This window comes from Hoeflea sp. AS60 (assembly GCF_038900115.1).
Lineage (GTDB): Bacteria > Pseudomonadota > Alphaproteobacteria > Rhizobiales > Rhizobiaceae > Hoeflea.
Window position 1 is genome coordinate 910,980 of the sequence record NZ_JBBMQP010000002.1, and the last position, 56,534, is coordinate 967,513.

Here is a 56,534-nt window from a genome sequence, read left to right on the forward strand (position 1 = left end):
CCGCCAAAGCCGACCAGAATGGCTGTCCAGCGCCGCCAGCCGACCGCTTCGCCGAGCACAAGTGCTGCGCCCATCGTCACCAGCAACGGCGTTGCCTGAAGGATGGTTGTGGCAGTTGCCAGCGGAATCAAGCTCAGCGCCATGACGAAGCAGAGGCCGCCCAGCATTTCAGACAGGTTTCTCAATACCACTGCGGGATGGAAGAACCCTTTCGAGACCACGCTGGTGCCGTTCACGCGGGCATAGATCGCGAAGATCAGCGCGCCGACAAAGCCGAGAACCAGTAGGATTTCACCGACCGGCAAGACCGACGCAGCCAGCTTGATGAACATGTCCTCGGCGGCAAATCCGGCCATTCCGAGTACCATCAGCATAATGCCGCGCATATTGTCCATGTTGGGTGATCCCGGTGGGCTGGAGAGAGAGAGATTCTGTGGCGAACTGCCAATTCGCCTCACCTATCCGGTTTGTCGCGACCGCGAAACCTTTTCTTCGCCCGAATGAGCCTCCGGGACGCCGGACAACCCGAAACGCCCAACCGGAACCGCCCAACTCCATCAGGGTCAGCGGCTGTCGCGCAGGTTTGAAACCACTCTCCCCAACATGCTGAAAAACAACTCCCGTTCAGCCATCGGAAGGCCGGCTGCAACCAGATCATTGGCTTCCACCGCCGCGCTTACGGTCGACGCCTGCAGCCCTCGCGCTGCGTCTGTCAGCCATACCTGCTGTGAGCGCCCATCATCTGGATTTGCCCTTCGCTCGACCAGATGGTCGCGCTCCATACGGGCAAGCGTGTTGGCCATGGTGGCCTGCTCGACGCCGAGGCGTTCGGCCAGGTCGCGCTGGGTCAGTCCATCCTCAATCCACAACTCGCTCAAGGCGAGAAACTGTGCACGCGACAGGCCCAGAGGCACAAGCGCGCGCTGCAAGGCTGCAGCATAAAGCCGGGCAATCTCGCTGGCCAACGCGCCAGCCGAACGAGTTTTGTCGAACATCATGGGTTTTTCTACCATAACATAGCTTGCTATGCAAATATACATAGCAAGCTATGTTAATCAAGAAATAGCCCCTTCCCTCTTAACTCGTTGAAAAAATAATGTTTTGGAGAGCAGCAAGACGGCCACCACGCAGCCAGGAAACGGGCACTAGGCGGCGCGCCATGATTTCTATAGGCAGGAGCTGAATGACAGTTGGACTTCCTTGCCAAGGGCCCGCTCCCGCATGATCGATTTCGCCGCCTATGGCAGCCTGTTTCTCGCGGCTTTTCTGGCCGCCACGCTGATCCCTGCCCAATCGGAGAGCGTTCTGACCGGGCTGATCCTCGCCGGTGGACAGCCTGTCGGTCTGCTTGTAGCGGTTGCGAGCCTCGGCAATATCCTCGGCTCCCTGGTAAACTGGCTGATAGGTCGCGGGGTCGAGCAGTTTCGCGAGCGGGCATGGTTTCCTGCCAGCGAAAAGCAGCTCGAGCGGGCGCAACAGCAATACCAGCGCTTTGGCTACTGGTCTCTGCTGCTCGCCTGGGTGCCGTTCATCGGTGATCCGCTGACGCTGGTGGCTGGCATCATGCGCGAACCCTTGTGGCGGTTTCTGGCTCTGGTCTCGATCGGCAAGATCGGACGCTATGTGGCGCTGGCAGCGGGCATCGGCGCGCTGTCATAAACGGCTGGGGCGCACACGTGAAATCTGGCAATATCTCCACTCAAGCCCCCTCGCCTGACAGGTGTTCGCCCATGCTATCTGCCCTGACACTCATCCTGACCTGCCAGTTGGTGGGCGAACTGGTCACAAGATTTCTGGGCCTGCCGCTGCCCGGCCCCGTTGCGGGCATGGTGCTGCTGTTTGCGCTGCTGGCCATCAAGAGAAACGTGCCCAGGGATGTTGGCGTTGTGGCCGACACGCTGCTCAAGAACCTCGCACTTCTGTTCGTACCCGCCGGTGTCGGCGTCATGGCCCATTTCGGCCTGCTCGGCCAGGACTGGCTGCCGATCTCGGTCGCGCTGGTCGGCTCGACGCTTGCCACCATCGCCGTCACCGGGCTGGTCATGTCCCGGCTTGCCCGCGCCAGCGCAGCAGGCGACGGAGACGCGAACAATGGCTGACATGAACGAAGTCTGGGTCTATCTCAGCGCCAGTCCGCTGATGTTCCTCACACTCACGCTGGCTGCTTTTCAGGCCGGAACATGGCTCTATGATCGCTCCGGCCACAAGCCTTTTCTCAATCCGGTGCTGACGGCGGTGATCCTTGTGGTTGGACTGCTGACACTGAGCAACACGAATTACGAGACCTATTTCGAGGGCGCGCAGTTCGTGCATTTCCTGCTCGGCCCCGCCACCGTGGCGCTGGCGATCCCGCTCTACCGGCAATTTGACCGGGTGCGCCGCTCGGCACTTGCCTTGATCACCAGCCTGCTCTGCGGCTCGCTGACGGCAATCGGCACCGCCACCGGCCTCGGCTGGCTGCTCGGCGCAAGCCGCGAAACGCTCATGTCGCTGGCACCGAAATCGGTCACAGCGCCCGTTGCCATGGGCATCACAGAGCAACTGGGCGGCCTGCCGTCGCTGACGGCGGTGCTGGTGATCCTGACCGGAATTCTTGGCGCCATCCTCGGCCCGCCGCTGCTCACCCTGATCGGCGTGAAAGACCAGCGCGCCCGCGGTCTGGCGCTCGGCACCGCGAGCCACGGCATCGGCACGGCGCGGGCGCTTCGGACCAATGAACTGGCTGGCGCCTTCTCCGGCCTTGCGATGGGGCTCAACGCGCTGGCGACGGCGATCCTGCTGCCGATATTGTGGCGGCTGTTTTTCTGAAAAGGGCGTTTGAATGGAACATGATTTTTGGCACGAAAGATGGGAAAGCAACCGGATCGGTTTTCACGGTAGCAAGCCCAATCCATTGCTGGTTGAGCATTTCCATGCGCTTTCATTGACTGCGGGAGCCCGGGTCTTTGTTCCTTTGTGCGGCAAGACCCTCGATATCCACTGGTTGTTGTCACAAGGCCACCGCGTTGCCGGGGCGGAACTCAGCGAACTGGCAATCCGGCAATTGTTTGAGGAACTTGGCGTGGAACCGGACATTTCCGACCTCGGAGATGTGAAGCGCTACAGCGCCGATGGAATCGACATTTTCGTTGGCGATGTGTTTGCTCTTGCCAAGACTATGCTCGGTCCCGTCGATGCGGTCTTTGATCGTGCCGCCCTCGTGGCTCTCCCTCAAGACATGCGACCGTCTTATGCACCGCATATTGCCAACATCACCGGCCACGCGCCGCAACTGCTGATCAGCTTCGAGTACGATCAGTCCCTCTTTGACGGCCCGCCGTTCTCAATCGAAATCCAGGAGCTGAAAACGCTTTATGGCGGAAGCTACCAGCTCTCATCTCTGGCACGGGTGGATATCGCCGGAGGCATGAGAGGCGCTGACGCAACGGAAAATGTCTGGCTTCTCAGTCAACTGATGATCGGATAAAGTTGTTCTCTTTCAATCCGGGCTTTAACTGGTCCGGGATTTCGGCAATCTTTGCGGATGGAAATGGACGTTCTGCTCGCTTGCTATCCGCATTCCCGCTCATGTCCCCCCTGCCCTTGGTCCTTGACCCTTGAGCGCGGTCACCATCGGCTCCGCCTTGTCGTGGGTGCATGGCAATCCGAAAAGGGCTGCATCGGAAACGTGATCTTTGCTCTGCTGCTGGCAGCTCTCTGGATCGCCAAAAGACCCCATTTGCAACAGTTGCCAACAACAGCAATGCAAGTGAACCGGCCAAGCCAGGTGATGATCACCGCCTCCCGGCTGAACTTCCGTCTCCCAATGTAGTACCTATGATGATGCAGCTCTGCGGTTGCAGAAAATGCCACGTTGCGAGCCGGCAAGCCGGCCGTTCAGTTTGCGTTCAGGTGCTATACAGCTAAATGTAGTTGTTGATTTGGAGCGCCATTTATTGCGGTTTTTCAATCATCTAATTGAAATCTTACAGTTATGGGAGACAACACATGTCCATCAAACGAATTTTCAGCGCGGCGATTATTGCCACAACAATCGTGGCGGCAGGCACCACCACAGGTTTTGCTCAAGGTGGCAATGACCCGATCTCCGGCATTGATATCATCGTCAAGCTTGATCCGAGCAGTCAGCCCATCAAGCCGTTCACAGTCGGCAAGTCATCGATGAATCGTCTCAACAGCCTCAACGGCGATGACCGTGCAGGCTATCTGATGGGCCTGATTGCAAAGCGCATCGACGCAGACAAGGGCGTTGTCCGCAATGGTACGGCTGCCCTTCGCAAGAGGATTTGCAGCAAGTGCGAAATCGGACGCGAGGTCAACGTGAAATTCAAATCCGGCAAGACGACCTACAGTGTCGCACTCAAGCTCTCGGGCATTGGCAAGGGAGCGGCCATGAAACCGGCACTCTCCAAGAAAGCCAAGAAGATCGGTGAGTGAACAGCCAGACAAAATCATGAATTCCAGCGGTGCCGGGAATCTGGCGCCGCTTGGCGATTACAGGAGAAAAGATATGTCCATCAAACGAGTTTTCAGCGCGGCGATTATTGCCACAACACTCATGGCAGCTGGCACCACCGCAGGTTTTGCTCAAGGTGGCAGCGATCCGATCGTTGGCATCGACATCATCATCAAGAAAGACCCAGGCAGTCAGCCGATCAAACCGTTTTCAGTCGGCAAGTCATCGATGACTCGTCTCAACAGCCTCAACGGCGATGACCGTGCGGCCTATCTGATGGGCCTGATTGCAAAGCGCATCGACGCCGACAAGGGCGTTGTCCGCAACGGTACGGCTGCCCTTCGCAAGAAGATTTGCAGCAAGTGCGAAATCGGGCGTTCGATCAATGTCAAATTCCAGTCCGGCAAGACGACCTACAGTGTGATGCTCAAGCTCTCGGGCATCGGCAAAGGAGCTGCCATGAAACCGGCACTCTCCAAGAAAGCCAAGAAGATCGGTGAGTGAACAGCCAGACAAAATCATGAATTCGGGCGGTGCCGGGAATCTGGCGCCGCTTGGCATCAATCGCTCCACAAATAAAAGGTTCTGGTTCAGCGAGACGAATTAAAATGCGGCATATAGGTCAAAGCGTTTTTTCCATCTGAGGCAAGAGGCGCCCTGCTATCGATCCAGATGGCGCCTCCCCCGTGACCACACACCCCATGCGCTCATAGAAACTCACCGCGTTTGGGTCGGCATCAAGCCGGATCTTGAAGGCTTTGGCGGCCCTGGCTCTGTGTTCGAGGCTGTCCCAAAGTGTGCGACCGATCCCGCGCCCCTGAAACCCGGGATCAACAAACAGCGGGTCCACTTCGGTGATAGCGTTTTCGGGCGGCCAGAGACCGAAAAAACCGACGATCCCGCCATCATCGGTTTCAGCGACCCACACGTCACGCTGTGCCAGCGCGTCTTCGTCAATCGTCAATTCATCGCGGCAGGCTTCCATGAAGGAGCTGCTGTAGCCATGAGAGGCTTTGGATCGCATCACCAGTTCAGTCAGAAGACCCGCGTCATCAAGCCTTGCTTTTCCAATACGCATCGGTCAACTCCCTATGCCGGTCTGCGCGAGCAGCCTGAATTGTCGCAAATATAGGCTTCTCAGGAAAGGCATTCTCGGGACGCAAAAAATCTGTTTTCCTCAGCCGGCAGTCCCAACCTTCTCCGGGCGATTAATCATCCCCAGCGCCGCCACCACCATCGGCTTGAAGCCCTCGGTGCTCTCGTCCGAGATCTCGAACAGCTGCGTCCGCATCCTCGGGTCCCAGAACTTGTTGATGTGGTCGGCGACGCCTTCGACTTGCTCCGCTTCGGGCTGTGAGGCGAAGAAGGTGGCGATCTGGTTGGCCTGGTAGCGCATTTTGTCAGGCGACATCGCTTGTTTATCCTTGTGCTATCCGGTCTGTCTTTATCCGGTCCATATGGGTGAAGATTTCAAAATCAGCGCCGCGGGCGATGCTGACCAGCGTCAAGCCAGCGGCTTCCGCCGTGCGAACGGCAAGCGCTGTCGGCGCTGACACCGCGATCAGCAGTCCGGTGCCGGCGATCACCGCCTTCTGCACCATGTCGACCGAGACACGGCTGGTGACCACGATTGCGCCGTCCGCCGCATTTGAGCCCGACCGCGCCAGGGCGCCGATCAGCTTGTCGAGCGCATTGTGGCGGCCGACATCCTCGCGCACGCACAGCATGCCTTCACCAGGACGATAGAAACCAGCCGCATGCACAGCGCCGGTTTCAGCCCTCAGCTTCTGGTGCATAGACAGCGAACGGACAGCTTCGCGGACATCGTCGGGACCGAAACTCAGATCAACCATCTTCCGGTCCGGCAGGGCCCGGAGCGCCTCTTCGATCGATTCAATGCCACACAGGCCGCACCCCACGGGTCCGGCCATCTGGCGGCGGCGAGCGGAGAGCTGCGCCTGAACGCCTTCAATGAGCTGCATCTGAACATCAAAGCCCTGATCCGCCTCGACAATTTCGACAGACAGAATGTCAGTTTCAGACCGGACAATGGCTTCTGACAGCGCAAAACCGACGCCGAAATCGTGCAGATCGGCAGGCGTCGCCATCATCACGGCCTGGGTGGAGCCACCAAACGACAGGGCCACAGGCACTTCCTCGGGCAGCGCCCGGGAGCCGGGCGTGGCCACCCCTGCCCGGACCGCGATCCGGGAGACTGTGGCCGTGCTCGGGCTGCTTTGCGTCATCATCGGGTCCTTCAACGCGTGGGCTGCCGCCTATTCGGCAGGCTCAAGCGCCTCTTCAGTGGCAATCCGGCGCGACTGTTCGGCATGCGCTTCGTAGTCCTCCTGCCAGACTGTCGGTCCGTTCGACGGTGTCACCTGCACCGCGGTCACCTTGTATTCCGGGCAGTTGGTCGCCCAGTCGGTAAAATCGGTGGTGATCACGTTGGCCTGTGTGCCGGGGTGGTGGAAGGTGGTGTAGACCACGCCGGGCGCCACGCGTTCGGTGATGGTGGCACGCAAGGCGGTCTCGCCAGACCGGCTCGACAGCTTGACCCAGTCATCCTGATTGACACCGCGCTGCTCGGCGTCGTGCGGGTGGATTTCGAGCCGATCCTCTGCATGCCAGGCTACATTTTCGGTGCGCCGGGTCTGCGCGCCGACATTGTACTGGCTCAGAATCCGGCCGGTGGTCAGCAAGAGCGGGAAGCGCGGACCGGTACGCTCGTCAGTCGCCACATACTCGGTGCGGATGAACTTGCCCTTGCCACGGACGAAGCCGTCGAGATGCATGACCGGCGTGCCGTCAGGCCTGGCTTCATTGCAGGGCCACTGCACCGAGCCCTTCTCTTCCAGCAACTGATAGCTCACACTGGCGAAACTTGGTGTGGAAGCTGCGATTTCATCCATGATTTCAGATGGATGGCTGTACTCCCAGTCTAGGCCCATGGCCTGCGCCAGCTTCAACGTCACTTCCCAGTCGGCGAGCCCGTTCTTCGGGCTCATCACCTTGCGCACCCGGTTGATGCGGCGCTCGGCATTGGTGAAGGTGCCGTCCTTCTCGAGGAAAGTGGAACCGGGCAGGAAAACATGGGCGTAATTGGCGGTCTCGTTCAAGAACAGGTCGTGGACGACGACGCATTCCATCGCCGCAAGCCCGGCCTGGACATGTTTGGTGTCGGGGTCGGACTGGAGAATGTCCTCGCCCTGGATGTAGATTCCGCGGAACGTGCCATGGACTGCGGCATCAAGCATGTTGGGAATGCGCAGGCCGGGCTCGTGATCAAGCTCAACGCCCCAGAGTTTCTCAAACACATCGCGGGCTTCCGTGCCGGAGATGTGGCGGTAGCCGGGCAGCTCATGCGGGAACGAGCCCATGTCGCAGGCGCCCTGCACATTGTTCTGGCCGCGAAGCGGGTTCACACCGACGCCGGGCCTGCCGATATTGCCGGTGACCATGGCGAGGTTGGCGATCGCCATCACGGTGGTCGAGCCCTGGCTGTGTTCGGTAACGCCGAGGCCGTAATAGATCGCACCGTTGCCGCCGCGGGCATAAAGCCTGGCAGCACCGCGCAACTCTTCCGCCGGCACGCCGGTGAAGACTTCGGTGGCTTCCGGTGAATTGGCGGGCTCGACAACAAAGCTGGCCCAGTCCTCGAACTCCGACCAGTCGCAGCGCTCGCGGATAAAGGCCTCGTCAAACAGGCCTTCGGTGACGATCACATGGGCAAGTGCGGTCAGCACGGCGACATTGGTGCCGGGCTTCAAAGGCAGATGATGGCTGGCCTCGACATGGGCCGAGCGCACCAGGTCAATGCGGCGCGGATCAATAACGATCAGCTTCGCACCTGCCCTCAAACGCTTCTTCAGCCGCGAGGCAAACACCGGGTGGCCATCGGTCGGGTTGGCGCCAATCAGAATAACCACGTCGGTGTGTTCAACCGAATCGAAATCCTGGGTGCCGGCCGAGGTACCGAAGGCCTTGCCGAGGCCATAGCCGGTCGGCGAATGGCAGACGCGGGCGCAGGTGTCGACATTGTTGTTGCCGAAGCCGGCGCGCACCAGCTTCTGCACCAGGAAGGTTTCCTCGTTGGTGCAGCGCGACGAGGTGATGCCGCCGATGGCGCCCTTGCCGAACTGGTACTGGATGCGGCGGAATTCCTTGGCGACATGGGCGAAGGCTTCTTCCCAGGTCACTTCGCGCCACGGATCGGTGATGTTTTCGCGCACCATCGGATTGAGAATGCGGTCCTGGTGGGTGGCGTAGCCCCAGGCGAAGCGGCCCTTGACGCAGGAATGGCCGCGATTGGCCTTGCCGTCCTTCCACGGCACCATGCGGACGACTTCCTCGCCGCGCATCTCCGCCTTGAACGAGCAGCCGACGCCGCAATAGGCGCAGGTGGTGACCACCGAATGCTCGGGCTGGCCGATCTCGATCACGGATTTTTCCTGCAGCGTCGCAGTCGGGCAGGCCTGCACGCAGGCGCCGCAGGACACGCATTCGGAATTCATGAAGCTCTCATGCATGCCGGGCGAGACGCGGCTTTCAAAGCCCCTGCCCTCGATGGTCAGCGCGAACGTGCCCTGCACTTCCTCGCAGGCCCGCACGCAGCGCGAACAGACGATGCACTTGGCCGGATCATAGGTGAAATAGGGGTTGCTCTCGTCTTTCGCCATGTAGCGCGAATTGGCTTCGCCGTTCTGCCGCGCTTTGACGTGGTTCTCGCCGTCGTAGCCATAGCGCACGTCGCGCAGGCCAACCGCGCCGGCCATGTCCTGGAGTTCGCAATCACCATTGGCAGCGCAGGTCAGGCAGTCGAGCGGATGATCGGAGATATAGAGTTCCATCACGCCGCGGCGGATGTCCTTCAGCCGACCTGTCTGGGTGTGGACCACCATGCCTTCGGATACAGGCGTGGTGCACGACGCGGGCGTGCCGTTGCGGCCTTCGATCTCGACAAGACAAAGCCGGCAGGAGCCGAAGGCATCAACCATGTCGGTGGCGCAGAGTTTCGGCACCTGAATACCCGCTTCCATCGAGGCGCGCATCACCGACGTGCCTTCGGGCACCTCGATTGTGTTGCCGTCAATGATCAGGCGAACGGTCTTTTCAGCGGTGGAAGCCGGGGTGCCGTAGTCAATTTCCTGGATCAGCGTCATAGCGTTCACTCCGCGGCCTGGGATATCTGGGCAGGACGAAAATCATCGGGAAAATGCGTGAGCGCGCTCATCACCGGATAGGGCGTGAAACCGCCCAGCGCGCAGAGCGACCCGAACTTCATCGTATTGCAAAGATCTGTCATCAATGTGATCTGGCTCTCGGGCTCAATACCGTCGCGGATCTTGTCGGCAACCTCGACGCCGCGGGTCGAGCCGATGCGGCAGGGCGTGCACTTGCCGCAGCTTTCCACGGCGCAGAATTCAAAGGCAAATCGCGCCTGCTTGAGCATGTCGGCGGTGTCGTCAAACACCACGATGCCCGCATGGCCGATCAGCCCGTCTTTGGCGGCGAAGGCTTCATAATCAAACGGGGTGTCAAACAATGCGCGCGGGAAATAGGCGCCGAGTGGTCCGCCCACCTGCACCGCCTTGACCGGACGACCGGTCGCGGTTCCGCCGGCGATGTCGTCAATCAGTTCGCCCAGCGTCATGCCGAAGGCCGCTTCGAACAGCCCGCCATGTTTTACGTTTCCTGCAATCTGGATCGGAATGGTTCCGCGCGAACGGCCCATGCCGAAATCGCAATAGTGGGCTGCGCCCTTGTCCATGATGATCGGAACAGAGGCGAGCGAGATGACGTTGTTGATTACCGTCGGGCGACCGAGAAATCCCTTGTGCGCAGGCAGCGGTGGCTTGGCGCGGACAACGCCTCGGCGGCCTTCGAGGCTTTCGAGCAGGGCTGTTTCCTCGCCGCAGACATAGGCGCCGGCGCCAACACGAATTTCCATGTCGAAGGCAAAAGCCGACCCAAGCACAGAGGCGCCGAGAATTCCGGCCTCGCGGGCAATCTCGACGGCGCGGTTCATCACCCGGATGGCGTGGGGGTATTCGGAGCGCAGATAGACATAGCCTTTAGTCGCGCCGGTCGCGACACCGGCAATTGCCATACCCTCGATCAGCACGAAGGGATCACCCTCCATGATCATGCGGTCGGCGAATGTGCCTGAATCGCCCTCGTCGGCATTGCAGACGATGTATTTCTGCGGCCCCTGGGCTTCCAGCACGGTCTTCCACTTGATGCCGGTCGGAAACCCGGCGCCGCCGCGTCCGCGAAGGCCCGAGTCTGTGACCTGAGCGACGATGGCTTCCGGAGCCATGGCGACGGCGTTGGTCAGACCGGTCAATCCCCCATGATTGCGGTAATCGTCAAGCGACAGCGGATCGGTTACGCCACAGCGTGCAAAGGTAAGTCGTGTCTGACGTTTGAGGAACGGGATGTCTTCCGTCGCGCCAAGGCTCAGCGGATGATCGCCGCCTTGCAGCAGACCCGCTTCGAGCAGGCTGTCGACATCGGACGGCTTGACCGGACCATAGGCCACCCTGCCCGCGCCGGTCTCGACTTCAACCATCGGCTCAAGCCAATAGAGGCCGCGCGAGCCGTTGCGGATGATTTCCGCATCAAGACCACGTGCCTTGATGGCGTCGGCCATCCGTTTCGCCAGCCGGTCACCGCCAACAGCCAAAGCCCCGGAATCGCCGGGAATGTAGATCTTCACGCTCATGCCTGCACCGCCTTTGCCAGATGGTCGACCATGTTGGCATCAAGCCGCCCCATGACTTCGCCATCGACCATCGCGGCTGGCGCACAGGCGCAAAGCCCGAGGCAATAGACAGGTTCAATGGTAACCTTGCGGTTGGCGCTGGTCTCATGCCAGTCCAGCCCGAGAAGCCCAAGGAGCCGTTCGGCCAGCTCATCCCCACCCATCGACTGGCAGGCTTCAGCCCGGCACAGCTTGATGACATGGCGGCCCGCTGGCGCCTCGCGGTAGTCATGATAGAAGCTGACCACGCCGTGAACTTCGGCCCGTGACAGGTTCAGGCCACTGGCAATCACCGGGAGAGACGCCTGCGGCACATAGCCGAACTCGCTCTGAATATCATGGAGAATGGGCAGCAGTGGACCTTCGAGCGGCTTCAGCCGTCCGACAATCGCCTCGGTTCGCGCGGCGATTTCTGCCTCTGCGCTGCGTGATTCCATCCCAAAGTCCTCCGACGGCCTGACAGAAACCGCACTAGGCCGGGAACAAGAGCTTCAATCAAGAGAGCATATCCGTGGTGCGATAGAAAATTTCTATCGATCGGACAGGGCTTTGGCGAACACCCTCGCCTCGTGCAGCAAGGCCGAGACGATCGGCGTGTGCGGCTCGCGCGGGGCCGCGATCATGCCGACGATGTGATGCGCGTCAGGCTCAATGATGGGGATCGACCTGATGTCACCGCCGAAGCCGAGGGTTTCGGCCAGATTGACCGGCATGATCGAGGCCCATTTGCCGGTTCTGATGTGGGAAAACAGCACGATCATCGAGTTCGATTCCAGCGTCGGCTTGGCCGTCGCGCCGGCTTCAGCCAAATGCTGGTTGATGATCCGGCGGTTCTGCATGTCAGGCGTCAGCAGGCACAGCGGCAAGGCTGCCACCTCTGCCCAGGTCACCTCAGCGCGGTCGGCATATTGCTGGCCATGCGAGGTGATCAACTGATAGCGCTCGGCATAAAGCGGCACGGTCGCGACACGGCCGGTCGGCTCGTTCTCGAGATAGCTGATGCCGACATCGATTTCGAAGTTTTCCAGCCGCGAAAGCACCTGATAGCTGGTGCAGGACGTCACGGACAGTGTCACCGCCGGATGCTTTTGAGTGAAGGCGACAGTCAGATCTGTGACCATGTAGGTGGCGGTCGGAATGACAGCAATGCGGGCGTGGCCGGACAGGCCCTTGCGGGCGGCCTTCATCTCCTCGCGCATGGTGCGGGTGTCACCGACAATGCGCCGCGCCCATTCCAGCACGCGCTGGCCTTCCGGCGTCAGCCCCTGAAAGCGTGAACCTCGCTGGACCAGAGTAACACCGAGTTGGTCTTCAAGCTGCTTCAGTGACGCCGACAATGTCGGCTGCGTGACGCCGCATTCCTGCGCCGCGCGGCCAAAATGGCGCTCCCGGGCCAGCACAATGAAGAATTCGAGCTTGTCGATCATGACCGGCAAACTCGCATGCAGCCACGCGTGGCGCAAGAAGCGCCAACGACGTCGCTATATCGGGTTTGCGCCGCTCGAACCCGCTCAGGCCGCCGCGCGGTCTCCGTCCTCGGTTCCCGGCGCCAGCGTCACCTCGAGGCCGTCAAGTTCCTCGCTCATCAGCAACTGGCAGGACAGTCTCGAATTGTCGCGCACGTCAAAAGCCTGGTCGAGCATGTCTTCTTCCTCGGCCTCGATCGGGTGCAGCTGATCGGTCCAGTCAGGCGCCACATGCACATGGCAGGTGGCACAGGCGCAGGCGCCGCCGCATTCGGCCTTTATATTGAGGCCCCAGTCTCTGATGATCTCCATCACGCGGAACCCTTCAAGCGCTTCCAGCGTATGGCGGGTACCGGTCTGGTCGGTGACGTGAATATGCATGGCTTGGCCCCCTTTCAGCCGTTGAGGATGGCGGTGCGGCGCCAGCTGTAGCCAGGCCCATCCGCGGTTTTGTCCGCCGCTGGCTGGTAATGCAGGTCAATGCCCGGCAGACGCTTTTCGACAAGCCGCTGGATCGTCGGCGCGTGGTCGACCTCGAAACTGTCGAAGCCTGTCCGCAGCATCAGCGGCACCTGATCGAGCAGAACCGTGCCGACCGCCCTCAGCGTTCCCTTATAGCCAAGCCGTGTTCTCAGCAGCATGGCCTGGGAGAACCCGCGGCCATCACTGAAGGCTGGAAACGTCACAGCAACGATCTCCACACGGTCAAGGATCGGCGCCAGCGCGCGCACGTCATCGGCCGGCTGCAACACCACGCCGAAGGCGGCATTGTCCTGCGCATGGTCGAGAGCCTCGGCCAGCGGCAACAGCTTTGGCCCATCCTCGGCGGCGGAGCCCGAAACCCATGGATCGTTCTCGACAATCCCGTCTTGTGTCCAAATGACAGTCATCAATTCTCTCCGGCCCTCACCAAGGGGGCTTGTCTCAGGCGGCTTCAGCTTCGCTGCTGTAAAGCGCTGTCTTGAAGGGTTCGGCGCCGATGCGGCGATAGCACTCGATGAAAATCTCATCCGCTCCTGTCCGGTTTGCGAGATAGGTGTCGACAATGGTCTCGATCGCATCGGTGATCCGATCGGGTTCGAAACCACGGCCAATGATCTCGCCGATCGAGGCATTCTCGTCACCCGATCCGCCGAGCGAGATCTGGTAGAGTTCCGCACCCTTCTTCTCAACACCCAGAATGCCGATATGTCCGACATGGTGGTGGCCGCAGGCGTTGATGCAGCCTGAAATCTTGATCTTCAGATCGCCGATATCCGCCTGCCGTTTCAGATCGCCAAAGCGGTTGGAAATCTCCTGCGCCACGGGGATCGAGCGGGCATTGGCAAGCGCGCAGTAATCAAGCCCCGGGCAGGCAATGATATCGGTGATGAGGCCGGCATTGGCCGTTGCCAGTCCGTCCGCCAGAAGCGCACGGTAGAGCGGCTCGAGGTCGGCCAGCGCCACATGCGGCAGCACCAGGTTCTGCTCGTGGGTGACCCGGATCTCGTCATGGCCAAATTCTTCGGCGAGCTTTGCTACCGCGTCCATCTGATCGGCAGATGCGTCGCCCGGAATGCCGCCAATGGGCTTGAGCGAAATCGTCACCATGGCGTAATCCGGATGCCGGTGCGGCGCGACATTGCGGCCGACCCATGAGGCAAAGCCCGGATCGGATTTTTTCCACGCAGCCAATTCACCCCAGCCTTCGGCGCGGGCCGCGAGTTCGGGCGGAGCAAAATAGGCGTTGATCGCTGCAATGTCGGCTGCCGGCAGCTTCAGCTCGCCGTCCTTGAGATGCAGCCACTCGGCCTCGATCTCCTGGCTCAGCTTCTCGACACCGGTTTCATGCACCAGGATCTTGATCCGCGCCTTGTACTTGTTGTCACGGCGGCCGTGCAGATTGTAGACCCGCATAATTGCCGTCGTGTAGGTCAGCAGATCGGCTTCAGGCAGGAAGTCCTTGACCTTCTTGGCAAGGATTGGCGTGCGCCCCTGCCCGCCACCGATCCAGACAGCAAAGCCAAGCCGGCCCTGATCGTCCTTTTTCAGCTGCAGGCCGATGTCGTGCACCTGAATGGCAGCGCGGTCGCGATCCGATCCCGTTACCGCGATCTTGAACTTGCGCGGCAGGAAAGAGAATTCGGGATGCACTGACGACCACTGCCTCAGGATCTCGGCATAGGGCCGCGGGTCGGCCACCTCATCGGCAGCCGCACCAGCGAAATGATCGGCGGTGACATTGCGGATGCAATTGCCCGAGGTCTGGATGGCATGCATCTCGACTTCGGCCAGTTCGTTGAGGATAGCGGGCATGTCGGACAGTGCCGGCCAGTTGTACTGGATGTTCTGTCGCGTGGTGAAATGGCCGTAGCCGCGGTCATAGACGCGGGCGATGTGGGCCAGCTTGCGCATCTGCCGACCGTTGAGCGTGCCATAGGGAACGGCAACGCGCAGCATGTAGGCGTGCAACTGCAGATAGACGCCGTTCATCAGCCGGAGCGGCTTGAACGCATCTTCCGAAATATCGCCGGAAAGCCGGCGCTCGACCTGGTCGCTGAACTGGCTGACGCGGGCCGCCACGAAGGCGTGGTCGAATTCATCGTAACGGTACATGACTGGGTCCTTAAGCGGCTTGCGAGACCCGCGCGGCGGAGGCCGGCGCGTAGTCAATGGACGGCCCTTGGGCGCGGATGCGCTCACGCAAGCGGAAAGGCCGCGGGCCGCTTTCTGTCTCTTCGATCTCGATCACGTTGACATCGACAACACGGTTGTCGGCCAGCGCCTGCCGACCAGCGGCTTCAATCGCCGCCACAGCATCCTCGTGCCGCGCCAGAAACGCGTCCCTGAGAGAGACCACCCATTCGCCATCTGCGCCGAGCCAGACAGAGATGCCGTCGGTCAGGCGGTTTGCAGTGAGAACCTTGGTCTTGAAAGATGCGGTTTTCATCGTGGCCTCCTCAGGCAGCTTGGGTTTGGCTGGCGGGCTTGGCAGAAGTCTGCTGGCCCGCTGCAATGGGTGTGGAGTTTTCAAAATTGGCGCCGGCGACCGCGTCGCCGATGACGACCATGACCGGACCGGCAAGCTCGGAGCGGTGTTCCAGTGCGGGAAGATCGGCTAGCGTGCCGTGAAACAGCCGCCGGTCGCCGCGCGAGGCGTTCTCGACAATTGCCACGGTCATGTCGGCGGGCAGTCCGGCGTCGATCAGCCGCGTGGCGACGCTGGCCGCCACCGTCCGGCCCATATAGACGCAGAGCGTGGCACCCGAGACTGCAAGTCTTGCCCAGTCGGGCAATGCGGCACCGGTCAGATCATGGCCGGTGGTAAAGACCAGCGATGATGCCACGCCGCGGAGTGTCAGCGGCAGTTCGAAATCGGCGGCGGCAGCAAGGGCGGAGGTGATGCCCGGAACGATCTCGAATGAGACGCCCGCATCGCGCAGCGCCGCCATTTCCTCGCCGGCGCGGCCGAAAACCAGCGGATCGCCGGATTTGAGCCTGACCACGCGCTTGCCTTCACTGCCGAGCCTGACCAGCAATTCATTGATCTCGTGCTGGCTTTTGGAATGGCAGCCCTTGCGCTTGCCCACCGAAATGCGCTCGGCATCACGGCGCCCGAGCGCTACCACCGTTTCAGGCACCAGCGCGTCATAGACGATCGCATCGGCTTCCATCATGGCGCGCTGGGCGCGAAGTGTCAGCAGATCCTCGGCGCCAGGACCTGCGCCGACCAGCCAGATGTGACCCGGCACAGGTTCGCGGCCACGCAGCATGCGGGTGGCGGCGCGTCTTGCCAGCGAGATATCGCCATTGTCGACATGGGTTGCAACATCGGCCTCAAAGAAGCGACGCCAGAACCTGCGACGGGCAACACCGCGTGGCAACAGTCGGTCGACGGCAATGCGGTAGTCCTGGGCGAGACGGGCCAGCGTTCCAAGTGACGGCGAGAGCATCTGGTCGATGCGGGCGCGGATCATCTGCGCCAGAACCGGGCCTGCGCCTTCGGTACCGATCGCAATCGCCACCGGAGCGCGGTTGACCAGCGCCGGGGTCAGGAAATCGCAAAAGGCGGGCTGATCGACTGCATTGGCAGGAATGCGGGCCAGCCTCGCAGCTGCAACGATCTCGCGGTCGAGCGCGGCATCGCCGGTGGCGGCAAACACCAGCGTCGCGCCTTCCAACTGAGTCTTGGAAAACGATGCGCGGACAAGCTCGTAGCCTGCCTTGGCCAGATAGGCCGAATAGTCATCGGCGGGATCGTCCGCATAGGCCACAACCCTGGCTTTCGTATTGGCCAACAGCCTTGCCTTGGCATAGGCCTCCTCGCCATTGCCGAACACAGCAACAGCCTTGTCCGCCACGCGGAAGAACGCTGGGAATACGCTGAGTTTGTCGGTGGCGGCAGCCATATTGCTTCACACTCCTTTGATGTGTCTGCAATATCGCGGTTCGGCCAAGCGAAAAGAAGGAACAAAAGTTCATGCCGCCAAGGCGCGGTACATTCCTATGCTAAGAGACCTTGGCTTGGCAGAAAAACTGACCGGCGCGGGATCGACGCCGGTCATCAAAGCGATCAAATCGCCTTATCCGCGTCGTTCGGTGGCAAATCCGGCCAGAGCCAGAACCGGCAACGTAGCGCCGATCATTGCGGCCGTTGGCCAGCCACCATGGGCAAAGGCCCAGCCACCTACTGCAGACCCGAAAGCGCCACCGGCAAAGAACGTTGCCATGAAGATGCCGTTGATCCGGCTTCTGTGTTCGGCGCTGAGGCCATAAATGGCGCGCTGCCCGACAACGAGATTGGACGTCACCCCGAAATCGAGCACGATTGCCGCCAGCACGAATACACCCAGTGCAAACAGGGAGCCCTCACCGACCACAAGCGTCACCAGAAAGGCGGACGCGACTGCGAGCATTGAGAATAGGGTCACCCGATGGATCCATCCCTTATCGGCCCAGTGTCCCGCAATCGGTGAGGCAATCGCACCAGCGGCTCCTGCAAGCGCAAACAGCGCGATGCCGTCCTGACCAAGCCCGAACCCGGGGCCGGCCAGCACCAGTGGCGTAACCGTCCAGAACAGGCTGAACGCGGCAAAAAGGCAGGCTTGATACAACCCACGGCGGCGAAGAACCGGTTCATTGACAAAAAGATGGCCCAGCGAGGCAATCAGCGCCGGATAGCTCATGCGCGACTGCGGAACCCGCTTCGGCAACAGGAACGCCAGAATCACTCCGATCGCCATCATGGCAACCAGCGAGAAGATAAAGATCGCGTGCCAGGAAAACAGATCCGCCATGAAGCTTGCCAGCGGCCGCGACAGCATGATGCCTGCCATCAACCCGCTCATGACGTTGCCGACGACCCGGCCGCGTGATGCTTCGGGCGCGAGGTGGGCTGCAAAAGGAACCAGAACCTGCACCGCGACCGAACCGATGCCAATCATCAGGGAAGCGATGAGAAATGGTGTGGCAGTTTCCGACAGCGCGCAGCCAAGTGCGGCCAGACCGGCAACTGCGGTCAGGATCAGAACCAGCTTGCGGTTTTCAACCAGATCGCCAAGCGGAACAATGAACAGCAAGCCAAGCCCGTAGCCTATCTGGGTCAGGGTGACCACCAGGCCGGTTGCCGCTTCCGACATGCCGAGCGACTGGCCGATGGGACCAGCCAGCGGCTGTGCGTAATACAGGTTGGCGGCAATCAGTCCGCAGGCGGCGGCAAAGAGCAGCGTGAGCAGACCTGAGAGCGGCCGGCTCTCTTCGGCAACCGCTGTCGCCGAAGCTGAAGGTAATGTCATCGGATATCTCCAGATGTGAGGAACAAAGATCAGCCGATGGCGCGCATCGCAACATCGACAACAAGAACCATCTCCTCCTCACTGCGTCCCGTCTTTCCAACGACACGCATACCCTGCTGGACACAGACGATCATGGCGGCAGCCGCACCCACGTCCATGTCCGTTCTGATCGAGCCATCCGCCTGCCCCTCCCGGATCAGCGTCTCGACAAATTCGTCATTGGTGGCGATCGAGCGCCGCACCTTGTCTGCGGCCTCCTGATCAACCGCTGCAAGCTCAGTGGTCACGCCCACGATCAGACAGCCCTCTATTCCCGCAGGCCCGCTCGAAGCGGCTGCGTAGAAATCCAGCAACCGCTTGAGCTTGTCGCGACCGCTCGCGCCCTGCCCCACCGCGTCATCGCGCAACCGGTTGCGCACTGTCTTGTAGCGATCGAACGCTGACAGCAGAACGCCCTTCTTGTCACCAAACGCCTTGTAGATGCTGCCCGGTGTCAGGCCCATGGCGGCAGTCAGTTCGGAAATAGAGGCGGCATGATAGCCACGCTCGGAAAACACCACGATCGCCTGGTCGAGCGCCGCATCAACGTCAAAGTTCCGTGGCCTGCCGGGTCCACGGATTGTATCGTCAGTCACTTGCGTTGTTTCAGTCATGCGTGCCTAATTAGGAAATGATCGTTTCCAAATCAAGACAAAAATGACTCCGGGTCCAATTTACAGGCACAAGTGGCCACGCTACCCTTGGTAAAAGTCTTAATTGCAAGGATTCCCCAAATTGGAAAATGACAATCTCGCAGCCCGGCTGCTCGAAGTCATGGAGAATGACATTCTGCCGTTGACCAATTCCGGGGTGGATGGAGGCGCCAAGGTCTTTGGTGCGGCCTTGCTGCGCAAATCAGACCTTTCGCTGGTCATCGCCGGAACCAACAACGAGATCGCCAATCCGCTCTGGCACGGTGAAGTCCATACGCTGAAGCAGTTCTATGAACTGGCCGAGCGTCCGGACACAAAGGATCTCATCTTTCTCTCGACGCATGAGCCCTGCTCGATGTGCATGTCGGCGATCACCTGGGCGGGCTTTGACAATTATTACTATTTCTTTAGCCATGAAGACAGCCGCGACGCCTTTGCGATCCCGCACGATCTCAAGATCCTCAAGGAAGTCTTCGGGCTGGAACCAGGCGGCTATCAACGCAGCAATGCCTTCTGGAAAAGCTTCTATATTGCCGACATGATTGCCACGGCGGGCGAAAACGCGCGAGCAGAGTTGTCGAAACGCGCCGACCTCATCCGGGGCGAATATGCGCGGCTGTCAGGCATCTACCAGTCAACCAAGGACGACAACGCCATTCCGCTGAACTGACCCTTCCAAACTCGGCGTTTTGGACCGGACCGGCCGTCGAGGCCGGTCATTCGCCATCGCCAAGCCAAGTCATTTTCAACCCGAGACACAACCATCATGACAGCACCCATTTCCGGCTCGTGCCTTTGCGGCGCCGTCCGCTTTCAGATCGTGGGCAAACTCGAGAGCTTTTTCCTCTGCCACTGCCGGCGCTGCCAAAAGGATACGGGATCGGCCCATGCGGCCAACCTGTTTTCCACAACGGCCGCGCTCGACTGGATTATCGGCAAGGATATGGCGAGAACCTTCCGGCTCCCGGGCACGCGGCACCAGAAGAGTTTCTGCGCGGAATGCGGCTCCGCCCTGCCCTCCGCCGATGCCGACAGCGGGTTGCTGGTCGTCCCAGCCGGAAGCCTTGACGATCCGGCCACCATCCGCCCCAACGCCCATATCTGCGGCGATGCGCGCGCGGAGTGGGACCACGACCTTGAAAGCGTCCCTGTTCTTCCCGGTCTGCCGGGCTCCTGACTTTTCAGATTGAAACAGGCGGATTGCAACAGTCGGCCATTGATCCGGCAGAACTTGCCGTGATGCTTTCCGCATGGAGCGACCAAGCGGCCAGTGACAGAGTTGTGGACAACGGCACCGGCGACGGCGGGACGGTCGCGGGCGCTCCCCGGCTCGGCTAAGCTCTTTGTATGAAACCATCACGCGACATTTCCGGCCTTATCGACATCATGGCGGCACTCCGGCACCCCGAGACCGGGTGTCCGTGGGACATCAAGCAGGATTTCGCTTCGATCAAGCCCTACACGATCGAGGAAGCCTACGAGGTCGCCGACGCGATCGAGCGCAATGACCCCGAGGATCTCTGCGATGAACTCGGCGATCTGCTGCTGCAGGTGGTGTTTCATGCCCGCATGGCCGAAGAGCAGAAGCTGTTTTCGTTTGAAGACGTGGTCGAGGCGATCACCCGAAAGATGATCCGCCGTCACCCGCATGTGTTCGAGCGCTCGGAGGCCGACACGCCGGACAAGGTCAAGGCGCAATGGGCCGAGATCAAGGCAGAGGAAAAGGCCGAACGGCGAGCACGCCGCGCAAAGCGTGGCTTGCCTGAAGTCGAGGCGCCGGGGCAACTCACCGATGTACCCCGCGCCCTGCCTGCCCTGATGGAAGCGCTGAAGCTGCAGGACGCCGCATCAAGAGTGGGCTTTGATTGGGGAGCTGCAGGCCCCGTGCTCGACAAGATCGAGGAAGAAATCACCGAGTTGCGAGCCGAGATCGCCAGCGGCGAGATTGAAAAGGCAGCCGGCGAGTTGGGCGATGTGATCTTCGCCGTGGCCAATCTGGCGCGGCATCTGAAGACCGATCCCGAGGATGCGCTGCGCAACACCAACACCAAATTCCGCAACCGCTTTGCCTATATAGAGGCCGGCCTGGCGAACCTGGGAAAAACGCCCGGCGAAGCCACGCTCGACGAGATGGAAGCGCTGTGGCAGGCCGCGAAGACGCCCTAACAGCCCGCCCCTCAATCCGACATAAATGCCCCTCGGCGTTTGAGCGCATACCGCCCGGGCGAAACGCTGGGCCCCATGCAACCTTTCACCCCGGCAACCGTTGCTGCAGGTCATTGTCCAGCGCTTCGAGGTTTCCATGGCCGGTCGCACGCTTCTGCAGTTCTTTCATTGGTATTTAGCCGACGGCGGAGGTCTCTGGGACGAGGTCGCAGACAAGGCACAGGCGCTCGCCCAAATGGGCGTGACGGACGTGTGGCTGCCACCAGCCTACAAGGGAGCTGCCGGCGGCTATTCGGTGGGTTACGACACCTACGACCTGTTTGATCTCGGCGAGTTTGACCAGAAGGGCACGGTCGCCACCAAGTACGGCGACCGCCAGGCCCTTGAACGCGCCACCAATGCGCTCAAGGATGCGGGCGTAAGCGTCATCCACGATGTCGTGTTCAACCACAAGATGGGGGCCGACGAGAAGGAGCCCGTCCGTGTCCGCCGGGTCAATGCTGAGGACCGGCGGCAGATCGAAGACGAGGAATTCGAGGCTTTGGCCTATACCCGCTTCACCTTTCCAGGGCGCGGCGGAAAACACTCGGAATTCATCTGGGACCAACGTTGCTTCGGCGGCGTAGACCATGTCGAAGATCCCGACGAGGATGGCATCTTCAAGCTCGTCAATGAGTATGGCGACGGCGAGTGGAACACTGAAGTCGACCAGGAAAACGGCAATTTCGATTATCTGATGGGCAGCGATGTCGAGTTTCGCAACCGAGCCGTCTATGAAGAACTGAAGTTCTGGGGAAGATGGCTGGCTGATCAGGTGCCGGTCAACGGGTTCCGGCTTGATGCCGCCAAGCACATTCCGGCCTGGTTCTTCCGCGACTGGATCGGGCACATGCGCGACAGCGTTGATCAGAAGCTGTTTGTGGTCGCCGAGTACTGGCACCCGGATACAAACGCCCTGAAAGCCTATCTCGAGCTGGTCGACCAACAACTCATGCTGTTTGATGTTGGCCTGCACTATCGGTTCCACGACGCTGCGCGCGAAGGCGAAAACTTCGATATGCGCACGATTTTCGACGGCTCGCTTGTAGCCGAGGTGCCTGACCACGCCGTCACTCTTGTCGACAATCACGACACCCAACCGCTGCAATCCCTCGAGGCTGCGGTCGACCCCTGGTTCAAGTCGCTGGCTTACGCGCTAATCCTGTTGCGTGAGCAGGGTGTCCCCTGCATTTTCTATCTCGACCTTTTCGGCGCGCGGTATACCGACAAGGGTGGCGATGGCAATAACTACGAGATCGAGATGCCGGCGGTCGAATGCCTCCCAGCACTCGTCACCGCACGACGCCGTTTTGCCAATGGCCCACAGACAGATCTGTTTGATGATGCTGGTTGCATAGGCTTCATTCGCCATGGCACCGCGGAGGCCCCTGGCTGCGTCGTCGTGATGAGCAACGGGCCGGAGAGGTCCAAATGGTTTGATCTCGGGCCGGATCACGGAGGCCGGTCCTACCGGGATTTTATTGGGCACAGGCAGGATGAGGTGACGACTGACGGTGACGGCAAAGCGGAGTTTCCGGTCAATGGCGGCAGCGTGAGCGTCTGGGTGCGCACGGAACTCGTCTAAACACCACGCTTTTATGAAACCGAGTACTGAGCCTAGAAATCAGTCTCGGGCTTCGGTCCAAGACCAAGCTGCCTGTCGAGGTCATTGCTGTCGGAGACGGTGAACTCGGCGATGATCTCGACCGAGCCGTCTTCGTGGTCAATGCGGTCCTTGACGCGGCCGCGTTCATAAATCCAGGACATGACCTGCAGTTGATTGGAGCCGAGCCGCACTGTCCGGGTGGTCAGTTCACCTGAAATGCGCGCCTCGATGACGGAGAGCAGTGTGCCGACGCCGTCGCCGTTCAAGGCCGACACCACGATGGCTTCGCTTGATCCGGCGCGCGATCTCAGTCCCTCGGCGGCATCTGCTTCCAGCAGGTCAACCTTGTTCCAGACTTCCAGCATCCGTTTTGGCCCGCTCTCGCCAACGCCAAGGCTCTTCAGGATCGCCTCGACATCGTCAGCCTGTGAGGTGCGGTCGGGGTCGGACATGTCGCGCACATGCAGAATCAGGTCGGCCTCCACCACCTCTTCCAGCGTCGCCCGGAAGGCTGCGACCAGATGGGTGGGAAGACTGGAAATGAAACCAACCGTATCGGACAGGATCACGGTCGCGCCATGCGGCAACTTCATGCGCCTGAGCGTCGGGTCGAGCGTGGCAAACAGCATGTCCTCGGCCAGAACTTCCGCGCCGGTCAGCCGGTTGAACAGCGTCGATTTGCCGGCATTGGTGTAGCCCACGAGCGCCACGATCGGGTGCGGCACCTTCTTGCGCTTGGCGCGATGCAATTGCCGGGTGCGGCGAACCTGATCGAGTTCGCGTTCGAGCTTGATGATGCGGTCCTGCAGCAGTCGACGGTCGGCCTCGATCTGGGTTTCGCCCGGTCCACCCATAAAGCCACCGCCGCCGCGCTGGCGTTCAAGGTGGGTCCAGCTGCGAACCAGACGGCCCTTCTGGTAGTTGAGGTGGGCGAGTTCCACCTGCAGCACGCCTTCCTTGGTGGAAGCGCGGCGTCCGAAGATTTCGAGGATCAGGCCGGTGCGGTCGATCACCTTGACCTTCCACTCGGTTTCCATGTTGCGCTGCTGCACAGGTGTCAGCGGATGGTCGACAATGACCAGCTGCGAGCCGGTCTCTTCGATCAGCGCCAAGATCTCGAGCATCTTGCCCTTTCCGAAAAGGGTAGACGGCCTTGGATCGGAAATGGGGACTATGAGAGCTTCGGCGACCTCGAGGTCGATGGCGCCGGCGAGGCCTATCGCCTCTTCCCTGCGATTGGAGTCGGGGCGCTTGACCACGTTGCCGCCGTCGGGGCCACTGCCGGGCGCAGCATTGCGCGTACGCAACGCCGGAACAAGCACGATTGCGCGGGTGACGCCGGACTTGCTGTCCGCGTCGTTGAAATTGCCAGAGCTGTCAACGGTTTCGATTTTAGTTTTCCTGTCAGGCGCCGGTTGCGGCGTCCTCATTTTCAAACATCTGCACAGGCTGGCTTGGCATGATGGTGGAGATCGCGTGCTTGTAGACAAGCTGCGAATGACCATCGCGTCTCAACAGGACACAGAAATTATCAAAAGACGTGACCACACCGGTCAGCTTCACCCCGTTGATCAAGAAGATCGTCAGGGAAATTTTCTGCTTCCGAACCGTATTGAGAAAAAGATCCTGCAGGTTTTGTGAACGCTCCGCCATTGCGCCTTTTCATCCGTCTTTTTATTGCCTGCTACATGCAGGTCATTACCGCACTTGTCCGGTCCTTGCTGACACTCGCCTTTCCCACAAATGGAAAAAGGCGCACCGAAGCCATAAGGGCTTACGTTACGTCAAGTCCCGAACATTCCCACTCCCTCTGACAGACAGATAAGGTCGTCTTGCCGCTGACAGAAATTCGCTTGTCCGAACAACTAATAGAAGACCATTGTTGCAGGGGTTTGTAAACACTTGTTTTTGCGGGCGCAGTACGGCGCCACCTTTTGGACGTCCCGCTATGAGGGATCCATTGGGTCCGTCCTGCGATCACAGGTAGTGCCAATCGAGCCGTCGCAGAGGCAGCAATTGGTGATTCTAGCGGCTCATCCAGTAGCGGACATTGAGCACCGCAAACACAATCATGACCTCCAGCCGCCCCAACGTCATGATCAACACAGCGGTCAGCTTTGCCGAGATCGGCATGGCCTGGAATTGCGGCCAGACCTGATTTGCCGGCGCCGTGACGTAGGACGGTGGAATAAGCGCCTCATAGGCCGGTCCGGCATTGGAGAAAAATGCGATCGCCATGGTGATGCCGCCTTCGAAGTCGGTGGCCTGGAAGGTCAGCGCCATGGCGCCGAAGGCCACGATCAGCAGCGACAACGAGAAATAGGTCCAGATCGCCCGCATGCTTTGCTCATCAATGATCTGCCGGCCAAAGCGCAGATTGGTGACACTGCTGGGATAGATCAATTGATTGAGTTCGCGGGCGGAATGGACCGCCATCGCGACAACCCGGTAAATCTTGAAACCGCCGGTGGTCGAGTAGATGCCACCGCCGACAAGCACGATCATCAGCACGATGATATCAGGCCAAAGTGCTATGACCCCGGGCCGGCTCTCGATGCCGCTGGTGGCGACAAGCGACGTCGAGGCGAGCAGGCTTTCGATGAAAATCGGGCCAAGGTCCGCCCCGCCCGATACCGCGGACAGGCGCGCGGCATAGAGAACCGCGACCCCGAGTATCACGATGGCAATCACCACGATCTCCGGATTGCCTGTAAAAAACTGCTTTGGCGCGCGCAGCAGCCGCCTGCGCCAGAACACGCTGACCGTGCCGATCATCAGGCCGATCGCCAGCACCAGCTGCGCCAGCGGACCGGCATGATTTTCCAGTGCACCTTCAAACGGCAGGAAGCCACCGGTGGCAATCACCACCATCGACAGCATCGCCGAATGGGGACCGTTCACACCGGCCAGCATGAGGCCCACAAAAATGATGAAGGTGATGAGGGCGTATTGTCCGAGCACTTCGCGGAACTCGCCAAGGTCGATGGTCATGTTGCTGGCATTGCCGGTGATGATGCGCCGGTCGCCAGCCGGCAGACCGCCGAATCCGCCCGGCGCCAGCACATGGATGATCGACAACAGCGTCAGGAAGCCGCCATACCACTCGATCGAGGCGCGCCAGAACAAAAGCGCCTGCGGTGTGGTTTCGCGCGACAGAAGCGTCGCGCCCGAGGTGGTAAGCGCCGAGACTGCCTCGAACCAGGAATCAACCCAGCCAAGCCCTGCGAGCGTCTTGAACGACACCGCGGCGATCATCGGCACCAACACCCACATCGCCACCAGTGCCACATAGCCCGACGCCCGACCCAATCGCCGTTCGAAGCCCGAGATCGCCCCGAGAACCATCAGGGCTGCAAAAACACCCAACGCACCGACGAGCAGCATCGACAGGGCGAGATCACGCATGCCATCGGCAATGGCAAACAGCACAGCGGGGACGACAAGCGTGAAAAGACCCGCAACCGCAACTGCCAGAACGTGCAGTATACCGAGCATGGGCTCAGAAAAACTCGAGGCTTACACGGAACATCTGCTCCACATGACGCACCGATTCGACCGCCGCGAACATCACCACCCGGTCTTTCGCCTTGATCTTGACCGAGCCATCCGGACGCAGCACCTGCTTGTCACGATAGATGGCGCCGATGCGCACACCATCGGGCAGATCAAGGGCGCGCAGCGGCTTGCCGACCAGTGGAGAGGTTTCCAGCGCTTCCGCCTCGATCACTTCCGCAGCACCCTTCTGCACCGAGTAGACCGCACGAATGCGGCCACGGCGGACATGCTGGAGAATCTTGGAAATGGTCACCGCACGCGGGTTGATATGGGCGTCGATCCCAAGCGTCTTGGTGAACGACTGGTAGGACGGATTGTTGATCAGGGCCAGATTGGCCTTGCAGCCCAATCGCTTGGCCATCACCGATGACAGGATGTTGACCTGATCGTCATTGGTCAGCGCCACCATCAGATCCGCGTTCTGGATATCGGCTTCGACCAGAATGTTCTGATCGAGTGATGATCCATTGAGCACGACGGTGCGCGAAAGCGAATCTGCGATGGAAACGGCTCGGCCGCGGTCGGCCTCGATGATCTTGACCTTGGTCTTTGGCTGCCGGTCTTCGATGGCTGCCGCCACGTAATAGCCGATATTGCCACCACCGGCGATGACGATACGCCCGGCCTCCTGCTCCTCGTGACCAAACAGGCCAAGCGTGCGGCGGACATGATCCTTGTCACACACGACATAGGCCAGATCACCGGTCTCGAGCTGATCGGACGAATGCGGCACAAAGAGTTTCTCATTGCGCCAGACGCCAACCACGGTGGCGAGCAGGTCGGGAAACAGTTCACTCAACTGCACCAGCGGCGTGTTTACCACCGGGCAATCCTCAAGGCACTCGATGGCTACCATCGCAACCTTGTCATCGGCAAAGCGGACAGCGTCTGTCGCACCCGGCAGCGCGATCCGGCGCAGCACCATCTGGCCGACCTCGACTTCGGGCGAGATGATCACATCGATGGGCATGTGGTCGCGGGAAAACAGATCGGCCCAATGGGATTTCAGATAGGACTGGGCGCGGATGCGGGCGATCTTGGTCGGCACATTGAAGATCGAGTGCGCGACCTGACAGGCCACCATGTTGATCTCGTCATAGAGCGTGACCGCAATGATCATGTCGGCCTGATCGGCACCAGCCTGAGCGAGCACGTCAGGATGGGCTCCGTGCCCGACATAGCTTCGCACATCAAGCGTGTCGCGGATTGCCTGGACAAGCGTGGCGGAGGTGTCGATCACCGAGACATCGTTGTCCTCGGCTGCCAGCCGCTCGGCGATGCCGTAACCGACCCGTCCCGCACCGCAAATGATGACTTTCATTGCTGACCCCTTAAGCGCCAATCCGTTTGCGCGGCCAAGACCGCTTTGCGCCGCTTATACGCCAAGCGATTTCAATTTGCGATGCAGGGCGGACCGTTCCATCCCGACAAATTCGGCGGTCCTTGAAATGTTGCCGCCAAAACGGTTGATCTGGGCAATCAGATAGTCCCGCTCGAACAATTCGCGCGCTTCACGCAAGGGAAGCGTCATGATGTGGTTCGACCCCGCAGCCGATGTCTTGGGCAGCATGTCAGATACATCATCTGGCAGCATGTCGGCGCTGATAACCGTTTCCGGGCCATCGGACCTCGCCAGAATCATCAGCCGTTCCATATAGTTGCGCAGCTGCCGGATATTTCCAGGCCAGGTGTGGGCCTGGATCACCGCCAGCGCGTCATCGCCGATCCGCCGGTTCCTGATGCCTGCCTGCTCGGAGACCTGGCGCATGAACATGTCGACGAGGAACGGAATGTCCTCGCGCCGCTCGCTGAGCGAGGGCACCTTGACCGGCACCACCGCGAGACGGTGATAGAGATCCTCGCGGAACTCGCCTGCGGCAATAAGCTCCTCAAGATTGCGCGCGGTCGATGACAGGATGCGCACATCCACCTTGACCCGTTTCGTGCCGCCGACGCGCTCGAACTGCTGGTCAACGAGCACCCGCAGGATCTTGCTCTGGGTGCCGCGCGGCATGTCGGCCACTTCGTCGAGATAGAGAATGCCACCATGGGCTTCCTCAAGCGCGCCAACCTTGCGCTCGTGGCTTGCAGCACTTTCGGTTCCGAACAGCGCCACTTCCATCCGCTCGGGCGTGATGGCAGCGGCATTGAGCACGACGAACGGGCCGCCGGCCCGCGCCGATTTGCGGTGGATCAGCCGCGCCACCAGTTCCTTGCCGGAACCCGAAGGACCGAGAATCATCACGCGACTGTTTGTCGGCGCGATCTTGTCGATGGACTGCTTGAGCTGGGAGACGGCGACCGAGGTTCCGATGAGTTCGACCGGATCGCCGGAGCGCTTCTTCAGTTCGGTGACTTCACGCTTGAGATTGGAAGTCTCAAGCGCCCTTTCGGCAACCAGCAGCAGGCGGTCGGCCTTGAAGGGCTTCTCGATGAAGTCATAGGCGCCGCGCTGGATCGCCGAGACCGCGGTTTCGATGTTGCCGTGACCGGAAATCATCACCACCGGCAGTTCGGGATAGCGCGCCTTGATCTCGTCAAGCAGCGCCAGTCCATCGAGACGGCTGCCCTGCAGCCAGATATCGAGAAAGATAAGACGTGGAACGCGGTCCGAAATCGCAGCCAACGCGGAATCGCTGTCAGCCGCAGTTCGGGTTTCGTGCCCCTCGTCATCCAGTATGCCCGATACGATCTCGCGTATGTCGGCTTCGTCATCTACGACCAGAATGTCAGACGCCATCTGCCGGTTCCCTTTCGTTTTCTTCTTGTTCTTCGCTGGCATGCGCGTCCACCGGGAGGCGGACTGTAATCATTGCACCCTTGCCTTCATCAACTTCCGCCGGCGCGTCCCGCAACTGGATCGTGCCACCATGGTCATCAATGATCTTCTTGACGATGGCGAGCCCCAGGCCGGTGCCCTTGTCACGCATCGTCATGTAGGGCTCAAGCAAGCGGTGCCGGTTTTCACCCGGCAGGCCACGGCCGTTGTCGATGATGTCGACAACGTACTCGCGCTCATCGGGTGAGAGCTGCGCGCGCACGATGATGGTCTTGCCGGACCGTTCCTGATCAGACGGGACAGCATCGATTGCCTCGGTGGCGTTCTTGACGAGATTTCCAAAAGCCTGCCCGAGCATTCGCGGGTCGAAATTCCCCACAAGCGGAACGTCTGGAAAGTCGTTGACGAAATCAATGTCGGACCGGCTGACCTCGCGCAGGAACGCGGCATCCTTGAGGATCTCGCGCAAGTCGGTGTTGACCTTCGACGGCTTGGGCATGCGGGCAAAGGACGAGAATTCATCAACCATGCGCCCGATGTCCTCGACCTGACGAACGATGGTGTTGGTGCATTGGTCGAAAATGGCGCGGTCGTCCTCAGGGATCTGCTTGCCATAGCGGCGGCGAATGCGCTCTGCCGAAAGCTGGATCGGCGTCAGGGGATTCTTGATCTCGTGGGCAATGCGGCGGGCGACATCGGCCCAGGCGGTGGAGCGCTGCGCAATCACAAGGTCAGTGATGTCGTCCAGCGTCACGACGAAGGATTCGAGCCCGTCATGGGTTTCCTCGCGGGAAACCTTGACGTTGAGGGTGCGTTCCTTGCCGCCACGATGAAGCGTCACCTGGCTGATCGCAGCCGAACGCGGCCGCATCGATGCTTCCGCCAAGACGGTCTCCAATTCCGGCGCCAGATGAGTGAAATGATTGTCGATGACATCGGCTTCGCCACCGCCCAGAATTTCGCATGCCGAGCGGTTGGCGATTGTTACCGCGCCATGGTGATCAACACCGACGACACCTGCCGATACGCCGGACAACACGGCTTCGGTGAACCGGCGGCGGTCATCGATCTGGTCCTTGGCCGACAGGATCTCGTCGCGTTGGGTCCGGATCTGCACAATCATGTTGTTGAATGTCTGCGCCAGCGAACCAACGTCCCCGTCGGATGCATGGACCGGCACAACGACATCGAGATTGCCGCTTGCAACATCGTCGGAAGCACCAATCAAAATGCGGATCGGACGGACCAGGCGGTCGGCCACGGCAATCGCAGTCCAGATTGCCGACAGAAGAACGATCAGGGCAAATCCGAGATAGAGAATGCCGAACGCGAGTTGCAGCGATGCCCGCCCCTCTTCCAGGGTCTGGTATTCTTGGGTTGCCTCTTCCATCAGCCGCATCGAGCGCATGACTTCGGGATCGACCACACGGACGGTGTAGAGAAGGGCGCCGCTGATCTGCTGCAAGGGTATGAGTGCCCCAACCAGGTTGGTAACACCCGGCGGGATCAGTGTCGGCTGTCCCTTGACCGCATCCTTGAGTGCCTGTTCCGGCACGGCGGGCAATGGCCGCTCGGTCTCGATGTCGGCCTGCAGGATGACACTGCCATCGTCGCGGACGAGAAAGGCGCCCAGAAGACCGCGTCCGGTTGCCTGGCGCGTCATGAACTGAGCGAAGCCAACCCGGTCTAGCGAATAGAGAGACCGGGCGTTATCCATGTCATTTGCCATGGACACGGTCTGCCCCTGCAGAAAGCGCGCATTTTCAAGAACATAGGCTTGCGCTACGGAAAGCGAGGAGTTGACGATCGACTTGGTGCGTATCGAGAACCAGCGATCGAGCCCCACATCAAGCGTTACCGAGGCAACGATGGCGACCAGGATCGCGGGTAGAATCGCCACGATCGAGAACAGCCCGACGATGCGTATATGCAGTTTCGCGGCCGCCTTGCCCCGTCGTCTGGCCTTGAGCAAGGCGCGGATTTCGAGAAACACCAGCGTGACCAGCCCGACAACGAAAACCAGATTGATCGCCACCGCCGCGAGCACCACCTGATCAACAGGTTCAATCGGCGTCAGCCCAAGCAGAATCGCGAATGAAACGAGAGCGCTCAGGAACGCCGAGATAACCAGCGCAATGCCCGGAAGTGTAAACAGGTTACGGCGACCGCCGGCGGCATCGCCATGGATACCACCACCTTCAGGCCCCATGGAACCGAGCCCCAGAGCGGGGGAGTTGCGGCTGGTATCTGTCAAGCCGGCATGAGCCGGTCCGGACGCCGTTTCGATTGCCATGTGTTGCTTGTCACCCCAATTGCGTTCGGACTCTATCGTTGCGAAGAAGCAACAGAATGTGGCGAAAATGCAACTTATGGACAAGGCCTGTCAAGCGGGGCCGAAGGTCTCCCGGGGATTTAAACCGGACGCGGGGACCGGTACACAGTCACGCCGAGTTCACGGATTTTCTTGCGCAGTGTGTTTCGGTTGAGCCCCAAGAGATCCGCGGCCTTGATCTGATTGCCGCGCGTCGCGGTCAGCGCCGCCAGGATCAAGGGATATTCAACTTCCTCCAGCACACGCTGATAGAGGCCGGAGGGTGGAAGTTCCTCGCCAAAGCCGGAGAAATAGCGGCGCATGTTTTCTTCCACCGACTGGGCAATGGTGGTCGGGCCCATTGAGGTCGAGCCCTGAGGCGACGCGGGCTCGGGCGATTCGATCCTGAGTTCGTTGTCGATGATCTCGCGCGTGATGACGTCCTGCGGATAGAGCGCCATCACGCGGCGGACGACATTTTCCAGCTCACGCACGTTGCCCGGCCACGGGTAAGCCTTGAGCAGATCGAGCGCCTCGCCGTCAAACCGCTTGGCATCGAGCCCCTCACCCACCGCCCCGCGTACGAAATGGCGCACCAGATCCGGCACGTCCTCGGCGCGGTCCCTGAGCGCAGGCAGGCGCAAGGGAACGACATTGAGGCGGTAGAACAGATCTTCGCGGAACAGGCCCTGATTGATCAGGATCTTGAGATCCTTGTTGGTGGCAGCCACGATGCGCACATCGGTCTTGATCGGAGTCCGTCCGCCTACGGTGGTGTATTCACCCTGCTGCAGCACGCGCAGGAGCCGGGTCTGGGCATCCATCGGCATGTCGCCGATCTCGTCGAGGAACAGTGTTCCGCCTTCGGCCTGCTCAAAGCGGCCGGTCGAGCGGTTCTGCGCGCCGGTGAAAGCCCCCTTCTCGTGTCCGAACAGCTCGGATTCAATCAGGTCCCGTGGGATGGCTGCCATGTTGATGGCAACGAACGGACCGTTGCGCCGCTTGCCGTAATCATGGAGTGCGCGGGCGACCAATTCCTTGCCTGTTCCGGATTCGCCGGTGATCATCAGGGTCAGATCGGTCTGCATCAGACGGGCGAGAACCCGGTAGATTTCCTGCATCGCTGTCGAACGTCCGACCAGCGGCATGCCTTCAGTGGTTTCCTCGGGCTGCGCCACCAGCTTGCGCGGTTCAGACAGCGCCCGGCCGATGGTGCCGATCATCTCGGTCAGATCGAACGGCTTTGGCAGATAATCATAGGCGCCGCCTTCCGACGCCTTGATCGCCGTCATGAAGGTGTTCTGCGCGCTCATTACCAGCACCGGCAGATCAGGCCGCGCCCTGCGGATCCTCGGCAGCATGTCGAACGCATTCTCATCGGGCATGATCACGTCGGTGATGACGAGATCGCCGTCGCCGGCAGAGACCCAGCGCCAGAGTGTCGCGGCATTGGAGGTAATGCGCACATCGTAGCCGGCCCGGGTCAGGGCCTGGTTGAGAACGGTGCGGATCGCTGCATCATCGTCAGCGACAAGAATGGTGGCTTTGCCCATCGGTTCAGTCCTTTTTTCCGGGCGCCCTGCCCTTGGAAGACGGCAGCGGCTTTACGGGCCGGCCGTCGGGCGAAACCGGCATCAGAATTCGGAAGGTGGTTTTGCGGCTCTGGCTGTCACATTCAACGATGCCGCCATGACCGCCGATAATCTTGGCGACTAGGGCAAGCCCGAGGCCGGATCCGTTTGTCTTGGTGGTGATGAACGGATCGAAGAGGTGCGAGATGAGATCGGCCGGTACGCCGGGCCCGTTGTCCTGCACGCAGAACTCGAGCGGCAACGAGACCTTTTCACGGGTGCCCGCCACCGAAAGCCTGATCCCGGGCCGATAGGCCGTGGTCAGCACGATCTCGCCATTGGGATCATCGCCGATCGATTCGGCTGCATTCTTGACCAGGTTGAGAAAGATCTGAACCAGCTGGTCCCGGTTGGCATAAACAGGTGGCAGCGAAGGATCATAGAGCTCGACAAACTTGATCTTGCGGGCAAAGCCGGCCTTCGCCACAGCTTTGACATGGTCGAGCACCGAGTGAATGTTGACCGGCACCCGGTCCACCGGCCGCTCGTCGGAGAAGATCTCCATGCGGTCGACCAGCGACACAATGCGGTCGGTCTCGTCGCGGATCAGCCGGGCCAATGCCCGGTCTTCATCGCCAACCGACATTTCAAGCAACTGGGCTGCGCCGCGAATGCCTGACAGCGGGTTCTTGATTTCATGGGCCAGCATCGACGCGAGGCCAGTGACCGAGCGCGCCGCGGCGCGATGGGTGAGCTGACGGTCGATCTTGTCGGCCATCGAGCGTTCCTGGAACACCACCACCACGTTGCCTGGCAGGCCCGACACCGGGGCGACGTAGAGATCGACAAGCTTGTCGCTGCCCAACCTCGGAGAACTCAGATCAACCCGGTACTCGTTGACCCCGGCGCGACGCTCGCGCACCTGTTCGATCAGCTCGAGAAGCGGGCTTCCGAACGGGATGAACGCGTCGAGCTTGTGCCGGCCAAGATGAGCAGCACTGGCTGCGAAGAAGGATTCCGCTTCCCAATTGGCAAAACAGACAACGCTGTCGCCATCGACCATGATCACCGGGTGCTGAATGGCATTGAGCACCATATTGGCCGTATCGGCGTCAATGGTTGCAACCTGATCGGCAAGCTTGTCACTCACGCGGCACTCTCCATCATCGAAGGCGAATTGGCCGCAGCGTCCAACACATCGGCGAAAATGCCCAGAACTTCATCAGCGCTGTCGGATGTCATCATTCTGACCTTCTGTGCCGCGGGCGTTTGAGGCGCCAAAGTGTCGAGATACCAGCCAATATGCTTGCGGGCATGGCGGACTCCGACGTCATCGCCATAATGGTTGACCATCAACCGGTAATGCTCGATCGCCACCGCATTGCGGGCTCTCTGATCCGCGGGAACGTCACTGGACCCGGCGAGCTCACCGCAAATCCACGGTTGGCCTTGCGCCGCACGCCCTACCATGACGGCATCCGCACCCGACCGGCGCAGACACTCTGCGATGTCGGCGCGAGACCCAACATCGCCATTGGCGATCAGCGGAACCGTGACCGCCTCGCGAACCCGGGCGATGGCGTCCCAGTCTGCAGTCCCCTTGTAGAACTGCATGCGGGTGCGGCCATGGATGGTGATCATCTGCACGCCAGCCGCTTCGGCACGGGCAGCAATCAGCGGTGCATTGAGACTGTCGTGATCCCAGCCGAGACGCATCTTGAGCGTCACCGGCACCGAGACCGCCTTGACTGTCGCTTCGATCAGATCAAGCGCGTGATCGGGATCGCGCATCAGCGCCGATCCGGAATAGCCACCGGTCACCTTCTTGGCGGGACAGCCCATATTGATGTCGATCATCGCAGCGCCATTGGCTTCGGCGATCTTAGCCGCCTCGCCCATCCACCAGGCCTCACGGCCGGCAAGCTGGACGACATGCGGATCAATGCCATCGCCGCGCAAGCGCACATGCGATTCGGCCCGGTCCGTCACCAGCTCACGGCTCGCCACCATTTCGGTAAACACCAGCCCTGCCCCATGCCGCCAGGCCAATTGCCGAAACGGCAAATCGGAAATGCCAGACAGCGGCGCAAGAAACACCCGGTTTCGCGCGGTCACCGGCCCGATCTGAAGCGGCTGGTTGATGATGGTATCAATGCCCTGCATGCGTTTCGTGCAACTTTCTCTGCTGCCGCTTTTTTAGACAAATATAGGGGGATTGCCAAGGCGAATTCGCTCGGGCGCCGAGAAAAATGCAAAAGAGCTTTTTTCCGGTTAACGCAAGCCCTAAACACATCTTGAGTTTGCAAGCTTGCCGCCAAATCCAGCCTCTGGAGTATATAGCCATGATCAATGAGAAGCGCTCGCGCGAGCAAATGCCTGATGTACGCACCGGCAACGGCTACGATGTGCACCGGCTGGTTCCCGGCAGCTTTGTCACATTATGTGGCGTGGAAATTCCGCATGATCAAAGACTTGACGGGCATTCGGATGCGGATGTCGGCCTGCATGCGCTGACTGATGCGCTGCTCGCGACCTGCGCAGCCGGCGATATCGGCGATCATTTTCCCCCTTCCGATCCGCAATGGCGCGGGGCGGCATCCCACATCTTTCTCAGTCACGCCGCAGCTCTTGTCCGCGAAGCCGGCGGCGTGATCATGAACGCCGATGTCTCGTTGATCGCGGAAGAACCGAAGATCGGCCCGCACCGCCTGGAGATGCGCGAGGCACTTGCCCGGATTCTCGGCATTTCACAAGATCGCTGCTCGGTAAAGGCCACGACCAATGAAACCATCGGCTTTATCGGTCGCCGAGAGGGAATCGCTGCGATCGCAACGGCCACGGTGGTCTTTGGGGACCGGCCATGAGCGAAAGTGTCAGGAGCGAAGCGACGGTGCTGGACGAAACTCGTGGCGACTGCAGCCGGCTGGCGCAGGAGATCATCGACACGTTCCCGGACCTCGGCGCGATGGTGGCAACGGCCGAATCCTGCACCGGCGGGCTTATCGCCGGAGCGATCACCGATATTGCCGGATCGTCAGCCGTATTCGACCGCGGCTTTGTCACCTACTCCAACCAAGCCAAGCAGGACATGCTGGGCGTTCGCGAGAAGACGCTCGAAGCGTTCGGCGCAGTCTCGGCCCAGGTTGCAACCGAAATGGTGCTTGGCGCACGGCGGCGCTCGCGTGCGGACTTCGCGGTATCCGTCACCGGTGTCGCCGGACCGGGTGGCGGCTCGGCAACCAAGCCGGTCGGGCTCGTCTGGATGGGGCTGTCTGGCCCCGGCGATCTGACCAGTGCCGTCGAATTGCGCTGGGACCCGTCCTGGAGCCGCGACATGATCCGCGCGGCAACCGTGCGGGCCGCACTTGAAGCGCTTATCGGCAGAGCGGCACTTGGATCAGAATCTCAGGGAACCCCGGCCTCGCCGTAGACTTCCCGGGCGCGCTTTTCAAACGCCTCGGCAAACATGCGGAAGGCGCGGTCGAACATTGATCCCATCAGCGCGCCGAGCACCCTGCTCTTGAACTCGTAATCGATGAAAAAGCGAACGTCACAGCCGCCGTTCTCATTCTGCTCGAAGCGCCATTCATTGTTGAGATATTTGAACGGGCCGTCGAGATACTTGACGTCGATGGCGAGCTCTTCTGGCTTGAGCAGCACCTGGCTGGTGAAGGTCTCGCGGATCGCCTTGTAACCCACGGTCATGTCGGCAACCAGCAAGGACTTGCTGTCACCTTCCTTACGCGAGCGGACATTGAGCGCGTCGCACAGCGGCAGGAACTCAGGATAGCGCTCGACATCGGCGACAAGATCGAACATCTGGCGCGGGGAGTGAGGAACCTTGCGTGTGGTTTGGTAAGTTGGCATGGAATGCAGCTAATCAACCGAAACGGTCATGGCAAGTAGCCGGGTGGTCTCTGCCCGAGATTTCAACACGCAAACCGGAACATTCTGCCCAAATGCCGCGAGATTTTGTTCGATCTCCGGGCTTTCCGTCTTCTCGAAATTCCAGATGTAAGCGACGAAGTCGCGGTCCAGCCTTTCCGGGCAGCCATCTGCCATATCCGGGCGGGACCGGCCGCGAAATTTCAACCAGCGCGAGACCACGCCATAGAGCGCAACCCAGCGCGGCAGACGCAGCCAGAGCACGAGATGGGTACGCGGCAGTCGCACCGGCAGGGTGCCCGGGCTTGTGCCATCAAGGATCCAGCGCTCCCGGGCCACGATATCCAGCAATTTTGCCATCGCATCCCTCCGGCGCCGCAACTGCCAGCCCGGCAACCAGAAGATTTCCCGGTCCATGGAAACATGTGGCAGGCTGAAACGCCCCGCCAGTTCTCTTGCAAGCGTGCTCTTGCCGCTTCCGGCACAGCCGATGACAAGCACCCGCTCTGCCGTTTTCAAGCGGCCAGCCGCCTCGTCAATCGTGATTGAAATCGTCACGCCGCATCCCCGCAATGAAAATCCCCGCCGACGGGTCCGACGGCGGGGATTAAAGGAAGCGGATCTGGATGTCTATTCAGCCGCGGACAGCGCTCTCGCGTCCCGGTTCGCCTTCAACCGCGCGAAATCATCACCAGCGTGGTGCGACGAGCGGGTCAACGGGCTGGAGGATACCATCAGGAAGCCCTTGGTGTAGGCGATCTTCTCGTAGCTCTTAAACTCGTCCGGAGTGATGAAGCTCATCACTTCATGGTGCTTGCGGGTCGGCTGCAGGTATTGGCCGATGGTCATGAAGTCGACATCGGCCGAGCGCAGATCGTCCATCAGCTGCAGCACCTCGTTGCGCTCTTCCCCGAGGCCCACCATGATGCCTGACTTGGTGAACATGGTTGGATCCAGCTCCTTGACCCGCTGCAGAAGCCGCAACGAATGGAAATAACGGGCGCCGGGGCGCACCGTCAAATAATTGCCGGGAACGGTTTCGAGATTGTGGTTGAAGACGTCGGGCTTGGCCGCCACGACGCGCTCGAGCGCACCAGGCTTGCGCAGGAAATCAGGCGTCAGGATTTCAATCGTCGTCTCTGGCGATGCCGCACGGATGGCCCGGATTACCTTCTCGAAATGCTCGGCGCCGCCATCGTCGAGATCATCGCGGTCGACCGAGGTGATGACCACGTGCATCAGGCCCATCTTCTTGACGGCCTTGGCGACGTTCTCCGGCTCGTTCATATCCAGCGCGTTGGGCTTGCCGGTGATGACATTGCAGAAGGCGCAGGCGCGGGTGCAGATCTCGCCCATGATCATGAAAGTGGCGTGCTTCTTGTCCCAGCACTCGCCAATATTGGGGCAGCCGGCTTCCTCACAGACCGTAACGAGGTTGTGCTCCTTCACGATCGATCGGGTTTCCTGATAACCCTTCGAGTTTGGCGCCTTGACCCTGATCCATTCGGGCTTGCGCTTGACCTCTGTGTCCGGACGCGCCTGCTTTTCCGGATGCCGGACGCGCTTGACCTCGGGCTTCAGGGTATCAGGCTTGGTGACGTCGAGAATGGTGACCATCGGGAGGTCCTTTGTAAGCGTTGTGGTTCAGCTGCGCTTGGAGCGGCCGAAGACCCAGAGGATCAGGACGGCACCGACGATGGCGACAACCAGATTTCCGGCAAATCCGTAGTAGTTGATGTTGAGCACGCCGGCGAGCGCGCTGCCGACGAAGGAACCGGCTATGCCGACCAGCATGTTTGTGAACAGCCCGTGGTCGCGGTTCATGGCGCGCTCGGCGACATAGCCCGCGATCAGGCCAATCAGCAGAAGACCGAAGAAGCCAACGCCCGGCATGGACATGAACCCCATCTGTGTTTCCATCATCTCCGTCTGTCTCCTTTGGCCGCGTCATCAAGCGCGCGCATGATCAACCAGAATGTAAGACCGAGCAGCAGCCCCATCAATGCCAGGATGGCAGATACCGCAGTGATTCCTGCCAATCCCTCAAGCCGGACCGCCCCGAACTCGACCGCGCCGCGACCATTAAGGGCCGCAAGACCAGCCAGAGCACCAAGAATCGCGCCGCCAATGGCTGGCATCACGACGATCCGGGGCACTTTCACGCGTTGAGCGCCCGCCCGTAGGCGTCAAGCACGCTTTCTTTCAGCGTCTCCGAAATGGTCGGGTGCGGGAAGATGGTGTGCATCAGGTCTTCCTCGGTGGTCTCGAGGTTCATCGCCACGACAAAACCCTGAATCAACTCGGTGACTTCCGCGCCGACCAGATGGGCGCCGAGCAGTTCACCGGTCTTCTTGTCGAAGATGGTCTTGACCATGCCCTGGTCTTCGCCGAGCGCAATCGCCTTGCCGTTGGCAACAAACGGGAAGCGGCCGACCCGGATGTCCAAGCCCTGCTCCTTGGCCTTGGCTTCGGTCAGGCCGACGCTCGCCACTTGCGGGTTGCAATAGGTGCAACCGGGGATCTTGAGCTTGTCCATCGGGTGAACATTGGGCAGGCCTGCTATTTTTTCAACACAGATCACTGCCTCGTGTTCGGCCTTGTGGGCCAGCATTGGCGGACCGGCGACATCGCCGATTGCGTAAATGCCCGGCACATTGGTCTTGCCGTAGCCGTCAATGACGATGCAGCCGCGATCGGTTTTGACGCCAAGCGTTTCAAGGCCGAGATTTTCGATATTGCCCTGCACACCGACTGCCGAGATCATCCGGTCTGCCGTGATCTTTTCAACTTTGCCGTCCTTGAATTCGACATGGGCGGTGACAGAATCCGATCCCTTTTCGACCTTCGTTACCTTGGCTTCCAGCAGGATCTTCATGCCCTGCTTGTCGAACTGCTTCTTGGCGAAGGCGGAAATCTCTGCGTCCTCAACCGGCATCACGGTCTTCATGACTTCGACCACGGTCACGTCCACACCCATGGTGCGGTAGAAGGAGGCAAATTCGATGCCGATGGCGCCGGAGCCCATCACCAGCAGCGATTTCGGCATCTTCTCGGGCTTCATCGCCTCGAAATAGGTCCAGATCAGCTTGCCGTCGGGCTCGATGCCGGGCAGCGCCCTGGGACGCGCGCCTGTGGCGACAACGATGTGCTTGGCGGTGTAGGTCCCCTCGCCCAGCGTGTTCTTCGGAATCGGGCCCTGCGGCTCGACGATCTTCTTGGTGGTCTTCGCAACGACGATCTCGCCCGGTTTGGTGAGTTTCGCCTCACCCCAGATCACGTCGACCTTGTTCTTCTTCATCAGGAAGCCGACGCCGCCGTTCATGCGTTCGGCAATGCCGCGCGAGCGCTTGACGATAGCCTCGATATCCGGCGTCACGGTGCCTTCGAGCTTAAGGCCATAATTCTTGGCGTGTTCGGAGAGATGCAGCACCTCGGCCGAGCGCAGCAGCGCCTTGGTCGGGATGCAGCCCCAGTTGGAGCAGATGCCGGCCAGGTGTTCGCGTTCGACCACGGCCGTCTTCAGCCCGAGTTGGGCAGCGCGGATGGCCGCGATATAGCCGCCTGGGCCCGAGCCGATGATGATCACGTCGTAATTATTGGCCATGGAACAGTCTCCTCAGTGTGCGGGTGCCGGTGCGCCGCGCAGGTTTGGGCGCGTCAGAAGCACCCAGTGCGCGGCGGCGTGGTTATCGTTGAATGCGATGAATGGGGCGCGGTCCTGCTGTTCAAAGCCGAGGCTTTGGTAAAGCGCCAGTGCGCGGATATTTGCGCTGTCCGTGATGATCGAGGACGGGCCGGTGGCGCGGGCGAGCTCAGCCTCGACCAGCGCCCGACCGATGCCCTGTCCGCGAAAGCGAGTGTAGACCGCGACGCTGTCGATCATCCGGGTGCCAATGGCCCGGGATTTCAGCGACTCCAATGGCTCAAGCACCGGGTCGGGCAAGCCCTGATCGCCGGGGCCGCCGATCAGCTCAAACGACAGCGACATGCCGGCGATGCCGTCATCCGTCTCCGCGATCAGCACATTCTTCCAAGAAAAGGGCCCGTCGATGAAGGCGTAGCCGTCGCGGCCAAATTCCAGCGGCCGGTCATAATTACCGTCGCTGACGCCCACCTGCAGCACATGCGACGCCAGTCCCGATGACGCAATGTCATCGAGAATGACGATATCTGCACTGTCAGCGCGCCTGGCTGGGCGAATATGCAAGGCCTGCTCCTGTCATGTCCGGTGTTCAAGCCGGAGTGGCGGGAGCAGGCCGGAAGCGGTTTACTCCGCCAGCATCCCGTAGATTTCGTCCTTGAGCTTCAGGCGCTCCTTGCGCATCGATTCCATGTTGAAATCATCTGTCGGCTCGATATTGGTTTCGGCGCGGTGAACGGCCCGGTTGATGTCGTGATAAGCATCATAGAGTTTGGCGAAATGGGCATCGCTCTGTTTCAACTCATGCATCTTCTCGACATGCTCGGGAAATTCTTCCACCAGTTCGCTGGGCGTGTGTGACATCAATCATCTCCTCATTGGTTTGGTGATGACTGCAGTCTATGCCCCTGGTCCGTCTCCTCCTTGACCCTTGTCAATTCAATTGTGCTTACCTCGAAAATCTCAAGGAATTTCAAGGTTTATACGCCAATTCAAAGTGTGCCAGCGACGCTTGAGCGTTCAGTGTCCCAGCAACAACCTTGCCACCGGCGAAAGTCCACGACCGATGGCGCGGGTGTTCTCAGCATTCAGATGCACGCCGTCGATCGACGAGCATTCCGCCACCGAACCGGCATCGAAGAAACCGGCACCGGTCTCATCGGCCAGATCGGCATAGAACGAAGCCAGCATTGCCGATTCTGCCACACCGCCCTCAAACATCGCGGCAAAATCAGGGTCCGCGGTTTCCACCAGCGGCGGCGGCGCCACCACCAGGATCTGCGGCAGCTCCTGCTCGACCGGCCAGCCATGCAGGCGGACCAGATCCAGCAAACGGCGCATGCCCTTGGAGGCTGCGTGCGCGGTGCCGGCGACAACCGGTTTCATGTCGTTTGTGCCCAGCATGATGATCACCAGATCGAGCGGCGCATGGGCATGAAGCGCAGTCGGCAGCGTGCGTGTTCCGTTGCGGTCGCAGTCGGCCGTGTAATCATCAAACGCGGTGGTGCGGCCATTGAGCCCGTCGGCGACCACGTGCACGCCCTCAGCCAACGATTGAGCCAGAACCGAAGGCCAACGGTCTTCAAGCGCATGCCGGGCGCGGTTTTCCGGGTCATAGCCCCAAGTGAGCGAGTCGCCATAGCAGAGCACGGTTTTCATGATCTACCTTTCGTTGGAAAGCCAGCTTCTCATTGATGGCCCAGCTTGCGCAGGCCCAAGGCGACGAACAGGAACAGCACGCCGTTGGAGACCAGCTCGATACCGAGCAGCAGACCGAGAATGGTTGCCGCAGACGCCGGAAGACCAGCGAGGATCATCGCACCGAGAACCACGGAAACCACACCCGAAACCAGCACCCAGACCCAGCCACTTGCTCGTCTGAGCGAGAGGCCGAACATGATCTTGGCAGCACCGGTGAGCAGAAACAGCACCGCCACCAGCAAGGTGAGCGAGACGCTGCCTGCCAGCGGATCCGCAACCAGCACAAAGCCCACGAGCAGCGACAGCACACCGAGACCGAGCGACCAGAAGAAGCCGGGCCAGTCGCGAACGCGGAAGGCATGAATAACCTGCACCACGCCTTGCAGCAGGAACACCCAACCCGCCAGCGTCACCGCAAAGATGGTTGCCGCAAACGGGTTGAGCAGCGCCAGAAAGCCGCCAATGATGCAGATCACTGCCAGCACCGCCATCCAGGTCCAGCTCTTGCCGAAAGTCTCGTTCACACTTTGATCGGCCATTCGCAGTCTCCAGTGCTGATGATCAGCGGTTCTAGACCAGCATACCCATCGGGCTTTCGATGTAGCCCTTGAAGGCTGCCAGCAATTGGGCCCCGAGCGCGCCGTCAACGGCGCGGTGATCGGTCGACAGCGTGACACTCATCACGGTGGCGATTGCCAATTCGCCATCCTTGACCACCGGTCGTTGTTCGCCCGCGCCGACGGCCAGAATGGTCGCATGCGGCGGGTTGATGACTGCGGCGAAGTCCTTGACGCCCATCATGCCCATGTTGGAGACCGACGAGGTTCCGCCCTGGTATTCCTCGGGCTTGAGCTTGCGGTCCTTGGCACGCTTGCCAAGATCCTTCATCTCATTGGAAATGACCGAGAGCGTCTTCTGTTCCGCCGAGCGGATGATCGGGGTGATCAGACCACCGGGAATGGAGACAGCGACGCCGACATCGGAATGCTTGTGCATCACCATGTTCTCGTCAGTCCAGGAGACGTTGGCATCGGGCACATCGCGAAGCGCGAGCGCCAGGGCCTTGATCACCATGTCATTGACCGAGAGCTTGTAGACCGGCTTGTCATCCTTGAGCGGAGCCGCCTTGTTGAGCTGCGCGCGCAGGGCCAGCAACGCATCGAGCTCGCAATCCACGGTGACGTAGAAGTGCGGGATCGTCTGCTTGGATTCCTGCAGGCGGCGGGCGATGGTCTTGCGCATGCCGTCATGCTTGACGAGTTCGTAGGAACCTTCAGCGAAGTTCTTGAGCACGGCGTCGTCCGACATGCCCTTGGGCGCGGCGGCAGGAGCTGCGGATGCAGCAGCCTGCGGTGCTTCGGCAGCGGCCGGGGCCTTGCCTGTGCCCGAGGCGATTGCCTTCTCGACATCAGATTTTACAACGCGGCCATGCGGGCCGGAGCCCGAAATCGCCGACACGTCGAGCCCGGCATCCTTGGCGATGCGGCGCGCGAGCGGCGATGAGAACACGCGCTCACCCGATTTCGTGGTTGGCGCGGGTGAAGGTGCAGCAGGGTTCTGATCGCGAATCGGCTTGTCGAGTTTGGCGGCCGGATCGGACGCGGTCGACGAGTTTTCGGCTTCCTGCTTGGGCGCTTCGGCCTTCGGTGTTTCCGCGGGCGCGGCTTTTGGAGCCGGTGCGGCATCGCCGCCACCCTTGGCGGCATCCTCGACGCTTTCGCCTTCGGCCGCGAGAATGGCAATCAGGGCGTTGACCTTGACGCCTTCGGTACCGGCCTCAACCACGATCTTGGCAACGGTGCCTTCATCGACGGCTTCGACTTCCATCGTCGCCTTGTCGGTCTCGATCTCGGCAATCACATCGCCGGGTCCGACCTTGTCGCCTTCCTTGACCAGCCACTTGGAGAGGTTTCCCTCTTCCATGGTTGGCGAAAGAGCAGGCATTGTGATGTTGATAGGCATCTTCCAGTCCTCCTCTTAAGCCTTGTAGGTGACGGCTTTGACCGCATCGACAATCTCGCCGACGTTGGGCAGCGCCAATTTCTCGAGGTTCGCAGCGTAGGGCATGGGAACATCCTTGCCCGCGATGGTGATGATCGGTGCGTCGAGATAATCAAACGCTTGCTGCTGCACGCGCGTGGCAATCTCGGTCCCGACGGAGTTCTGCGGATAGCCTTCCTCGACGGTGACCAGGCGGCCGGTCCTCTTGACGCTTTCGATCACGGTCGGAAGATCCATCGGACGAATGGTGCGCAGATCGATCAGCTCGACATCGATGCCGAGGCTTGAGAGTTCCTCGACAGCCTTGACCGCATAGGTCATGCCGATACCGAAGGAGACGATGGTGACGTCATTGCCCTTCTTGTGGATACGGGCCTTGCCGATCGGCAGCACGAAATCATCCATCTTCGGCACGTCGAATGCGTGACCGTAGAGGATCTCGTTTTCAAGGAAGATTACCGGGTTCGGATCGCGGATGGCGGCCTTGAGCAGGCCCTTGGCGTCGGCTGCCGTGTAGGGCATGACCACCTTGAGCCCTGGAATGTGGCTGTACCAGGCGGCGTAGCACTGCGAGTGCTGGGCGCCAACGCGGGCAGCAGCACCATTGGCGCCGCGGAAGACGATCGGAGCGCCCATCTGGCCGCCGGACATATAGAGCGTCTTGGCAGCCGAGTTAATGATCTGGTCAATCGCCTGCATGGCGAAGTTGAAGGTCATGAATTCGACGATCGGACGAAGACCGGCCATCGAAGCGCCAACACCGATACCGGTGAAGCCGTGCTCGGTGATCGGCGTGTCGACGACACGGCGCGGACCGAATTCCTGCAACAGGCCCTGGCTGATCTTGTAGGCGCCCTGATACTCGGCAACTTCCTCGCCCATGAGGAAGACATCCTCATTGGCGCGCATTTCCTCGGCCATGGCGTCGCGAAGTGCTTCGCGCACGGTGGTCGACACCATTTCTGTGCCCTCCGGGATATCCGGATCGGAGGCCACGGCATTCTCAACGGATGATTTTGGCTCTGCCGGCACGGATGCCGCCTTGGCAGACTTGTCTTCCTCAGGCGCCTTTTCGGCTGCGGGTACCGGCTTGGGCTCGGATGCCTTGGTCGATCCGATGTCGGAGATGCTTTCACCTTCTTCGAGCAGCACGGCGATGACCGCGTTGACCTTGACGTTCTCAGTGCCGGCGGCGACCATGATCTTGCCGATCGTGCCCTCGTCGACGGCTTCGACTTCCATCGTCGCCTTGTCAGTTTCAATTTCGGCGATCACATCGCCGGAGGTGACCTTGTCACCCTCGTTCTTCAGCCATTTCGACAGCGTGCCCTCTTCCATTGTGGGGGACAGCGCAGGCATCAGGATATCAATCGGCATGGTGTTCCCTCCCCTTACAACAGAATGTCGGTGTAGAGCGCGGACGGATCCGGCTCCGGATTGTTCTGGGCGAAATCAGCTGAATCCGCCACGACATCCCGCACCTTCTTGTCGATGGCCTTGAGGTCATCTTCACTGGCATGCTTGAGTTCGAGCATCCGCGCCTTGACCTGCTCGATCGGGTCATGCTCGGAGCGCATCTTCTGCACTTCATCCTTGGATCGGTATTTCGCAGGGTCCGACATCGAGTGGCCGCGATAGCGATAGGTCAACATTTCAAGGATGATCGGCCCCTTGCCGGAGCGACAATGAGCAACAGCCTCGACGGCAGCGGCATGCACTGCGCGCACGTCCATGCCATCAACCTGATGGCCGGGGATGCCGAAGGAATTGCCGCGGAGCGAGAAGTTCGACTGGGCTGAAGACCGCGCTGTCGAGGTGCCCATGGCGTAGCGGTTATTCTCGACGATGTAGATGATCGGCAGCTTCCACAGCGCTGCCATGTTGAAGCTCTCGTAGACCTGGCCCTGGTTGGCCGCGCCATCGCCGAAATAGGCGACAGAGACATTGTCATTGCCGCGGTACTTGTTGGCAAAGGCCAGACCGGTGCCGAGCGACACCTGCGCGCCGACGATGCCGTGGCCGCCGTAGAAATTCTTTTCCTTGGAGAACATGTGCATCGAGCCGCCCTTGCCGTGGGAGTAGCCTCCCTGGCGGCCGGTCAGCTCGGCCATCACACCGCGCGCTTCCATGCCAGTGGCCAGCATGTGGCCGTGATCACGGTAGCCGGTAATGACCTGATCGCCATCCTTGAGGGCCATCTGCATGCCGACGACGACTGCTTCCTGACCGATATAAAGGTGACAGAATCCGCCGATGAAACCCATGCCATAAAGCTGGCCGGCCTTTTCTTCAAAGCGGCGGATGAGCAGCATCTCGCGATAGGCTTGGAGTTCGGTAGCCTTGTCGAAGTCGGTAATTCCGCCGTTCAGCCCGCTTTTTTCAGCAGGTTTCTTGCGGGATGCGGCAGTGGCGCTCTTACGTGTAGCCATCTCATCCTCCCAGTGGTTGCATGCAACGACCATAGGGAAAATGCGGCCGATCAGCAAGCGCATAAACGCATGGCTGACATTCCCACTAATTATATGATTTAATTAACACTTTTAAATGTTAACCGGCATTCGGTTAACTGGCCGAATCAGTTGAAATACACGACCTCATCCTCGCGGGCGACATTCAGCAGAAACCGCGCCCGCTCATCAAGCATGTCAGCCTCCACCGCACCGTCACTCAACAACATGACCTTGCGCTCAAGATGTTGCCTGCGTTCGCTCAGGGTTGCAAGGCGCTCGGACAATTCGACGCGCCGGATTTCGAGCGCCTCGGCCGAATCCAGACCGTAGGCACCCGACCATGAGTGAAATCCAAAATAGGTGAAACAGGCGACTGAGAGCACCGGGACAACCCAACGGCTCCAGATTCGCTGTTTTCTAAACTGTGTCCGCATTCGAAAAACGCCTTACCCCTGCGAGTGGTGGAGCATCGCAGAGCATGCTTAAGATAGCGTTAGCCGTTTGTACGAATTGCTGCATCGCAAGCAAAAGCCCGCGTTTTCACGCGGGCTCTGGTCTTTTTGGCGGTTGCCCGCAGGCAACCCAGGCATAGCGAGAGGGTGTTATCCCCGCAGCACCGATCGTCCCGCGTAGACCGCTTCGACGCCGAGTTCTTCCTCGATTCGGATCAGCTGATTGTATTTTGCCAGCCGGTCGGAGCGCGACAGCGAGCCGGTCTTGATCTGCCCGCAGTTGGTGGCGACCGCGAGGTCGGCGATGGTCGAATCCTCGGTCTCGCCGGAACGGTGGCTCATCACCGCTGTATAGGCGGCCTTCTGAGCCATCTCGACGGCTTCCAGCGTTTCGGTCAGCGTGCCGATCTGGTTGACCTTGACCAGGATCGAATTGGCGACACCCATCTTGATGCCGTCGCGCAGACGCGCCGAGTTGGTGACAAACAGATCGTCGCCCACCAGCTGGCACTTGTCGCCGATCATGTCTGTGATCGTCTTCCAGCCATCCCAGTCATCTTCTGCCATGCCGTCTTCAATCGAGATGATCGGGTACTTGGCAACGAGCTCTGCGTAGTAGGCAGCCATTTCCGCGCTTTCGAGGATACGCCCCTCGCCTGCCAGATCGTATTTGCCATCCTTGAAGAACTCGGTCGATGCAGGGTCAAGTGCGAGGTAGATATCCTCGCCAGGACGATAGCCGGCCTTTTCAATCGACTTCATGATGAAGTCGAGCGCTTCGGGCGCGCTCTTGAGATCGGGAGCAAAACCGCCCTCGTCGCCGACATTGGTGTTGTGACCGCCAGCCGAGAGTTCCTTTTTCAAGGTGTGGAAGATTTCCGAGCCCATGCGCACGGCATCGCTGAGCGTCTCAGCGCCGACCGGCATGATCATGAATTCCTGGAAATCGATCGGATTGTCAGCATGTGCGCCGCCATTGATGATATTCATCATCGGCACCGGCAGCAGCCGTGCATTGGCGCCGCCGACGTAACGGTAAAGCGGCAGACCGCTCGATTCCGCAGCGGCGCGGGCAGCGGCGAGCGACACACCGAGAATGGCGTTGGCGCCCAGCTTGCTCTTGTTGGCAGTGCCATCGAGCGCGATCATCGCCTTGTCCAGCGCAATCTGCCCTTCGGCATCCATGCCGCAGATATTGTCGTGAAGCACGCCGTTGACCGATGCCACGGCACGCTGCACGCCCTTGCCGAGATAACGGCTGCCGCCATCGCGCAACTCCACAGCCTCGTGCGCTCCGGTTGAGGCTCCCGAAGGAACCATCGCGCGGCCCATGGATCCGTCTTCAAGATGAACATCAACTTCCACCGTCGGGTTCCCGCGGCTGTCGAGGACTTCCCGTCCGACAATATGGATAATGGCGGTCATGGTCTGGTTCCTTGTTGGGTTATGGCTTGGGGTTTGAGCTATTGCCGCTTCGGCGTTGCGCCGTCTTACCGCACTGCGCCGAAAAATCAATTGTGGCGGGCTCCAACGGCCACGAATGACGAACATCTTGAGCGTGCTCATTGCGGCGAAATGGTGCCGCTCGTCTGTTGCAGATGGTGGAGACCTTTCTGGCGGCCGATCTGTGTCAGACGCCACGCGGACGGCAGGAGCACGAACGGTAAAAATCAACATCAAGATCTAGCATACATATCGCTTACGCCGTTAATCATTCAATTTTTCTTATACGTCTCACCTCTGGGCGAAACCGCCTCGAATTTTCAGCTGCAACCGACAGAAATTAGACCAATAAGCCAAACTCAGGCCGGCTGGCAGACATTTAGCTGTCTCGAAAGTTAAAATGGTGCGTTGTAGAAAATCAGCATCATGGATCAAACCCTTAATACGTAATTCACATTTAAGTAATGCATCACTTCTATCTTTCGCCTGACCGAACGGAGATTCTGCCACCAACAAATGCAGAAGGTTGCATCATGCAAACCCGTTTTCGGGAAATGATCGCATTCAAGTCAATAGACGATTGCGTAACGGAGAGATGATATGCAACTGAATATCGGACGTAGTCTTGTCGCATTTGGAATTATCGTCTCACTCGGACTCGTCAGCTCGATGGGATTGAAGCAATACGCCTTCGACGACCTGAAAGTGAACGGACCAGTCTATCACGAGATCGTCAACGGCAAGGATCTGATTGCAGACATCCTTCCGCCGCCGCTGTACGTGGTGGAATCCTACATGCTCGCCAATGAGATTGTGACGCAGCCGGAATCCCTTGAGAAGAACGCAAGCAAGATTGCGGCTCTCGGCGAACTTTATGAGGAGCGCCGGAGATTCTGGAAAGAGTCCGACCTTGAAGGATCACTCAACGCCAAACTTCAGGATGATGTGCTGGTCAAGGGCGATGCCTACTGGGCTGTGTTGAAGGGCACCTTCCTACCCGCGACGCAATCCGGCGACAGTGCCGCAGTAGCGGCTTCGCTTCGGGACCTTTACACGACCTTCCATATCCATGATCTGGCCGTTAACGAGCTGGTGGCTTCCGCCTCCAGTTTTCTGGAGAACGAAGAAGCCAAGGCGCGGGCGGAAGACACCCTCTTTTTCAATCTGACGTTGGCTGCAAGCGCCATTTCCGTTTGCCTGTTTCTTCTTGGTCTCTACATCTTCCGTCGCCGTGCTGTGGTTCCGCTCACCGACATGAAGGACTATATGCGGATGCTCGCCGATGGAGATTACTCCAATGAGGTTCCGCATGCTGGCCGCAACGACGAAATCGGCGAAATGGCGCAATCTGTTGCCTTTTTCCGCAATGCCGCGATGGAACGGAAGGCCGCACGGGCCCAATCCGAAACGGAACAGGCCGAAATTCAGCGCCAGGAACAGGAACTGGCCGAGCGTCAGGCCGCCGATGATGCCGAACGTGTCCGCGTCATCGAAGCGCTGACCACGGGCCTTGAGAATCTCTCGTCAGGCAACCTCGCCTACCGGATCAACACAGCCTTCGTTCCAGCATATGAAAAGCTGCGCACCGAGTTCAACGCTGCGGTCGGCTCGCTCTGCGAAACAATCGACGACATCTCGACAAGCACCGAATCTGTTCGCCTCGCCTCGTCCGAGATCGGCTCCTCGTCTGATGACCTGTCCAAACGCACAGAGCAGCAGGCAGCTTCTCTTGAGGAAACCGCAGCAGCACTCGACCAGATCACATCGACGGTCAAGAGTTCCTCACAACGCGCAGAGGAAGCAAGCGGTGTGGTCAACTCCGCCCAGACCGGCGCCGAGAAATCCGGCAAGGTCGTCAAGAACGCGATTTCGGCCATGGACAGGATCGCCGATTCCTCCAAGCAGATCAGTCAGATCATCTCGGTGATCGACAACATCGCCTTCCAGACCAATCTTCTGGCGCTGAACGCCGGTGTCGAGGCGGCGCGGGCAGGAGAAGCAGGCAAGGGCTTTGCGGTGGTTGCCCAGGAGGTGCGTGAACTTGCAGGGCGCTCGGCAAATGCCGCCAAGGAAATCAAGGCTCTGATCGAGACCTCTTCCAGCCAGGTCAGCGCCGGCGTGTCTCTGGTCAACGAAACCGGGTTGGCGCTCGGCGAGATCGAGAGCCAAGTCGGCAAGATCAATCTCCTCATCCAGTCGATAGTCACCGGCGCCCGAGAACAGTCCACGGCGCTCGCGGAAATCAACGCGGCGGTCAACCAGATGGATCAGGTGACCCAGCAGAACGCGGCGATGGTCGAGGAGACAAATGCCGCAACCCAGGGCCTATCCAGCGAAGCTGTCAAGCTCGATGGCCTTGTTCACCGCTTCAGAACCGGCTCAGACGCTGGAACCGGCGCGAAACGGCTTGTGGTGGCAGCCAATGCTTCGTCCAGACCTGTACAGTCACCGGCGCGCCTGCTCGGCACCAAGGTTGCCTCTGCGTTTGGCCGGAGCGGTGGAGCCGCAACCGCCCGCAAGGAAGAAACCTGGAGCGATTTCTAGGCTCATCGCAACTGCATGACAGAAACAAAAAGGCCACCGGTGAAGAGCCGGCGGCCTTTTTCATGTCGGGGTCCGTTTCGCGGAGGGGCCTTCCGATGCAGTCAAATATTTGAAACCTAAACCAAACTTTCTTAACCAGTGGAGGTCTATCTTTTTCTGACGCTGCCAGAAGGCCATATTCCCGGACATGCGGAGGCCCGAGACATCTTTTGCGATCTCCACCCCTTTCCCGGCGCGGCCATTCTTGGTGAAGAGTTGACTAACTCCCAACAGGCCAGATTTCGCATTCCTTTGTCAGTAAAATGTTCATCTATCGGTAACATCTAACGCTTATTTTAGCGATACTGACAAGACGGAGAGGCCCTACAGTCTCTGTTCTTCCGCATGATGCGAATTGTCGGCTGGAATCATTCCACCCCCACATCACATGCTCTGGAAGTCCCTGTCCAATGAACGACTGCGCGAAATCAAAAGACATACGTATCTGCTGCAGCCGTGGCGCGGGTATCCGCTGCCGGGGCAGGCAACTGCATGGATCGCGTCCGTCACTCAATCAAGCGCTGGTCCCCATCTGACGTGCCAGGCAAGCCCGCAATTTCGCACGGCAGCAACGGTTGCAGTCGTGGCAACTCACTTCCCATTCAGCAATCAAGATCACCAACATCGGAGTCCCGAAGTGCGTATAACTGACCTAAAGCTTAGTCGCGCCTTACCATTCGCCATCGCGGCGTTGATCGCAATCAATCTGGCCGCCATCGGTTATGCCGATTACATGATCAGCGATCTTGCCCGCAGCAGCCAGGAAGCGGCTGAGAAGACAAAGCAGAGCGACAAGCTGATCACCGAGCTTGCGGTCCTGATCACCGGCATCGAGCTCGACATCGTCTCCACCCAGGAGGCGTTGACCGATGTGTCCGCCACCCGCGGACTTGATGGACTGGATGACGGCTTCGCTTTGGCAGATGAGTCCGCTCAGGACCTTGCGACAAAAGCAAACAGGGTGATCGAGATCGGCGACAGCCTGAGTGACCCGTCACTGAGGGCGGCGATGGCGGCGCTGACAGACAAATTCGCGATCTTCCGGACCTCGGGGATCGAAATGGCACAGGCCTATGTCGCCGGCGGCCCAGCCGAAGGCAACAAGCTGATGGGCTCGTTTGACCAGGTGGCTGACAATCTTCAGCAGGAAATCCTGGCTTCCGCATCGGCCGTTCAGGCTGCGCAGAACCGTATTGAAGCGGAAATCGAAAGCCGGGTTGCCGAGATGAATTCCGGCGCTGAAAACTCGGTCATGATTGGAACCATCTTTGCAGCCATCGCTCTGACCCTTGGCCTGGCACTGATGGTCTACGTGTCGCGCAAGGTCGTTCGCCCTCTCACTGACATGAAGAACTATATGGGTACGCTGGCTGCAGGTGACTATTCCAATGAAGTCCCGCATGCAGAGCGCAAGGACGAAATCGGCGAGATGGCACAATCCGTCGCCTACTTTCGTGAGGCCGCGATCGAACGGAAGGCTGTACGGACACAATCGGAAAAGGAACAGGCCGAAATCCAGCGGCTGGAGCAGCAAGCCGCTGAACGCCAGGCCACAGAAGATGCGGAACGTGTTCGCGTCATCGAGGAATTGACCTCCGGACTTGAGAACCTTTCGTCGGGCAACCTCGCCTACCGGATCAACGCTGCCTTTGCGCCGGCCTATGAAAAGCTCCGGACCGAGTTCAATGCCGCGGTCGGTTCGCTCAGCGAAACCATCGACGACATTTCGTCAACGACCGAATCCGTTCGTCTCGCCTCGTCAGAAATCGGCGCATCTTCCGATGATCTGTCCAAGCGCACCGAACAGCAGGCAGCGTCGCTTGAGGAAACCGCAGCTGCTCTTGATCAGATCACATCGACAGTGAAGAGCTCCTCGCAGCGCGCCGAGGAAGCAAGTCAAATGGTCGGCTCCGCCAAGACCGGCGCCGAGAACTCGGGCAAGGTGGTCAAGAACGCCATTTCGGCAATGGAGAAGATCGAGGACTCTTCCAAGAAAATCAGCCAGATCATCTCGGTAATCGACGACATCGCTTTCCAGACCAACCTGCTGGCGCTCAATGCCGGTGTTGAAGCCGCACGCGCTGGCGAGGCAGGCAAGGGCTTTGCCGTTGTCGCTCAGGAAGTGCGCGAACTTGCAGGACGCTCGGCCAATGCGGCCAAGGAAATCAAGGCCCTGATCGAAACCTCATCAACGCAGGTCGGCGCCGGGGTTTCGCTGGTCAATGAAACCGGCTCGGCGCTCGGCGAAATCGAAGGCCAGGTCGGCAAGATCAATGACCTGATCCAGTCGATCGTTACCGGCGCGCGCGAACAGTCGACAGCGCTTGCCGAAATCAACTCTGCGATCAACCAGATGGATCAGGTGACGCAGCAAAACGCTGCCATGGTCGAGGAAACCAATGCCGCGACGCAGGGCCTGTCCAGCGAAGCGGTGAAGCTTGAAAGCCTGGTGCGCCGCTTCAACACCGGTGGAGGCGCCAGCGCTTCAGCGAGACGGCCTGTGACAGCAGCCAACGCTTCGTCACGGCCGACACAATCACCGGCGCGTGTGCTTGGAAACAAGCTGGCATCTGCTTTCGGACGCGGCGGCACAGCAACCGCTGCAAAGCAAGAGAGCTGGAGCGAGTTCTGATCTCATCCAGACTGCAGGATAGAACGAGAAAGGCCGCCGGGGACAAACCGGCGGCCTTTTTCATGCGAGATCAATGATTTCTCAGCGGGAGCTGGATCGCGGCGCCTCTGCCACAGCGCGAATTTCCATCAATCCGCCAGGGACGATGAGTTCGGAAACCCCGATCGCGGTCCAGGCGGGATAAGGGGCTCGGATGTAGCGGTCTTTCACCTGCATGAAGGTAGCCATGTGACGGGAGATGTCGACATGATAGGTTGTGATTTCCACCAGATCCGACAGGTCGGCCCCAGCAGCCTGAAGGATTGCGCGCAGGGCTTCAAAGGCGGTGGCAAACTGCGCTTCCGGGTCCCGCACCGCGAACAATGCATTCAGCTCGCTTGATGCCTTGGCCGTTGTGGCCTGAGCTCCCGCCAACCCGTTTTCGGCGGGTGGTTCGCCGTCGGGACTGGTGCCGATGATGCCGGAGCAAAAAATCAGCCCGTTCGTCACAACCGCAGGGGCAAAGTGCCAGTTGTCATAGACGCCTTGAAGCGCCGGTGGAATGATGCGGTGCGCTGATGTCATTCCAGCTCCCCTCGTTGTTTGTTTCGCCACATTAACCCCCGCCTCGCAACCTTAGCCAGATCACTGACGTCAAGCTCGTGAACTAGTCCGGACCATGCAGTTTCGAGAATGAAGCGAAGCCGAACACGTGGCAAATCATCAGCTTAATGCCGCGCACACGTCATGTCGAATTGCCTCCATGCGCTTCAGGCTACATCCACACGGTGCTCGCCGAGAACGGCATCAATTTGCGCTATGCACCGCACCACGCCAGGGGGCTGGCGGCGCGACACATCACCCACATGCTCGACATGCGATGCCGCGAGAATGGCATCGAGCGCCTAGCGCTTGGCCACCGCGTCAAAAGCCATGAGTGTTTCAAGCAAGCGCGGCATCTGAGACAACGGCACCATATTGGGGCCATCAGACGGCGCGTTATCGGGATCCTCATGGGTCTCGATGAACAGGGCCGCGACACCGACTGCAACCGCAGCACGTGAAAGGGTCTCGACGAACTCCCGCTGGCCGCCTGATGAGCCGCCCTGCTCGCCGGGCTGCTGCACCGAATGGGTGGCGTCGAACACCACCGGCGCGCCAAACGCCGCCATGATCGGCAGCGAGCGCATATCCGAGACCAGCGTGTTGTAGCCAAATGACACGCCACGCTCGGTCAGGAGCACATTGGAATTGCCGCTTTCGGTGATCTTGGCAAGCACGTTCTTCATGTCCCAAGGCGCCAGAAACTGCCCCTTCTTGACGTTTATGACACGTCCGGTGTTGGCGGCTGCGATCAGCAAATCAGTCTGGCGGCACAGGAAGGCGGGAATTTGCAGAATGTCGACAACTTCCGCAACGGGGGCGCATTGCTCTTCAGTGTGGATGTCGGTGATCACCGGCAGGCCGAGTTCCGCCTTGATGTCGGCAAAGACAGCCATCGCCTTGTCGAGACCAAGTCCGCGCGTGGCCTTGAGCGAAGTCCGATTGGCCTTGTCGTAGGACGATTTGTAGACCAGCCCGATACCGAGCTTGCCGCAGATTTCCTTGAGGCTGCCGGCAATTTCAAAGGCGTGCTCGCGGCTTTCCATCTGGCAGGGCCCGGCAATCAGCGTGAGCGGCAGATGGTTGCCGAAAACCGTGTTGCCGACGGCGACGGTAGAATTGGGCTCGGAACTCATCGAATTTCCTCAAAGCAATAATAAGCACCCTGGCCCGGCGCCGGGTCGACGAGAAGCCGTCCGCCAACCTGGCGGGCGGTCACATTGTTCTTGAGCAACAATGCGCCCAGAGCTGCCAGATCCTTGACCTGATAGACAATGGCGCGACCAGTCAGGCCGCGTTCGCGTGAAGGATCGGTGATGCCGAGATGGGTTTCGAGCCCCGCCTTATTGAAGACGGTGATGGTGGCGCCTTCGAGTTCGACCGACATGCCGAAGGAGTTGGCATCAACCTCGCGGTTGCAGGCAAGCTCCTGGATGTAATACTGGAAATCGGTCGGATTGAGTTCCGACAGGATGATTTCTGAAATCCCGGTGACGCCGTTTTCATGGGCGGTCAGCGCCGAACGATCAGCGGTTGGCACATTGATGCGTTCAACCGCAAAGCTGAAAAAATCCGGGGAGCGCAGATCGGCTGCAAACGACAGCTTGAAGCTTGCGGAGAGTTCCGATCCATCGGGCAGTTTCATTGGCCGCGAAAACTCGAGCATCTCGCCGGCGGACATGCCAAGCTCTAGAAAACGGGCATGATCGCCGTCTGCGTCACTCGAGCCAACCACCATCGCGCTGAAGCCGGTATCGCTTCTGCGGAAGCGGTAGGCCTGGTCGCGGGCGACAAACACATTGCCCTTTCGCGCGGCCTCTTCGCACTCCTCGCGCGACGCGATGGCCAGCGGCTCGAGATAGGTTCCGTCTTCGAAGAACACGCAAGCATTCTCTGTGCCGAAGGGATGGCGCGCATCGGCAGCTACGTTGAATCCGAGCGCGGAATGGCGCTGCCGTGTGGTGTCGAGGTCCTCGACCGGAAGCAC

At 60.0% G+C, this 56,534-nt stretch carries 56 protein-coding genes and 1 pseudogene (2 of these 57 cut by a window edge); 14 read left to right on the forward strand and 43 right to left on the reverse strand.

Annotation, left to right across the window (positions count from 1 at the left end; translation table 11 throughout):
- On the reverse strand, window positions 1-395 hold the start of the coding sequence (locus WNZ14_RS14635; protein WP_342869380.1) for a DMT family transporter. Its footprint begins 499 nt before the window's first position; 395 of the gene's 894 nt are visible here — the first part of the coding sequence; the start codon lies at window positions 393-395; its stop codon lies off the left edge, out of view.
- Window positions 396-563: 168 nt separating this feature from the next.
- On the reverse strand, window positions 564-998 hold the full coding sequence (locus WNZ14_RS14640) for a MarR family transcriptional regulator (protein ID WP_342869381.1): 435 nt from the start codon (window positions 996-998) through the stop codon (window positions 564-566).
- 223 nt (window positions 999-1,221) lie between these two features.
- Here WNZ14_RS14640 and WNZ14_RS14645 point away from each other — a divergent pair, with 223 nt between their 5' ends.
- From WNZ14_RS14645 to WNZ14_RS14670, 6 genes are all read left to right on the forward strand, one after another.
- The gene (locus WNZ14_RS14645; protein ID WP_342869382.1) at window positions 1,222-1,659 is read left to right on the forward strand and encodes a YqaA family protein; all 438 of its coding nucleotides are present in this window, start codon (window positions 1,222-1,224) and stop codon (window positions 1,657-1,659) included.
- Between the two features lie 71 nt (window positions 1,660-1,730).
- Complete coding sequence (locus WNZ14_RS14650) at window positions 1,731-2,099, forward strand: CidA/LrgA family protein (RefSeq protein ID WP_342869383.1); 369 nt, start codon at window positions 1,731-1,733, stop codon at window positions 2,097-2,099.
- Entirely contained in the window at window positions 2,092-2,808 is a 717-nt protein-coding gene (locus WNZ14_RS14655; RefSeq protein WP_342869384.1) for an LrgB family protein, read from the forward strand. Before WNZ14_RS14650 ends, WNZ14_RS14655 begins: the two co-directional genes overlap by 8 nt.
- A 13-nt stretch (window positions 2,809-2,821) precedes the next feature.
- The gene (gene tmpT, locus WNZ14_RS14660; RefSeq protein ID WP_342869385.1) at window positions 2,822-3,466 is read left to right on the forward strand and encodes a thiopurine S-methyltransferase; all 645 of its coding nucleotides are present in this window, start codon (window positions 2,822-2,824) and stop codon (window positions 3,464-3,466) included.
- Window positions 3,467-3,987: 521 nt separating this feature from the next.
- Complete coding sequence (locus WNZ14_RS14665; protein WP_342869386.1) at window positions 3,988-4,437, forward strand: hypothetical protein; 450 nt, start codon at window positions 3,988-3,990, stop codon at window positions 4,435-4,437.
- Between the two features lie 73 nt (window positions 4,438-4,510).
- Entirely contained in the window at window positions 4,511-4,960 is a 450-nt protein-coding gene (locus WNZ14_RS14670; protein ID WP_342869387.1) for a hypothetical protein, read from the forward strand.
- Window positions 4,961-5,078: 118 nt separating this feature from the next.
- On the opposite strand, the gene WNZ14_RS14675 is transcribed toward WNZ14_RS14670, so the two are convergent.
- The 14 genes from WNZ14_RS14675 to WNZ14_RS14740 form a co-directional block, all read right to left on the reverse strand.
- Window positions 5,079-5,534 carry a GNAT family N-acetyltransferase gene (locus tag WNZ14_RS14675; protein WP_342869388.1) on the reverse strand — a complete coding sequence of 152 codons (456 nt, stop codon included), beginning with the start codon at window positions 5,532-5,534 and terminating at the stop codon, window positions 5,079-5,081.
- A gap of 99 nt (window positions 5,535-5,633) precedes the next feature.
- The gene (locus tag WNZ14_RS14680; RefSeq protein WP_342869389.1) at window positions 5,634-5,867 is read right to left on the reverse strand and encodes a formate dehydrogenase subunit delta; all 234 of its coding nucleotides are present in this window, start codon (window positions 5,865-5,867) and stop codon (window positions 5,634-5,636) included.
- Window positions 5,868-5,874: 7 nt separating this feature from the next.
- The gene (fdhD, locus tag WNZ14_RS14685) at window positions 5,875-6,702 is read right to left on the reverse strand and encodes a formate dehydrogenase accessory sulfurtransferase FdhD (RefSeq protein WP_342869390.1); all 828 of its coding nucleotides are present in this window, start codon (window positions 6,700-6,702) and stop codon (window positions 5,875-5,877) included.
- Between the two features lie 30 nt (window positions 6,703-6,732).
- Window positions 6,733-9,618: a formate dehydrogenase subunit alpha gene (gene fdhF, locus WNZ14_RS14690; RefSeq protein WP_342869391.1), complete on the reverse strand. Its 2,886-nt coding sequence runs from the start codon at window positions 9,616-9,618 to the stop codon at window positions 6,733-6,735.
- A gap of 5 nt (window positions 9,619-9,623) precedes the next feature.
- Window positions 9,624-11,180, reverse strand: a complete 1,557-nt coding sequence (locus tag WNZ14_RS14695; RefSeq protein ID WP_342869392.1) for an NADH-quinone oxidoreductase subunit NuoF — start codon at window positions 11,178-11,180, stop codon at window positions 9,624-9,626.
- The gene (locus WNZ14_RS14700) at window positions 11,177-11,656 is read right to left on the reverse strand and encodes a formate dehydrogenase subunit gamma (RefSeq protein ID WP_342869393.1); all 480 of its coding nucleotides are present in this window, start codon (window positions 11,654-11,656) and stop codon (window positions 11,177-11,179) included. Before WNZ14_RS14700 ends, WNZ14_RS14695 begins: the two co-directional genes overlap by 4 nt.
- 93 nt (window positions 11,657-11,749) lie before the next feature.
- Window positions 11,750-12,646 (reverse strand): LysR family transcriptional regulator, encoded by an 897-nt coding sequence (locus WNZ14_RS14705; RefSeq protein ID WP_342869394.1) that lies wholly within the window; start codon window positions 12,644-12,646, stop codon window positions 11,750-11,752.
- A gap of 84 nt (window positions 12,647-12,730) precedes the next feature.
- The gene (locus WNZ14_RS14710) at window positions 12,731-13,066 is read right to left on the reverse strand and encodes a 2Fe-2S iron-sulfur cluster-binding protein (RefSeq protein ID WP_342869395.1); all 336 of its coding nucleotides are present in this window, start codon (window positions 13,064-13,066) and stop codon (window positions 12,731-12,733) included.
- A gap of 14 nt (window positions 13,067-13,080) precedes the next feature.
- Window positions 13,081-13,575: a DUF934 domain-containing protein gene (locus tag WNZ14_RS14715; protein ID WP_342869396.1), complete on the reverse strand. Its 495-nt coding sequence runs from the start codon at window positions 13,573-13,575 to the stop codon at window positions 13,081-13,083.
- Between the two features lie 34 nt (window positions 13,576-13,609).
- Window positions 13,610-15,280, reverse strand: a complete 1,671-nt coding sequence (locus WNZ14_RS14720; RefSeq protein WP_342869397.1) for a nitrite/sulfite reductase — start codon at window positions 15,278-15,280, stop codon at window positions 13,610-13,612.
- Between the two features lie 10 nt (window positions 15,281-15,290).
- On the reverse strand, window positions 15,291-15,614 hold the full coding sequence (locus tag WNZ14_RS14725) for a DUF2849 domain-containing protein (protein ID WP_342869398.1): 324 nt from the start codon (window positions 15,612-15,614) through the stop codon (window positions 15,291-15,293).
- A gap of 10 nt (window positions 15,615-15,624) precedes the next feature.
- Complete coding sequence (gene cysG, locus WNZ14_RS14730; protein ID WP_342869399.1) at window positions 15,625-17,073, reverse strand: siroheme synthase CysG; 1,449 nt, start codon at window positions 17,071-17,073, stop codon at window positions 15,625-15,627.
- Window positions 17,074-17,247: 174 nt separating this feature from the next.
- Window positions 17,248-18,459 (reverse strand): MFS transporter, encoded by a 1,212-nt coding sequence (locus WNZ14_RS14735; RefSeq protein ID WP_342869400.1) that lies wholly within the window; start codon window positions 18,457-18,459, stop codon window positions 17,248-17,250.
- 29 nt (window positions 18,460-18,488) lie between these two features.
- Window positions 18,489-19,112 carry a TetR/AcrR family transcriptional regulator gene (locus tag WNZ14_RS14740; RefSeq protein ID WP_342869401.1) on the reverse strand — a complete coding sequence of 208 codons (624 nt, stop codon included), beginning with the start codon at window positions 19,110-19,112 and terminating at the stop codon, window positions 18,489-18,491.
- 121 nt (window positions 19,113-19,233) lie between these two features.
- Here WNZ14_RS14740 and WNZ14_RS14745 point away from each other — a divergent pair, with 121 nt between their 5' ends.
- From WNZ14_RS14745 to amyA, 4 genes are all read left to right on the forward strand, one after another.
- Window positions 19,234-19,821 (forward strand): nucleoside deaminase, encoded by a 588-nt coding sequence (locus WNZ14_RS14745; RefSeq protein WP_342869402.1) that lies wholly within the window; start codon window positions 19,234-19,236, stop codon window positions 19,819-19,821.
- A 96-nt stretch (window positions 19,822-19,917) separates the two neighbouring features.
- Entirely contained in the window at window positions 19,918-20,328 is a 411-nt protein-coding gene (locus tag WNZ14_RS14750; protein WP_342869403.1) for a GFA family protein, read from the forward strand.
- A gap of 170 nt (window positions 20,329-20,498) precedes the next feature.
- Entirely contained in the window at window positions 20,499-21,317 is an 819-nt protein-coding gene (gene mazG, locus WNZ14_RS14755) for a nucleoside triphosphate pyrophosphohydrolase (RefSeq protein WP_342869404.1), read from the forward strand.
- Between the two features lie 136 nt (window positions 21,318-21,453).
- A complete protein-coding gene (gene amyA, locus WNZ14_RS14760; protein WP_342869405.1) occupies window positions 21,454-22,941 on the forward strand; it encodes an alpha-amylase in 1,488 nt (495 codons plus the stop codon).
- 32 nt (window positions 22,942-22,973) lie between these two features.
- On the opposite strand, the gene hflX is transcribed toward amyA, so the two are convergent.
- The 9 genes from hflX to dusB form a co-directional block, all read right to left on the reverse strand.
- A complete protein-coding gene (hflX, locus tag WNZ14_RS14765; protein ID WP_342869406.1) occupies window positions 22,974-24,392 on the reverse strand; it encodes a GTPase HflX in 1,419 nt (472 codons plus the stop codon).
- A complete protein-coding gene (gene hfq / locus WNZ14_RS14770) occupies window positions 24,367-24,615 on the reverse strand; it encodes an RNA chaperone Hfq (RefSeq protein ID WP_047030051.1) in 249 nt (82 codons plus the stop codon). Before hfq ends, hflX begins: the two co-directional genes overlap by 26 nt.
- A gap of 372 nt (window positions 24,616-24,987) precedes the next feature.
- Window positions 24,988-26,457: a potassium transporter TrkG gene (locus tag WNZ14_RS14775; RefSeq protein ID WP_342869407.1), complete on the reverse strand. Its 1,470-nt coding sequence runs from the start codon at window positions 26,455-26,457 to the stop codon at window positions 24,988-24,990.
- A 4-nt stretch (window positions 26,458-26,461) separates the two neighbouring features.
- Entirely contained in the window at window positions 26,462-27,859 is a 1,398-nt protein-coding gene (trkA, locus tag WNZ14_RS14780) for a Trk system potassium transporter TrkA (protein ID WP_342869408.1), read from the reverse strand.
- 33 nt (window positions 27,860-27,892) lie between these two features.
- A complete protein-coding gene (locus WNZ14_RS14785; protein WP_342869409.1) occupies window positions 27,893-29,257 on the reverse strand; it encodes a sigma-54 dependent transcriptional regulator in 1,365 nt (454 codons plus the stop codon).
- Complete coding sequence (locus WNZ14_RS14790) at window positions 29,247-31,505, reverse strand: PAS domain-containing sensor histidine kinase (protein WP_342870239.1); 2,259 nt, start codon at window positions 31,503-31,505, stop codon at window positions 29,247-29,249. The genes WNZ14_RS14785 and WNZ14_RS14790 overlap by 11 nt, the downstream gene beginning before the upstream one ends.
- 203 nt (window positions 31,506-31,708) lie before the next feature.
- Complete coding sequence (ntrC, locus tag WNZ14_RS14795) at window positions 31,709-33,160, reverse strand: nitrogen regulation protein NR(I) (protein WP_342869410.1); 1,452 nt, start codon at window positions 33,158-33,160, stop codon at window positions 31,709-31,711.
- Between the two features lie 4 nt (window positions 33,161-33,164).
- Entirely contained in the window at window positions 33,165-34,274 is a 1,110-nt protein-coding gene (locus tag WNZ14_RS14800; protein ID WP_342870240.1) for a nitrogen regulation protein NR(II), read from the reverse strand.
- 50 nt (window positions 34,275-34,324) lie between these two features.
- Window positions 34,325-35,341 (reverse strand): tRNA dihydrouridine synthase DusB, encoded by a 1,017-nt coding sequence (gene dusB / locus WNZ14_RS14805; protein WP_342869411.1) that lies wholly within the window; start codon window positions 35,339-35,341, stop codon window positions 34,325-34,327.
- 173 nt (window positions 35,342-35,514) lie between these two features.
- Here dusB and ispF point away from each other — a divergent pair.
- Together ispF and WNZ14_RS14815 are read left to right on the forward strand one after the other, a co-directional pair.
- A pseudogene (ispF, locus tag WNZ14_RS14810) lies at window positions 35,515-36,042 on the forward strand (2-C-methyl-D-erythritol 2,4-cyclodiphosphate synthase); the annotation flags it as partial.
- Window positions 36,039-36,608, forward strand: coding sequence for a CinA family protein (locus tag WNZ14_RS14815; protein WP_342869412.1), 570 nt, complete (start codon window positions 36,039-36,041; stop codon window positions 36,606-36,608). The pseudogene ispF and the gene WNZ14_RS14815, both read left to right, overlap by 4 nt.
- Here WNZ14_RS14815 and WNZ14_RS14820 read toward each other — a convergent pair.
- The 15 genes from WNZ14_RS14820 to eno form a co-directional block, all read right to left on the reverse strand.
- Window positions 36,584-37,045, reverse strand: a complete 462-nt coding sequence (locus WNZ14_RS14820) for a type II toxin-antitoxin system RatA family toxin (RefSeq protein ID WP_342869413.1) — start codon at window positions 37,043-37,045, stop codon at window positions 36,584-36,586. The two genes, WNZ14_RS14815 and WNZ14_RS14820, sit on opposite strands and share 25 nt — an antisense overlap.
- A gap of 9 nt (window positions 37,046-37,054) precedes the next feature.
- Complete coding sequence (locus WNZ14_RS14825; protein WP_342869414.1) at window positions 37,055-37,621, reverse strand: AAA family ATPase; 567 nt, start codon at window positions 37,619-37,621, stop codon at window positions 37,055-37,057.
- A gap of 72 nt (window positions 37,622-37,693) precedes the next feature.
- Window positions 37,694-38,680, reverse strand: coding sequence for a lipoyl synthase (gene lipA, locus WNZ14_RS14830; RefSeq protein ID WP_342869415.1), 987 nt, complete (start codon window positions 38,678-38,680; stop codon window positions 37,694-37,696).
- A 27-nt stretch (window positions 38,681-38,707) separates the two neighbouring features.
- Entirely contained in the window at window positions 38,708-38,983 is a 276-nt protein-coding gene (locus WNZ14_RS14835; protein ID WP_342870241.1) for a GlsB/YeaQ/YmgE family stress response membrane protein, read from the reverse strand.
- Window positions 38,983-39,201, reverse strand: a complete 219-nt coding sequence (locus WNZ14_RS14840) for a hypothetical protein (RefSeq protein ID WP_342869416.1) — start codon at window positions 39,199-39,201, stop codon at window positions 38,983-38,985. Before WNZ14_RS14840 ends, WNZ14_RS14835 begins: the two co-directional genes overlap by 1 nt.
- 20 nt (window positions 39,202-39,221) lie before the next feature.
- A complete protein-coding gene (lpdA, locus tag WNZ14_RS14845; RefSeq protein WP_342869417.1) occupies window positions 39,222-40,667 on the reverse strand; it encodes a dihydrolipoyl dehydrogenase in 1,446 nt (481 codons plus the stop codon).
- 12 nt (window positions 40,668-40,679) lie between these two features.
- Entirely contained in the window at window positions 40,680-41,270 is a 591-nt protein-coding gene (locus WNZ14_RS14850; protein WP_342869418.1) for a GNAT family N-acetyltransferase, read from the reverse strand.
- 60 nt (window positions 41,271-41,330) lie between these two features.
- Window positions 41,331-41,567 (reverse strand): YdcH family protein, encoded by a 237-nt coding sequence (locus WNZ14_RS14855; RefSeq protein ID WP_342869419.1) that lies wholly within the window; start codon window positions 41,565-41,567, stop codon window positions 41,331-41,333.
- A 156-nt stretch (window positions 41,568-41,723) separates the two neighbouring features.
- Entirely contained in the window at window positions 41,724-42,362 is a 639-nt protein-coding gene (locus WNZ14_RS14860; protein WP_342869420.1) for an SGNH/GDSL hydrolase family protein, read from the reverse strand.
- A gap of 29 nt (window positions 42,363-42,391) precedes the next feature.
- A complete protein-coding gene (locus WNZ14_RS14865; RefSeq protein WP_342869421.1) occupies window positions 42,392-42,943 on the reverse strand; it encodes a DUF308 domain-containing protein in 552 nt (183 codons plus the stop codon).
- Window positions 42,944-42,974: 31 nt separating this feature from the next.
- Window positions 42,975-44,366, reverse strand: coding sequence for a pyruvate dehydrogenase complex dihydrolipoamide acetyltransferase (locus WNZ14_RS14870; protein ID WP_342869422.1), 1,392 nt, complete (start codon window positions 44,364-44,366; stop codon window positions 42,975-42,977).
- Window positions 44,367-44,381: 15 nt separating this feature from the next.
- Window positions 44,382-45,782, reverse strand: a complete 1,401-nt coding sequence (locus WNZ14_RS14875) for a pyruvate dehydrogenase complex E1 component subunit beta (protein ID WP_342869423.1) — start codon at window positions 45,780-45,782, stop codon at window positions 44,382-44,384.
- Between the two features lie 14 nt (window positions 45,783-45,796).
- Window positions 45,797-46,834, reverse strand: a complete 1,038-nt coding sequence (pdhA, locus tag WNZ14_RS14880) for a pyruvate dehydrogenase (acetyl-transferring) E1 component subunit alpha (RefSeq protein ID WP_342869424.1) — start codon at window positions 46,832-46,834, stop codon at window positions 45,797-45,799.
- Window positions 46,835-46,980: 146 nt separating this feature from the next.
- On the reverse strand, window positions 46,981-47,238 hold the full coding sequence (locus tag WNZ14_RS14885; RefSeq protein WP_342869425.1) for a septum formation initiator family protein: 258 nt from the start codon (window positions 47,236-47,238) through the stop codon (window positions 46,981-46,983).
- Between the two features lie 219 nt (window positions 47,239-47,457).
- A complete protein-coding gene (eno, locus tag WNZ14_RS14890) occupies window positions 47,458-48,732 on the reverse strand; it encodes a phosphopyruvate hydratase (protein ID WP_342869426.1) in 1,275 nt (424 codons plus the stop codon).
- Between the two features lie 618 nt (window positions 48,733-49,350).
- Here eno and WNZ14_RS14895 point away from each other — a divergent pair.
- Window positions 49,351-51,294, forward strand: a complete 1,944-nt coding sequence (locus WNZ14_RS14895) for a methyl-accepting chemotaxis protein (RefSeq protein ID WP_342869427.1) — start codon at window positions 49,351-49,353, stop codon at window positions 51,292-51,294.
- Window positions 51,295-51,970: 676 nt separating this feature from the next.
- Window positions 51,971-53,965 carry a methyl-accepting chemotaxis protein gene (locus tag WNZ14_RS14900; protein WP_342869428.1) on the forward strand — a complete coding sequence of 665 codons (1,995 nt, stop codon included), beginning with the start codon at window positions 51,971-51,973 and terminating at the stop codon, window positions 53,963-53,965.
- Between the two features lie 81 nt (window positions 53,966-54,046).
- Here the strand turns inward: WNZ14_RS14900 and WNZ14_RS14905 are convergent, their stop codons facing one another.
- From WNZ14_RS14905 to WNZ14_RS14915, 3 genes are all read right to left on the reverse strand, one after another.
- Window positions 54,047-54,529, reverse strand: a complete 483-nt coding sequence (locus tag WNZ14_RS14905) for a RidA family protein (RefSeq protein WP_342869429.1) — start codon at window positions 54,527-54,529, stop codon at window positions 54,047-54,049.
- Between the two features lie 320 nt (window positions 54,530-54,849).
- Window positions 54,850-55,683: a 3-deoxy-8-phosphooctulonate synthase gene (gene kdsA, locus WNZ14_RS14910; protein WP_342869430.1), complete on the reverse strand. Its 834-nt coding sequence runs from the start codon at window positions 55,681-55,683 to the stop codon at window positions 54,850-54,852.
- A protein-coding gene (locus WNZ14_RS14915) for a VOC family protein (protein ID WP_342869431.1) crosses the window boundary here: on the reverse strand, window positions 55,680-56,534 show its 3' portion. The gene runs 39 nt beyond the window's last position; the window shows 855 of its 894 coding nt (coding positions 40-894); its start codon lies beyond the right edge, outside the window; the stop codon is at window positions 55,680-55,682. The genes kdsA and WNZ14_RS14915 overlap by 4 nt, the downstream gene beginning before the upstream one ends.

Excerpts from the sequence above, each read along its gene's own strand:
- WNZ14_RS14640 (WP_342869381.1), bottom strand. The coding sequence starts at position 998 with ATGATGTTCGACAAAACTCGTTCGGCTGGCGCGTTGGCCAGCGAGATT.
- WNZ14_RS14645 (WP_342869382.1), top strand. The coding sequence starts at position 1,222 with ATGATCGATTTCGCCGCCTATGGCAGCCTGTTTCTCGCGGCTTTTCTG.
- WNZ14_RS14650 (WP_342869383.1), top strand. The coding sequence starts at position 1,731 with ATGCTATCTGCCCTGACACTCATCCTGACCTGCCAGTTGGTGGGCGAA.
- WNZ14_RS14655 (WP_342869384.1), top strand. The coding sequence starts at position 2,092 with ATGGCTGACATGAACGAAGTCTGGGTCTATCTCAGCGCCAGTCCGCTG.
- tmpT (WP_342869385.1), top strand. The coding sequence starts at position 2,822 with ATGGAACATGATTTTTGGCACGAAAGATGGGAAAGCAACCGGATCGGT.
- WNZ14_RS14665 (WP_342869386.1), top strand. The coding sequence starts at position 3,988 with ATGTCCATCAAACGAATTTTCAGCGCGGCGATTATTGCCACAACAATC.
- WNZ14_RS14670 (WP_342869387.1), top strand. The coding sequence starts at position 4,511 with ATGTCCATCAAACGAGTTTTCAGCGCGGCGATTATTGCCACAACACTC.
- WNZ14_RS14675 (WP_342869388.1), bottom strand. The coding sequence starts at position 5,534 with ATGCGTATTGGAAAAGCAAGGCTTGATGACGCGGGTCTTCTGACTGAA.
- WNZ14_RS14680 (WP_342869389.1), bottom strand. The coding sequence starts at position 5,867 with ATGTCGCCTGACAAAATGCGCTACCAGGCCAACCAGATCGCCACCTTC.
- fdhD (WP_342869390.1), bottom strand. The coding sequence starts at position 6,702 with ATGACGCAAAGCAGCCCGAGCACGGCCACAGTCTCCCGGATCGCGGTC.
- fdhF (WP_342869391.1), bottom strand. The coding sequence starts at position 9,618 with ATGACGCTGATCCAGGAAATTGACTACGGCACCCCGGCTTCCACCGCT.
- WNZ14_RS14695 (WP_342869392.1), bottom strand. The coding sequence starts at position 11,180 with ATGAGCGTGAAGATCTACATTCCCGGCGATTCCGGGGCTTTGGCTGTT.
- WNZ14_RS14700 (WP_342869393.1), bottom strand. The coding sequence starts at position 11,656 with ATGGAATCACGCAGCGCAGAGGCAGAAATCGCCGCGCGAACCGAGGCG.
- WNZ14_RS14705 (WP_342869394.1), bottom strand. The coding sequence starts at position 12,646 with ATGATCGACAAGCTCGAATTCTTCATTGTGCTGGCCCGGGAGCGCCAT.
- WNZ14_RS14710 (WP_342869395.1), bottom strand. The coding sequence starts at position 13,066 with ATGCATATTCACGTCACCGACCAGACCGGTACCCGCCATACGCTGGAA.
- WNZ14_RS14715 (WP_342869396.1), bottom strand. The coding sequence starts at position 13,575 with ATGACTGTCATTTGGACACAAGACGGGATTGTCGAGAACGATCCATGG.
- WNZ14_RS14720 (WP_342869397.1), bottom strand. The coding sequence starts at position 15,280 with ATGTACCGTTACGATGAATTCGACCACGCCTTCGTGGCGGCCCGCGTC.
- WNZ14_RS14725 (WP_342869398.1), bottom strand. The coding sequence starts at position 15,614 with ATGAAAACCGCATCTTTCAAGACCAAGGTTCTCACTGCAAACCGCCTG.
- cysG (WP_342869399.1), bottom strand. The coding sequence starts at position 17,073 with ATGGCTGCCGCCACCGACAAACTCAGCGTATTCCCAGCGTTCTTCCGC.
- WNZ14_RS14735 (WP_342869400.1), bottom strand. The coding sequence starts at position 18,459 with ATGACATTACCTTCAGCTTCGGCGACAGCGGTTGCCGAAGAGAGCCGG.
- WNZ14_RS14740 (WP_342869401.1), bottom strand. The coding sequence starts at position 19,112 with ATGACTGAAACAACGCAAGTGACTGACGATACAATCCGTGGACCCGGC.
- WNZ14_RS14750 (WP_342869403.1), top strand. The coding sequence starts at position 19,918 with ATGACAGCACCCATTTCCGGCTCGTGCCTTTGCGGCGCCGTCCGCTTT.
- mazG (WP_342869404.1), top strand. The coding sequence starts at position 20,499 with ATGAAACCATCACGCGACATTTCCGGCCTTATCGACATCATGGCGGCA.
- amyA (WP_342869405.1), top strand. The coding sequence starts at position 21,454 with ATGGCCGGTCGCACGCTTCTGCAGTTCTTTCATTGGTATTTAGCCGAC.
- hflX (WP_342869406.1), bottom strand. The coding sequence starts at position 24,392 with ATGAGGACGCCGCAACCGGCGCCTGACAGGAAAACTAAAATCGAAACC.
- hfq (WP_047030051.1), bottom strand. The coding sequence starts at position 24,615 with ATGGCGGAGCGTTCACAAAACCTGCAGGATCTTTTTCTCAATACGGTT.
- WNZ14_RS14775 (WP_342869407.1), bottom strand. The coding sequence starts at position 26,457 with ATGCTCGGTATACTGCACGTTCTGGCAGTTGCGGTTGCGGGTCTTTTC.
- WNZ14_RS14785 (WP_342869409.1), bottom strand. The coding sequence starts at position 29,257 with ATGGCGTCTGACATTCTGGTCGTAGATGACGAAGCCGACATACGCGAG.
- WNZ14_RS14790 (WP_342870239.1), bottom strand. The coding sequence starts at position 31,505 with ATGGGGCCTGAAGGTGGTGGTATCCATGGCGATGCCGCCGGCGGTCGC.
- ntrC (WP_342869410.1), bottom strand. The coding sequence starts at position 33,160 with ATGGGCAAAGCCACCATTCTTGTCGCTGACGATGATGCAGCGATCCGC.
- WNZ14_RS14800 (WP_342870240.1), bottom strand. The coding sequence starts at position 34,274 with ATGGTGCTCAATGCCATTCAGCACCCGGTGATCATGGTCGATGGCGAC.
- dusB (WP_342869411.1), bottom strand. The coding sequence starts at position 35,341 with ATGCAGGGCATTGATACCATCATCAACCAGCCGCTTCAGATCGGGCCG.
- WNZ14_RS14815 (WP_342869412.1), top strand. The coding sequence starts at position 36,039 with ATGAGCGAAAGTGTCAGGAGCGAAGCGACGGTGCTGGACGAAACTCGT.
- WNZ14_RS14820 (WP_342869413.1), bottom strand. The coding sequence starts at position 37,045 with ATGCCAACTTACCAAACCACACGCAAGGTTCCTCACTCCCCGCGCCAG.
- lipA (WP_342869415.1), bottom strand. The coding sequence starts at position 38,680 with ATGGTCACCATTCTCGACGTCACCAAGCCTGATACCCTGAAGCCCGAG.
- WNZ14_RS14835 (WP_342870241.1), bottom strand. The coding sequence starts at position 38,983 with ATGGAAACACAGATGGGGTTCATGTCCATGCCGGGCGTTGGCTTCTTC.
- WNZ14_RS14840 (WP_342869416.1), bottom strand. The coding sequence starts at position 39,201 with ATGCCAGCCATTGGCGGCGCGATTCTTGGTGCTCTGGCTGGTCTTGCG.
- lpdA (WP_342869417.1), bottom strand. The coding sequence starts at position 40,667 with ATGGCCAATAATTACGACGTGATCATCATCGGCTCGGGCCCAGGCGGC.
- WNZ14_RS14855 (WP_342869419.1), bottom strand. The coding sequence starts at position 41,567 with ATGTCACACACGCCCAGCGAACTGGTGGAAGAATTTCCCGAGCATGTC.
- WNZ14_RS14860 (WP_342869420.1), bottom strand. The coding sequence starts at position 42,362 with ATGAAAACCGTGCTCTGCTATGGCGACTCGCTCACTTGGGGCTATGAC.
- WNZ14_RS14865 (WP_342869421.1), bottom strand. The coding sequence starts at position 42,943 with ATGGCCGATCAAAGTGTGAACGAGACTTTCGGCAAGAGCTGGACCTGG.
- WNZ14_RS14870 (WP_342869422.1), bottom strand. The coding sequence starts at position 44,366 with ATGCCTATCAACATCACAATGCCTGCTCTTTCGCCAACCATGGAAGAG.
- WNZ14_RS14875 (WP_342869423.1), bottom strand. The coding sequence starts at position 45,782 with ATGCCGATTGATATCCTGATGCCTGCGCTGTCCCCCACAATGGAAGAG.
- pdhA (WP_342869424.1), bottom strand. The coding sequence starts at position 46,834 with ATGGCTACACGTAAGAGCGCCACTGCCGCATCCCGCAAGAAACCTGCT.
- eno (WP_342869426.1), bottom strand. The coding sequence starts at position 48,732 with ATGACCGCCATTATCCATATTGTCGGACGGGAAGTCCTCGACAGCCGC.
- WNZ14_RS14895 (WP_342869427.1), top strand. The coding sequence starts at position 49,351 with ATGCAACTGAATATCGGACGTAGTCTTGTCGCATTTGGAATTATCGTC.
- WNZ14_RS14905 (WP_342869429.1), bottom strand. The coding sequence starts at position 54,529 with ATGACATCAGCGCACCGCATCATTCCACCGGCGCTTCAAGGCGTCTAT.
- kdsA (WP_342869430.1), bottom strand. The coding sequence starts at position 55,683 with ATGAGTTCCGAGCCCAATTCTACCGTCGCCGTCGGCAACACGGTTTTC.